Origin of the sequence: Actinomadura fulvescens, from assembly GCF_039533225.1 — a bacterium.
GTDB classification, from domain to species: Bacteria; Actinomycetota; Actinomycetes; order Streptosporangiales; family Streptosporangiaceae; genus Spirillospora; species Spirillospora fulvescens.
Window position 1 is genome coordinate 396,916 of record NZ_BAAATD010000001.1, and the last position, 56,155, is coordinate 453,070.

52 protein-coding genes (2 of these 52 running past the window's edge) are annotated in these 56,155 nt (G+C 72.4%); 33 read left to right on the top strand and 19 right to left on the bottom strand.

Annotated features, from left to right (window positions below; genetic code table 11):
* Positions 1-938, top strand: the end of a protein-coding gene (locus ABD333_RS01865; RefSeq protein ID WP_344537044.1) for a hypothetical protein. 1,063 nt of this gene lie to the left of the window's left edge; the window shows 938 of its 2,001 coding nt (coding positions 1,064-2,001); its start codon lies off the left edge, out of view; its stop codon occupies positions 936-938.
* A 57-nt stretch (positions 939-995) separates the two neighbouring features.
* Positions 996-1,985, top strand: coding sequence for an NlpC/P60 family protein (locus tag ABD333_RS01870; protein ID WP_344537046.1), 990 nt, complete (start codon positions 996-998; stop codon positions 1,983-1,985).
* A gap of 2 nt (positions 1,986-1,987) precedes the next feature.
* Here ABD333_RS01870 and ABD333_RS01875 read toward each other — a convergent pair whose 3' ends face one another.
* Positions 1,988-2,776 (bottom strand): SDR family oxidoreductase, encoded by a 789-nt coding sequence (locus ABD333_RS01875; protein ID WP_344537048.1) that lies wholly within the window; start codon positions 2,774-2,776, stop codon positions 1,988-1,990.
* Between the two features lie 44 nt (positions 2,777-2,820).
* On the opposite strand from ABD333_RS01875, the gene ABD333_RS01880 reads away from it, so the two are divergent.
* The 5 genes from ABD333_RS01880 to ABD333_RS01900 are packed head-to-tail and all read left to right on the top strand — an operon-like array spanning position 2,821 to position 9,458.
* Positions 2,821-3,942 (top strand): acyl-CoA dehydrogenase family protein, encoded by a 1,122-nt coding sequence (locus tag ABD333_RS01880; RefSeq protein WP_344537050.1) that lies wholly within the window; start codon positions 2,821-2,823, stop codon positions 3,940-3,942.
* Positions 3,939-4,910 (top strand): acyl-CoA dehydrogenase family protein, encoded by a 972-nt coding sequence (locus ABD333_RS01885; RefSeq protein ID WP_344537052.1) that lies wholly within the window; start codon positions 3,939-3,941, stop codon positions 4,908-4,910. Before ABD333_RS01880 ends, ABD333_RS01885 begins: the two co-directional genes overlap by 4 nt.
* The gene (locus ABD333_RS01890) at positions 4,907-6,991 is read left to right on the top strand and encodes a hydantoinase/oxoprolinase family protein (protein WP_344537054.1); all 2,085 of its coding nucleotides are present in this window, start codon (positions 4,907-4,909) and stop codon (positions 6,989-6,991) included. The genes ABD333_RS01885 and ABD333_RS01890 overlap by 4 nt, the downstream gene beginning before the upstream one ends.
* Entirely contained in the window at positions 6,988-8,616 is a 1,629-nt protein-coding gene (locus tag ABD333_RS01895) for a hydantoinase B/oxoprolinase family protein (RefSeq protein ID WP_344537056.1), read from the top strand. Before ABD333_RS01890 ends, ABD333_RS01895 begins: the two co-directional genes overlap by 4 nt.
* Positions 8,613-9,458, top strand: coding sequence for a TIGR03619 family F420-dependent LLM class oxidoreductase (locus tag ABD333_RS01900; protein ID WP_344537058.1), 846 nt, complete (start codon positions 8,613-8,615; stop codon positions 9,456-9,458). Before ABD333_RS01895 ends, ABD333_RS01900 begins: the two co-directional genes overlap by 4 nt.
* Here ABD333_RS01900 and ABD333_RS01905 read toward each other — a convergent pair.
* A complete protein-coding gene (locus ABD333_RS01905) occupies positions 9,455-9,973 on the bottom strand; it encodes a hypothetical protein (RefSeq protein WP_344537060.1) in 519 nt (172 codons plus the stop codon). The two genes, ABD333_RS01900 and ABD333_RS01905, sit on opposite strands and share 4 nt — an antisense overlap.
* Before the next feature lie 39 nt (positions 9,974-10,012).
* Between ABD333_RS01905 and ABD333_RS01910 the strand changes: the two genes are divergently transcribed.
* Positions 10,013-10,690: a response regulator transcription factor gene (locus ABD333_RS01910; RefSeq protein WP_344537062.1), complete on the top strand. Its 678-nt coding sequence runs from the start codon at positions 10,013-10,015 to the stop codon at positions 10,688-10,690.
* A 16-nt stretch (positions 10,691-10,706) separates the two neighbouring features.
* A complete protein-coding gene (locus ABD333_RS01915; RefSeq protein ID WP_344537064.1) occupies positions 10,707-12,053 on the top strand; it encodes a sensor histidine kinase in 1,347 nt (448 codons plus the stop codon).
* A 50-nt stretch (positions 12,054-12,103) separates the two neighbouring features.
* On the opposite strand, the gene ABD333_RS01920 is transcribed toward ABD333_RS01915, so the two are convergent.
* A complete protein-coding gene (locus ABD333_RS01920; RefSeq protein ID WP_344537066.1) occupies positions 12,104-12,955 on the bottom strand; it encodes an SAM-dependent methyltransferase in 852 nt (283 codons plus the stop codon).
* Positions 12,956-13,291: 336 nt separating this feature from the next.
* Positions 13,292-13,873: a TetR/AcrR family transcriptional regulator gene (locus ABD333_RS01925; protein ID WP_344537068.1), complete on the bottom strand. Its 582-nt coding sequence runs from the start codon at positions 13,871-13,873 to the stop codon at positions 13,292-13,294.
* 73 nt (positions 13,874-13,946) lie between these two features.
* Between ABD333_RS01925 and ABD333_RS01930 the strand changes: the two genes are divergently transcribed.
* Positions 13,947-15,359 (top strand): amidase, encoded by a 1,413-nt coding sequence (locus tag ABD333_RS01930; protein WP_344537070.1) that lies wholly within the window; start codon positions 13,947-13,949, stop codon positions 15,357-15,359.
* Here the strand turns inward: ABD333_RS01930 and ABD333_RS01935 are convergent.
* Genes ABD333_RS01935 through ABD333_RS01960 form a run of 6 tightly spaced genes read right to left on the bottom strand, consistent with a single transcriptional unit; the run spans position 15,340 to position 21,291 of the window.
* Complete coding sequence (locus ABD333_RS01935) at positions 15,340-16,101, bottom strand: glucose 1-dehydrogenase (RefSeq protein WP_344537072.1); 762 nt, start codon at positions 16,099-16,101, stop codon at positions 15,340-15,342. The genes ABD333_RS01930 and ABD333_RS01935 overlap by 20 nt on opposite strands.
* Positions 16,088-18,202, bottom strand: a complete 2,115-nt coding sequence (locus ABD333_RS01940; RefSeq protein WP_344537074.1) for an acetate--CoA ligase family protein — start codon at positions 18,200-18,202, stop codon at positions 16,088-16,090. Before ABD333_RS01940 ends, ABD333_RS01935 begins: the two co-directional genes overlap by 14 nt.
* On the bottom strand, positions 18,202-19,776 hold the full coding sequence (locus tag ABD333_RS01945; protein ID WP_344537076.1) for a class I adenylate-forming enzyme family protein: 1,575 nt from the start codon (positions 19,774-19,776) through the stop codon (positions 18,202-18,204). The genes ABD333_RS01940 and ABD333_RS01945 overlap by 1 nt, the downstream gene beginning before the upstream one ends.
* Before the next feature lie 45 nt (positions 19,777-19,821).
* Positions 19,822-20,166, bottom strand: a complete 345-nt coding sequence (locus ABD333_RS01950) for a VOC family protein (protein ID WP_344537078.1) — start codon at positions 20,164-20,166, stop codon at positions 19,822-19,824.
* Positions 20,163-20,561, bottom strand: a complete 399-nt coding sequence (locus ABD333_RS01955; RefSeq protein WP_344537080.1) for a Zn-ribbon domain-containing OB-fold protein — start codon at positions 20,559-20,561, stop codon at positions 20,163-20,165. The genes ABD333_RS01950 and ABD333_RS01955 overlap by 4 nt, the downstream gene beginning before the upstream one ends.
* Positions 20,562-20,601: 40 nt before the next feature.
* Entirely contained in the window at positions 20,602-21,291 is a 690-nt protein-coding gene (locus ABD333_RS01960) for an endonuclease V (RefSeq protein WP_344537082.1), read from the bottom strand.
* Between the two features lie 79 nt (positions 21,292-21,370).
* On the opposite strand from ABD333_RS01960, the gene ABD333_RS01965 reads away from it, so the two are divergent.
* Genes ABD333_RS01965 through ABD333_RS01980 form a run of 4 tightly spaced genes read left to right on the top strand, consistent with a single transcriptional unit; the run spans position 21,371 to position 24,334 of the window.
* Positions 21,371-21,916 (top strand): RNA polymerase sigma factor, encoded by a 546-nt coding sequence (locus tag ABD333_RS01965; protein ID WP_344537084.1) that lies wholly within the window; start codon positions 21,371-21,373, stop codon positions 21,914-21,916.
* The gene (locus ABD333_RS01970) at positions 21,913-22,932 is read left to right on the top strand and encodes a CU044_5270 family protein (RefSeq protein ID WP_344537086.1); all 1,020 of its coding nucleotides are present in this window, start codon (positions 21,913-21,915) and stop codon (positions 22,930-22,932) included. The genes ABD333_RS01965 and ABD333_RS01970 overlap by 4 nt, the downstream gene beginning before the upstream one ends.
* A 44-nt stretch (positions 22,933-22,976) precedes the next feature.
* Positions 22,977-23,597: an isochorismatase family protein gene (locus ABD333_RS01975; RefSeq protein ID WP_344537088.1), complete on the top strand. Its 621-nt coding sequence runs from the start codon at positions 22,977-22,979 to the stop codon at positions 23,595-23,597.
* A gap of 2 nt (positions 23,598-23,599) precedes the next feature.
* Positions 23,600-24,334, top strand: a complete 735-nt coding sequence (locus ABD333_RS01980; RefSeq protein WP_344537090.1) for an SDR family NAD(P)-dependent oxidoreductase — start codon at positions 23,600-23,602, stop codon at positions 24,332-24,334.
* Positions 24,335-24,336: 2 nt separating this feature from the next.
* Here the strand turns inward: ABD333_RS01980 and ABD333_RS01985 are convergent, their stop codons facing one another.
* The gene (locus ABD333_RS01985; protein ID WP_344537092.1) at positions 24,337-25,509 is read right to left on the bottom strand and encodes a serine hydrolase domain-containing protein; all 1,173 of its coding nucleotides are present in this window, start codon (positions 25,507-25,509) and stop codon (positions 24,337-24,339) included.
* A gap of 166 nt (positions 25,510-25,675) precedes the next feature.
* Here ABD333_RS01985 and ABD333_RS01990 point away from each other — a divergent pair, with 166 nt between their 5' ends.
* Together ABD333_RS01990 and ABD333_RS01995 are read left to right on the top strand one after the other, a co-directional pair.
* A complete protein-coding gene (locus tag ABD333_RS01990; protein ID WP_344537094.1) occupies positions 25,676-26,857 on the top strand; it encodes an RNA-guided endonuclease InsQ/TnpB family protein in 1,182 nt (393 codons plus the stop codon).
* A 71-nt stretch (positions 26,858-26,928) separates the two neighbouring features.
* Entirely contained in the window at positions 26,929-27,840 is a 912-nt protein-coding gene (locus ABD333_RS01995; RefSeq protein WP_344537096.1) for a cyclase family protein, read from the top strand.
* Here the strand turns inward: ABD333_RS01995 and ABD333_RS02000 are convergent.
* Both ABD333_RS02000 and ABD333_RS02005 read right to left on the bottom strand, forming a co-directional pair.
* Positions 27,837-29,345: an AMP-binding protein gene (locus tag ABD333_RS02000; RefSeq protein ID WP_344537098.1), complete on the bottom strand. Its 1,509-nt coding sequence runs from the start codon at positions 29,343-29,345 to the stop codon at positions 27,837-27,839. The two genes, ABD333_RS01995 and ABD333_RS02000, sit on opposite strands and share 4 nt — an antisense overlap.
* Positions 29,346-29,354: 9 nt before the next feature.
* Complete coding sequence (locus ABD333_RS02005) at positions 29,355-30,413, bottom strand: LLM class flavin-dependent oxidoreductase (RefSeq protein ID WP_344538797.1); 1,059 nt, start codon at positions 30,411-30,413, stop codon at positions 29,355-29,357.
* A 180-nt stretch (positions 30,414-30,593) separates the two neighbouring features.
* Here ABD333_RS02005 and ABD333_RS02010 point away from each other — a divergent pair, with 180 nt between their 5' ends.
* The 5 genes from ABD333_RS02010 to ABD333_RS02030 all read left to right on the top strand — a co-directional run bounded on the left by ABD333_RS02010 (position 30,594) and on the right by ABD333_RS02030 (position 34,779).
* Positions 30,594-31,049, top strand: a complete 456-nt coding sequence (locus tag ABD333_RS02010) for a flavodoxin family protein (RefSeq protein WP_344537100.1) — start codon at positions 30,594-30,596, stop codon at positions 31,047-31,049.
* 20 nt (positions 31,050-31,069) lie between these two features.
* Positions 31,070-31,369 (top strand): Dabb family protein, encoded by a 300-nt coding sequence (locus tag ABD333_RS02015; RefSeq protein ID WP_344537102.1) that lies wholly within the window; start codon positions 31,070-31,072, stop codon positions 31,367-31,369.
* A 359-nt stretch (positions 31,370-31,728) separates the two neighbouring features.
* Complete coding sequence (locus tag ABD333_RS02020; protein WP_344537104.1) at positions 31,729-32,883, top strand: thiolase C-terminal domain-containing protein; 1,155 nt, start codon at positions 31,729-31,731, stop codon at positions 32,881-32,883.
* 43 nt (positions 32,884-32,926) lie between these two features.
* Positions 32,927-34,069, top strand: a complete 1,143-nt coding sequence (locus ABD333_RS02025) for a sensor histidine kinase (RefSeq protein WP_344537106.1) — start codon at positions 32,927-32,929, stop codon at positions 34,067-34,069.
* A 29-nt stretch (positions 34,070-34,098) separates the two neighbouring features.
* Positions 34,099-34,779, top strand: coding sequence for a response regulator (locus tag ABD333_RS02030; protein WP_344538799.1), 681 nt, complete (start codon positions 34,099-34,101; stop codon positions 34,777-34,779).
* Here ABD333_RS02030 and ABD333_RS02035 read toward each other — a convergent pair.
* Positions 34,751-34,984, bottom strand: coding sequence for a hypothetical protein (locus tag ABD333_RS02035; RefSeq protein WP_344537108.1), 234 nt, complete (start codon positions 34,982-34,984; stop codon positions 34,751-34,753). The genes ABD333_RS02030 and ABD333_RS02035 overlap by 29 nt on opposite strands.
* Before the next feature lie 257 nt (positions 34,985-35,241).
* On the opposite strand from ABD333_RS02035, the gene ABD333_RS02040 reads away from it, so the two are divergent.
* Both ABD333_RS02040 and ABD333_RS02045 read left to right on the top strand, forming a co-directional pair.
* On the top strand, positions 35,242-37,365 hold the full coding sequence (locus tag ABD333_RS02040; RefSeq protein ID WP_344537110.1) for an MMPL family transporter: 2,124 nt from the start codon (positions 35,242-35,244) through the stop codon (positions 37,363-37,365).
* A gap of 33 nt (positions 37,366-37,398) precedes the next feature.
* Positions 37,399-39,891, top strand: a complete 2,493-nt coding sequence (locus ABD333_RS02045; protein ID WP_344537112.1) for a bifunctional serine/threonine protein kinase/MFS transporter — start codon at positions 37,399-37,401, stop codon at positions 39,889-39,891.
* Positions 39,892-39,919: 28 nt separating this feature from the next.
* Here ABD333_RS02045 and ABD333_RS02050 read toward each other — a convergent pair whose 3' ends face one another.
* The gene (locus tag ABD333_RS02050; RefSeq protein WP_344537114.1) at positions 39,920-40,588 is read right to left on the bottom strand and encodes a TetR/AcrR family transcriptional regulator; all 669 of its coding nucleotides are present in this window, start codon (positions 40,586-40,588) and stop codon (positions 39,920-39,922) included.
* A gap of 182 nt (positions 40,589-40,770) precedes the next feature.
* Here ABD333_RS02050 and ABD333_RS02055 point away from each other — a divergent pair, with 182 nt between their 5' ends.
* Both ABD333_RS02055 and ABD333_RS02060 read left to right on the top strand, forming a co-directional pair.
* Positions 40,771-42,054 carry a serine hydroxymethyltransferase gene (locus ABD333_RS02055; RefSeq protein WP_344537116.1) on the top strand — a complete coding sequence of 428 codons (1,284 nt, stop codon included), beginning with the start codon at positions 40,771-40,773 and terminating at the stop codon, positions 42,052-42,054.
* A gap of 46 nt (positions 42,055-42,100) precedes the next feature.
* Positions 42,101-42,691 carry an HAD family hydrolase gene (locus ABD333_RS02060; RefSeq protein ID WP_344537118.1) on the top strand — a complete coding sequence of 197 codons (591 nt, stop codon included), beginning with the start codon at positions 42,101-42,103 and terminating at the stop codon, positions 42,689-42,691.
* 17 nt (positions 42,692-42,708) lie between these two features.
* On the opposite strand, the gene ABD333_RS02065 is transcribed toward ABD333_RS02060, so the two are convergent.
* On the bottom strand, positions 42,709-43,287 hold the full coding sequence (locus ABD333_RS02065; protein ID WP_344537120.1) for a hypothetical protein: 579 nt from the start codon (positions 43,285-43,287) through the stop codon (positions 42,709-42,711).
* A 372-nt stretch (positions 43,288-43,659) separates the two neighbouring features.
* On the opposite strand from ABD333_RS02065, the gene ABD333_RS02070 reads away from it, so the two are divergent.
* Positions 43,660-44,628 (top strand): UbiA prenyltransferase family protein, encoded by a 969-nt coding sequence (locus ABD333_RS02070; protein ID WP_344537122.1) that lies wholly within the window; start codon positions 43,660-43,662, stop codon positions 44,626-44,628.
* Here ABD333_RS02070 and ABD333_RS02075 read toward each other — a convergent pair whose 3' ends face one another.
* The gene (locus tag ABD333_RS02075; RefSeq protein ID WP_344537123.1) at positions 44,629-45,723 is read right to left on the bottom strand and encodes an Rv1352/Rv1906c domain-containing protein; all 1,095 of its coding nucleotides are present in this window, start codon (positions 45,721-45,723) and stop codon (positions 44,629-44,631) included.
* 182 nt (positions 45,724-45,905) lie between these two features.
* Between ABD333_RS02075 and ABD333_RS02080 the strand changes: the two genes are divergently transcribed.
* Positions 45,906-46,610 (top strand): hypothetical protein, encoded by a 705-nt coding sequence (locus tag ABD333_RS02080; RefSeq protein ID WP_344537124.1) that lies wholly within the window; start codon positions 45,906-45,908, stop codon positions 46,608-46,610.
* A 43-nt stretch (positions 46,611-46,653) separates the two neighbouring features.
* Here the strand turns inward: ABD333_RS02080 and ABD333_RS02085 are convergent, their stop codons facing one another.
* Positions 46,654-49,188 carry a M14 family zinc carboxypeptidase gene (locus ABD333_RS02085; RefSeq protein ID WP_344537125.1) on the bottom strand — a complete coding sequence of 845 codons (2,535 nt, stop codon included), beginning with the start codon at positions 49,186-49,188 and terminating at the stop codon, positions 46,654-46,656.
* Positions 49,189-49,330: 142 nt separating this feature from the next.
* Between ABD333_RS02085 and ABD333_RS02090 the strand changes: the two genes are divergently transcribed.
* Positions 49,331-50,398 carry a zinc-binding dehydrogenase gene (locus tag ABD333_RS02090; protein WP_344537127.1) on the top strand — a complete coding sequence of 356 codons (1,068 nt, stop codon included), beginning with the start codon at positions 49,331-49,333 and terminating at the stop codon, positions 50,396-50,398.
* A gap of 13 nt (positions 50,399-50,411) precedes the next feature.
* Here the strand turns inward: ABD333_RS02090 and ABD333_RS02095 are convergent, their stop codons facing one another.
* Positions 50,412-51,248, bottom strand: a complete 837-nt coding sequence (locus ABD333_RS02095) for a hypothetical protein (protein ID WP_344537129.1) — start codon at positions 51,246-51,248, stop codon at positions 50,412-50,414.
* A gap of 192 nt (positions 51,249-51,440) precedes the next feature.
* On the opposite strand from ABD333_RS02095, the gene ABD333_RS02100 reads away from it, so the two are divergent.
* The 5 genes from ABD333_RS02100 to ABD333_RS02120 form a co-directional block, all read left to right on the top strand.
* The gene (locus ABD333_RS02100) at positions 51,441-51,737 is read left to right on the top strand and encodes a hypothetical protein (protein ID WP_344537131.1); all 297 of its coding nucleotides are present in this window, start codon (positions 51,441-51,443) and stop codon (positions 51,735-51,737) included.
* A gap of 389 nt (positions 51,738-52,126) precedes the next feature.
* The gene (locus ABD333_RS02105) at positions 52,127-53,209 is read left to right on the top strand and encodes a sugar ABC transporter substrate-binding protein (protein WP_344537133.1); all 1,083 of its coding nucleotides are present in this window, start codon (positions 52,127-52,129) and stop codon (positions 53,207-53,209) included.
* A gap of 219 nt (positions 53,210-53,428) precedes the next feature.
* Complete coding sequence (locus ABD333_RS02110; RefSeq protein ID WP_410558021.1) at positions 53,429-54,175, top strand: ATP-binding cassette domain-containing protein; 747 nt, start codon at positions 53,429-53,431, stop codon at positions 54,173-54,175.
* Between the two features lie 68 nt (positions 54,176-54,243).
* Entirely contained in the window at positions 54,244-55,491 is a 1,248-nt protein-coding gene (locus ABD333_RS02115; RefSeq protein WP_344537135.1) for a sugar ABC transporter permease, read from the top strand.
* Positions 55,492-55,604: 113 nt separating this feature from the next.
* A protein-coding gene (locus tag ABD333_RS02120; RefSeq protein WP_344537137.1) for an ATP-binding cassette domain-containing protein crosses the window boundary here: on the top strand, positions 55,605-56,155 show its 5' portion. Its footprint extends 208 nt past the window's final position; only the first 551 of its 759 coding nucleotides appear in the window; its start codon is at positions 55,605-55,607; the stop codon falls past the right edge of the window.

Sequence of the window (56,155 nt, forward strand, 5' to 3'; positions counted from 1 at the left end):
ACCTCGACGACGCGCAGCACACGGGCGGCGCGTACGGCAGCAGGAACCTCAAGGGCTGGGGCTTCTGGAACTCGCTCGGCGGACAGGACGGCTACCCGGTCGCCGACCGCGACCCGCGGCCGTGGTTCTCCACCTGGTCGCTGCTGAGCCGCTGCTTCCCGCGCGGCAGCCGGACGCTCCGGGTGCCCGCCACGGGCCTTCCGGGCGTGCGGGCGACGGCGGCGCGCGTTCCCGGTGACGGGCTGTCGATCGCCGTCGTCAACGACACCGGCCGGGCGCGCTCGATCAGGCTGCGGATTCCCGACGTCGCGGCCGGTGCGCGCCTCGCCGAATACCGCTACTTCGACAAGGACAGGCCCACCGACGCCAAGGGCTACCCGGTGCCCAGCCGCACGGTCGACACGTCCGGGCTCGCGGACGGCCTCACCGTCGACCTGCCCGGCCGCGGTGTCGTGATCCTCACCTCGCTGGGCACCGGTACGACCGTACGGGCCACCGGCGGCACCGCCACGTTCACCGATGACCTGGACGACCTGAGCAAGACGCACGCGCACAGTTCCGGCCTGGTCATCGACAAGTCCAACCCGGGCTACTTCGCGGGCGACGGCGCACGCCTCAAGCGGACCGCCCATGGCGCCCGGTGGGTCTCGTACCACCGGCCCGGCCTCACGAGTTTCGCGCTCACCACGTACAAGGTGTCCGCGCTGTTCGGCAAGGTGACCGCCGCGGTGTCGCAGGACGGCAAGACCTGGAAGGACGTGGACCTGGCCGCTTCGCCGCTCTACAAGGTGGACGCGCTGCAGGACTGGCGGGGCGCGGTCCTCACCCCGGCGGCCCCGCTGCCCGCCGGAGCGGCCTATCTGAAAATCCAGCTCGACGGTGACCTGCGGGTATTCTCGCCGCAGCTGGCCAAGGTCGAGCTCAACTACCGGGGCTGAACACAAGATCGATAAGCTGGGCCGCGTTCCCCCGGCAAACGGAAAGAAGAGTGGGTCATGTCCTCGGCTCGCCTCAGGCTCATCGTGGTCCCCGTCACCGCGCTGACCGCCCTGACCACGTTCGGCACGTCCGCCGAGGCCGCCCAGGCGTCCGCCCTTGGCGCGGCCGACCCGCTGAAGGGGCATCGGTTCGTCTACTCGAAGGCCGACGGCCAGTACCACGTCTACGACGCGCGCCGCCGCCACGTCGCCGAGCTGACGCCCGGTGCCCGCACCGCACTCGTTCACGGAACCAAGCGGACGTTCCGCGAGAAGACCACCACGGCGACGGTCCGCACGGACGCCTGGGTGCGCAAGCTGCGCGCCCCGTTCACGGCGGCGCAGATCCGCAAGGCGGCGTTCCGCAAGGAGCTGGCCGGGCTGATCAGGTCGAAGTCGCCCGACATGCTCGCGATCGCGATGCAGTACGTGGTGGGCGCGCCTGCCAAGAAGAACGCCCAGGGGCTGCGCTACGCCGGCGACGCGCACTACGGGCCGATGGTCGGCGGCAAGCGGCAGGAAGGCTCCGACTTCAACGACTACCTCGGCGTGAGCTGGCGCTACTTCGACAACAGCGTCGACCGGGCGGAGAAGGCGCAGTACGGCTCGCTGGACTGCTCGGGCTTCGTCCGGATGGTCGCGGGTTACCGCATGGGCTGGCCTCTGGAGAACCAGCAGTACACGCGCCAGCGTCTCCCGCGCCGAGCCGTCGAGATGGAGCGGTACGCCCCGGGCCGCGCCGTCATCCCCAACAAGGGCCGCAAGCCTGCGAGCCTTGCCGCGCTCCAGGCGGGCGACCTGCTCTTCTGGGACGCCGACAAGGGCGACGGCAAGGCCGTCGACCACGTCGGGATCTTCATCGGCAAGGACTCGAAGGGCTTCTACCGGTTCATCTCCAGCCGCAAGACCGCCGACGGGCCGACTCTGGGCGACGTGGGCGGCCGCTCGGTGCTGAACCGCAAGGGATCGCTCTACAGCGACACCTTCCGTTCAGCCAAGCGGCTCTGACCTCAGCTGAAGTGCTGGCCCGCGTTGACGTCGATCGTGGCGCCGGTGGTCGCCTTCGCTTGGTCGGAGGCGAGGAAGATGACGGCCCGCGCCACGTCCTCCTCCGAGGCGATGCGGCGCAGGGCCATGGCCGCGGTGTCCCGTGCCAGGATCTCCTCGTACGGGACGCCCTCGGCCTCGGCGCGCGTGCGCATCCAGTCGTCGAGAACGTCGCTGGCGATCCAGCCGGGCGCCACGCAGTTGACCCGGACGCCTGACGGGCCCAGCTCGTCCGCCAGGCAGTGTGACAGCAGGTGGACCCCGGCCTTGCCCGCCGCGTAGTCGGACCGGCCCGCGTACCCCATCCGGCTGGACATCGAGGTCAGGTTGACGATCGAGCCACCGCCCGCGGCGACCATGTGCGGCGCGAGATGGCGGCAGGTCAGCAGGGTGCCGTACGTGGCGGTCTCCACCGCCGAGCGCCACAGCTCCAGGTAGTCGTCGTCCATGTCGAGGACGTTCCTGCGGTGCGTCCCGGGGAACGCCGCGTTGACCAGCACGTCGACCCGGCCGAACCGCCCGATCACCGCGTCGGCGAGCGCGCGCACCTGAGCGGGCTCGGACACGTCCGTCGCGACGGCGAGCGCCTCCCGTCCCTGCGCGCGGACGGCCTTGGCGATCGACTCGACCGTGGTCCCGGTGCGCGCCGCGACGGCGACGTCGGCGCCCTCGCGGGCCATGAGGACCGCGAGCGTGCGGCCGAGGCCGGGACCCGCCCCGGCGATCACCGCGACCTTGCCCTCCAGCATCATGGGCATTAGCGTACCAAGCGCTAGCTAGGTTCTCTGGAGGTCGTGTGGATCTCAGCTTCACCCCGCATCAGCAGGAGTTCCGGGAGGAGGTTCGTGCCTGGCTGGCCGAGCACGTGCCCACCGAGCCGCTGCCCTCCATGGACACGGCCGAGGGCTTCGAGCGGCACCGCGAGTGGGAGCGCACGCTGGCCGGGGCACGGCTCGCGGTGGTCTCGTGGCCCGAGGAGTACGGCGGCCGTGGCGCGGACCTGATCGACTGGCTCGTCTTCGAGGAGGAGTACTGGGCCTCCGGCGCGCCCGGGCGGGTGAGCCAGAACGGCATCTTCCTGCTCGCGCCCACGCTCATGGCGTACGGCACCGAGGAGCAGAAGCGCCGCCACCTGCCGCGCATGGCCCGCGCCGACGACGTCTGGGCGCAGGCCTGGTCCGAGCCGGAGGCGGGCAGCGACCTGGCCTCGCTGCGGGCCACCGCGCGGCCCGACGGCGACGGCTGGCGGCTGAACGGGCAGAAGACGTGGAGCTCGCGGGCCGTGTACGCGGACTGGTGCTTCGGCCTGTTCCGCAGCGATCCGGGCAGCGAGCGGCATCGCGGCCTGACCTACTTCATGCTGCCGCTGGACAGCCCGGGCGTGACCGTCCGGCCGATCGCGCAGCTCGACGGCGAGCACGGGTTCGCGGAGATCTTCTTCGACGACGTGTACGTGCCCGGCGACGGGGTCCTCGGCGGGCTCGGGCAGGGCTGGCAGGTCGCGATGGCCACGACCAGCTCCGAGCGCGGGCTGACGCTGCGCAGCCCCGGCCGTTTCATGGCGACCGCCGACCGGCTGCTGGAGCTGGCCCGCCGGAGCGACGACCAGACCCTGCGCGACGCGGCCGTCGAGGCGTGGACGGACAGCGAGGCCTACCGGCTGCACACGTTCCGCGCCGCCGCCCGCCTCGCCGAGGGCGTCGAGCTCGGCGCCGACTCCAGTCTGATGAAGGTCTTCTGGTCCGAGCTCGACCTGCGGATGCACGAGCTGGCCCTGGAACTGCTGGGACCGCGCGCGCCGATCGCCGGACGCTGGCTGGACGGGTTCCTCTTCGCGCTGGCCGGTCCCATCTACGCCGGGACGAACGAGATCCAGCGCAACATCATCGCCGAGCGAGTCCTGGGGTTGCCCCGATGAGGTTCTCCTTCACCGAAGACCAGCGGCTGCTCGCGGAGACCGTCCGCGAGGTGCTCGACAAGGCGTGCCCGCCCGAGACGGTACGGGCGGCCGAGGAGGCGGAACGCCCCGGACCGGCGTGGAAGGCCCTGGCCGAGGTCGGGGTGCTGGGCGCCCACATACCCGAGGAGCTCGGCGGGCTCGGCCTGACGCCGCTGGACACCGTCCTGGCGTACGAGGAGACCGGCTGGTACGCGGTGCCCGGCCCGCTCGTCGAGACGGCCGTCGCCGCGCCGCTGCTCGTCCCGGCCGACCATCTGGAACGCGTCGCGGCGGGCGAGCTGATCGTGTCGGCCCGGCCCGCCTGCTCGCCCTACCTCCCCGACGCCGATCTCGCGGGACTGCTCGTGGCGGGCACGACCGTCGTGGCGCCGGAACAGGCCACGCTCACGCGGCATCTGTCCGTGGACGCGAGCCGTCACCTGTTCACCGACGACCTGCGGGCGGGTCCCGGCGGAGACGCCCCGTTCGACCAGGCGGCCCTGATGACCGCGGCGCAGCTCGTCGGGCTCGGCCGCAGACTGCGCGAGGAGGCGGTCGGGTACGCGGGGCAGCGCCGGCAGTTCGGCCGGGTCATCGGGTCGTTCCAGGCGCTCAAGCACCAGCTCGCCGACGTGGCGATCGCGCTGGAGTTCGCGGCTCCGCTCGTCCACCGCGCCGCGTACGCGCTCACCCGCCACGCCCCGACGGCGTCGCGCGACGTGTCGGCGGCCCGGACGGCGGCGAGCCGGGCCGCGCACCGGGCGGCGCGGACGGCCCTCCAGGTGCACGGCGCGATCGGGTACACCGACGAGCTCGACCTGCGGATGTGGCTCAACCGGGTGTGGGCGCTGCGCGCCGCGTGGGGCGACGACGGCCTGCACCGGGCGCGGCTGCGCGCCGCGCTGCTAGGCGACCCGGGCCGCGCGAGGACGGAACGGCTGCCATGAGCGTCACCCTGGCCAGCGACGTCGGCGGCACGTTCACCGATGTCGTCCTGACCGGCGACGACGGGCGGATCCGGGTCGCCAAGACGCTCACCACCCCGGAGGACCCCGCGATCGGCCTGCTGCGCGGCGTCCGGCAGGTACTGGACGCCGCGGGGGTGGCCCCGGCGCGGGTCGGCCGGTTCGTGCACGCGACGACGCTGGCCACGAACGTGATCCTCGAACGCACCGGGGTGCCTGTCGCGTTCGTGACGACCGAGGGGTTCGGGTCGATGCTCGCCCTCGGGCGGCAGGCGCGGGTGGAGGAGGACCGCTACGACCTGGCGTACGCCCAGCCGGAGCCGCCCGTGCCGCTCAGCCGTACGTTCACGGTGCCGGAACGCATCGGCGCGAACGGCGAGGTGCTCCGGCCGCTGGACGAGGAGGCCGCCGGACGCGTCGCGGAGCGGATCGCCGGGCTCGGGGTGTCGGCCGTGGCGATCTGCCTGCTGCACTCCTACCTCAACCCGGCGCACGAACGGCGGCTGGCGGAGGTCATCGCGGCCCGGCTTCCGGCCGGGACGCCGGTCGTGGAGTCGGCGGCGGTCTGGCCGGAGCTCGGGGAGTACGAGCGGGCCACCACGACCCTGATGTCGGCGTACGTCGGCCCGGTCATGGCGTCCTACCTCGACCGCCTCGGCGAAGGACTGGCCGGGCTCGGCGTCACCGCGCCGATCCACGTCATGGAGTCGGCGGGCGGCGTGCTGCCCGCCGCGCTCGCCGCGTCCCGGGCGGTCTACACGATCGAGTCGGGTCCCGCCGCCGGAGTCATCGCCGCCGCCCGGCAGGGCGCGGGCCGGGGCCTGGCCGACCTCATCTCGTTCGACATGGGCGGCACGACGGCCAAGGCCGGGCTGGTCCGCGGCGGACGGCCGGGGATCACGCACGAGTTCCAGGTCGGCGGCAAGGGCAGCTTCGGCGGGCGGCGGCCGGGCACCGGCGTGCCCATCAAGGTGCCCGCGATCGACCTGGCCGAGGTCGGCTCGGGCGGCGGCTCGATCGCCTGGGTGGACGCGGGCACGCTGCGGGTCGGGCCGCGTTCGGCGGGCGCCGACCCGGGACCCGCCTGCTACGGGCGCGGCGGCGGCCTGCCGACCGTCACCGACGCCGATCTGGTGCTCGGCTATCTCGATCCGGACGGTTTCGGGGAGTTTCACCTGTCGGCCGAATTGGCGCGGCAGGCGATCGCCGAACACGTGGCCGGTCCGCTAGGCGTGGACGTCGTGCAGGCGGCTGCCGCGATCCACGACATCGCCAACGCGCAGATGGGTGCGGCTGTGCACGTGGTGACCGTGCGGCGCGGCATCGACCCGCGCGGCTTCACGCTGGTCGCGCTGGGCGGTGCCGCTCCCACGCACGCCGCCCGGCTCGCGGAGCGGTTCGGGATCGGGCGGGTCCTGGTGCCGCCGCAGGCCGGAGTCGGCTCCGCGGTGGGGCTGCTGCACGCCGACCTGGCCATCGAACGCGCCCGTACCTTCCTCGCGCCCGCCGCCACGCTGGTCTCGTGCTCGGCGAGCCGCGACACGCTCGGCGAACTGGCCGGCGTCTTCGACGGCCTCGAACGCGCCGCCCGCGCCGACCTGTCCGCCGGAGACGAGGCCACGGCCGTCCGGTCGGTGGGCGTGCGGTTCATCGGGCAGGCGCACGCGTTCACCATCGAGCTGCCACCCGGCCGGATCACCCCGGAGACGGTGCAGCGCGCCACGGAGGAGTTCTACAAGCGCTACCACGAGTCGTACGGCATCGACCTGCGAGACCCGGTCGAGATCACGATCGCGCGCGTACGCGTCGTCCTGCCGTCGGGCTCGCCCGCCCTGCCGCGCGCCGACACCCTTGAGAGCGTCACGCCGCGTACCCGGGAGATCTGGCTCGACGGCGCGTACACCGTCGTCCGGGTGCTGGAGCGGGCCGCATGCCCGGTGGGCGAGGAGCTGCCCGGTCCCTGTGTCATCACCGAGCCGCAGTGTTCGCTGCTGGTGCCGCCGGGCTGGCGGGGGATCGTGGACGAGCACGGCGCGATCCTGCTGGAAAGGACGCACTCATGAGCGACGACCTGACCGCCGAGATCCTGCGGAACGCGCTCTGCGTGGCCGCCGAGGAGGCGAGCATCGTCGTGGTGCGCTCGGCGTACTCGACGTTCATCGTGGAGGGCGCCGACGCGGCGGCGGCCATCCTCGACGCGCGGGGACGGCTCATCGCCCACTCGCTGTCCACGGCGCTGATCCAGTGCGCCAGCCTCCGCAGCGCGCTCCCGTACGTGGTGAAGGCCTACCCGCCGGAGACGATGGCGGACGGGGACGTGTTCGTCCTCAACGACGTCTACCAGGGCGGCATCCACGCCAACGACCTGCTGGTGTTCCGGCCGGTGTTCGTGGAGCACGGCACCCGCAGCGAAGCAAGGGATGCCGTGCGACCTGCGGGGGGTGTGGGGGGTCGTCCCCCCACAAAGCACGGGAGACCGGCGTACTTCACCGGCACGCTCATCCACGTCGCGGACCTGTCGGGGCTCTCGGCGGGCGGCATGGCCTCCGACGCGACCGACGTCTTCCTGGAGGGCGTCCAGCTGCCACCCGTGCGGATCGCCACCGCCGCGGGCCTGGTCGACGACCTGGTCCGGGTCCTGACGGCCAACAGCCGCACACCCGGCAAGCTGGCCGGGGACCTGCGGGCACTGATCGCCGGAGTCAACGTGGCCGCCCGCCGGCTCACGGAGATCATCGAGACGCACACCCCGGCGGGCCTGGCCCGCGGAGTGGAGGACTACCTCGCGCACACCGAACGGCGGATGCGCGAGGGGCTGGCGCGGCTCCCGGCCGGCACGCACCGCGGCGAGTACCGGCTGGACGACGGCCACCACGTCCGGGTCGCGGTGACCGCCGACGGTTCCGGCGGCGCGGTCGTCGACTTCGACGGCACGGACGAGCAGGTGCCGCTTCCGGTCAACTCGGGCTTCTCCCAGACCCACGGCGGCGTGATGTACGCCGTGCGCTGCTTCGTCGATCCCCACCTGCCGATGAACGAGGGCTGCTTCACTCCCGTCGAGGTGCGGATGCCGCGCGGCACGCTCGTCCACTGCACGCCCCCGTACCCCGGCGGCGGTCGTTTCGGCACCGTCGCGGCGGCGGAGGAGGCCATCTTCGCGGCGCTGACGGGCGCCATGCCGGACGGGGGAGTGGCGGCCTCAGGAATCTTGCAGGCGTTCAGCATCAGCGGGGTCCGGCGGCCCTGGCTGCACATGTCGTTCGACCTCGGCGGCGCGGGCGCCCGGCGGGACCGGGACGGCGCGGACGCGACCGGCGCGCTGTTCGGCGGCGGGCGCAACATCATCCCGCAGGTCGAGCCGATCGAGGCGCGGCTGCCCGTCCGGGTGGAGGAGGTCTCCCTGATCCCTGACTCGGGCGGCGCCGGCCGCCACCGCGGCGGCCGGGGCACGCGCACCGTGATCCGGATGCTGGAGGACGCCCGCGTCGACACGCGCGGCGACCGGCTGCTGCGGCCACCGCCCGGCGCGGCCGGCGGGCGACCCGGCCGACCGGGCGGCTATTACCGCGAACGCGCGGACGGCACCCGCGAGCCGCTCGGCAGCAAGGCCACCCGCCAGCCCTTGGCGGCCGGGGAGGCGCTGGTCGTCGAGACGTCGGGTGGCGGCGGATTTGGGGAGGCACAGTGAAGTTCGGAGTACCGCTCGGGCTCGTGCATCCGGCTGTCTGGCGGGAGCTGGCGGTCGCGGCCGACCGGCTCGGCTTCGAGTCGGTGTGGCTGCCGGAGCATCTGGTCTTCGCCACCGACCTCTCGACGGCGACGTACCCGGGGACGGAGGAGCCGGGCATCAAGCCGGAGACTCCGCTGTTCGACGCGCCCGCCTATCTGTGCGCGCTGGCGGCCGTGACGGAGCGGGTCAGGCTGGGCACGGCCGTCTACCTCTACGGTCTGCGGCATCCGTTCGTGGCGGCCCGGGCGTTCGCCACCCTCGACCAGATCTCCGGCGGCCGGGCGATCGCCGGGGTCGGGGCGGGCTGGTACGAGGGGGAGTGGATCGCCGCCGGGGTGGACTTCACGACGCGGGGGCGGCGGCTCGACGAGGCGATCGCGGTGTCCCGGCGGCTCTGGACCGAGTCGGCCGTCGAGCACCACGGGGAGTTCTTCGACTTCCCGGAGGTCGCGTTCGAGCCCAAGCCCGTCCAGGCGCGTCTGCCGGTCGTGGCCGGCGGGGAGTCGGGGGCGGCACTGCGGCGCGCGGCCACGCTGTGCGACGGCTGGATCAGCATGCCGCAGACCCTGGACGGCGCCCGGTCTCAGATCGAGCGGCTGCGCGACCTGCGCAGGGCCGCCGGACGCGAGGACGAGCCGTTCGAGATCACGGTGCACGCGTACGAGCTGTCCGGACCGAGCGAGATCGCCGAATGGGAAGGGCTGGGCGTGGACCGGCTGATCGTCCGGCCCTGGCGGCGCACCCGCGAGGCCGCCGAACGGCTGGCCGGGTTCGCCTCCGACTACGGCCTGGACGGCTAGTACTCGTACACCCGCACGATCGGGGCGTGCTCGTACCAGGTGGCGATCACCGACGAGGTGTTGTTGGCACCGAGGAAGTCGACGCGCAGCCAGCCTTCACCCGGGGTGACCTTGGTCGCGTAGCCGGGATTGGAGATCGCCGACACCAGCCGTACCTTCCCATTGGTCACCGCGAGGGCGGCTCGCCCGCCCCGGGTGGGGTAGCTGCGCACGTTGCCGGTCCGCGGCTCATCCCGTCCGCCCGTTCCGGCCGGCCCCTGTGAGTTCTGCGGGGTGGGTACGAGAGGGGCGCTCGGCTGGCGGCTCGGAACGCCGGAAGGACGTGGCCGGGACGTCGGGGTGCCGACACTGGCGGGACCGGGCGGATCGGACGGGCTGGCGTGGATCACCGGCCCGGCCATCGGCGGCGGGGCGGGTCTCCCGGACACCGCGCTGCGGACGACGTCGCGTACACCGAGCCAGGAAAGCGTCACGGCGAGCGCCGTGACCACCGCCCAGGGGGCAACATATGACATCGTCCGACGCATTCGCACATGGTGGCATACGGTGCGGGCATGGCGAGTGTGCTGGTGGTGGAGGACGACGCGAACGTCCGTACCGCCTTGATCAGGGAACTGAGCGCGCGTTCCCACGTGGTGCGCAGTGTCGGGACGGCGATGGACGCGCTGCGCGAGGTGACGCAGGCGCCCCCCGACGTGGTGATTCTCGACCTCGGGCTGCCCGACCTGGACGGCGCCGAGGTGCTCAAGATGTTGCGCGGAGTGTCCGACGTACCGGTGATCATCGCGACCGCCCGCGACGACGAACCGGAGATCGTGCGGTTGCTGAACGCGGGCGCCGACGACTATCTGATCAAGCCCTTCTCGGCGGAGCATCTGAGCGCCCGACTGGCCGCGGTGCTGCGCCGGTCGGGCCGGTCCGGGCCTGCGGCGGAGCTGTCGGTGGGCGGTCTGCGCATCGACCTGGACCGCCGCGAGGTGACGCTGGACGGCACGGCGCTGGAGCTCACCCGGCGCGAGTTCGACCTGCTGGCCTACCTGGCCGCCAGGCCGGGCCGGGTGGTGGCCCGGCGCGAGCTGCTGGCCGAGGTCTGGCGGCAGGCGTACGGCGACGACCAGACCATCGACGTGCACCTGTCGTGGCTGCGCCGCAAGCTGGGCGAGACCGCGGCGGCGCCGCGTTACCTGCACACCGTGCGCGGCGTCGGCGTCAGGCTCGCCGAGCCGGGATGATGGGCGAGGATGCCGCATGAGGCGCACGCTCGTGCTGGTCTCGCTGGCCGTCACCTCGATGGTCGCGCTGGCCTTCCTCATCCCGCTCGGTCTCACGGTGCGGGAGATCGCCCGTGACCGCGCCCTGACCACCGCCGAACGGCAGGCGAGCGCGCTCGGCCCGGTGCTGGTCGTCACCCAGGACCCCGCCGCGCTCGAACGCGCCGTCGCCAGCACGCAGGCGGGCGCGGCGCAGCGGATGCGCGTGCACCTGCCCGACGGCCAGGTGATCCCCAGGGCCGAGGGCGAGGACGCGCGGCGCGCCAAGCCGGCACAGCTGGCCGAGGCGGGGCGGCGCGGCCGTTCCTACACCGCCGGGGTGTCCGGCGGCTACGCGCTGCTGCAGCCGGTCTCGCTGGACGGCGGACGCGCCGCCGTGGTCGAGGTGTACGTGCCGGACGGCGACCTGTCCCAGGGCGTCTGGAAGGCGTGGGCGGTCATGACCATGGTCGCCGCGGCCCTCGTCGCGGGCTCGGTCGCGGTCGCCGACCGGCTGGGCGCCCGGGTGATCCGGTCCACCCGGCGGCTGGCGGAGGCGGCCGGCTCGTTCGGCGACGGCGACCTGAGCGTGCGCATCGACCCCGACGGCCCGCCGGAGCTGGTCGAGGCGGGCGTGGCGTTCAACGCCATGGCCGACCACGTGGTGCAGTTGCTCGCCGCCGAACGCGAGATGGCCGCCGACCTCTCCCATCGGCTCCGCACGCCGCTGGCCGCGCTGCGGCTCAACGCCGAGGCGCTGGGCGACGGCCCGGTGCCCGACCAGACCCGGGAGGCCGTCGACCGCCTCGAACGCGAGGTCGACCTCATCATCCGGACCGTGCGCCGCCCCACCGGGCGCGGCAGCTGCGACGCCGCCAAGGTCCTCGCCGAGCGGGTGTCGTTCTGGTCGGTGCTCGCCGAGGACGAGGGCCGCTCGTGCGAGCTGATCGGCGCCAACCGGCCCGCGGAGCTGCCGCTGCCGGGCAGCGAGCTCGCCGCCGCCGTGGACGCGCTGCTCGGCAACGTCTTCCGGCACACCGCCGAGGGCACGGCCTTCGCGGTGACACTGCACGTGGGTCAGGGCGTGACCGGAATCCTCGTCGCGGACGGCGGACCCGGCATCGCCGACCCCGACGCCGCCCTGCAACGTGGCCGCAGCAGCGGCGGCTCGACCGGCCTCGGGCTGGACATCGCCCGCCGCGCCGCCGAGTCCACCGGCGGCTACCTGCGCATTCACCGCTCGGTCCTGGGCGGGGCGCAGGTGCAGATGTGGTTCCGCACCCGGTGGCTGCCGCCGCAGCGCCGCTCCCGGCGCCTGGTCCGCCGCCGCCACTCCCGGACGTGACGGACGCGCTTGCCGGCCGGGGGCACCGCTGACAGCCCCCGGCCGCGCGTTCACCGCTTGATGGCGACGCCGCCGTAGCCCCAGACGTTGGCGAGGCTCAGGGCCGGATCGTCCGGCTCGCCGTCGGGGTTCCAGTCGACGACCAGACCGGGTTCGACCAGCTCGACGCCGTCGAACATGCGGAGGATGTCGGGGTGGGACCGCATGGTCATCGTGGACGAGGCGTTCCGCCACTGCGCCGCGCCCTCGGCGCCCTGCCGGGGGTTGGGATCGAGGGAGGCGTGCGACAGGACCAGGTAGCTGCCGGGCGCGAGAGCGTCCACCAGGCGCTTCACGATGCCGTGCGGGTCCTCGTCGTCGCGGATGAAGTGCAGGATCGCGACGAGCATGAGCGTGACCGGACGGTCGAGGTCGAGCGCGTTCCGGATCTCGTCGGCGGCGAGGAACGTCTCCGGCTCGCGCAGGTCGGCCTGCACGAACGTGGTCCTGCCGCGCCCGTCGCCGGCCATGAGCGCCCGGGCGTGCGCGAGCACGATGGGGTCGTGGTCGACATAGGCGATGCGCGCCTCGGGCGCGAGCTCCTGGGCCACCTCGTGGGTGTTGCCGGCGGTCGGGATGCCGGTGCCGATGTCGAGGAACTGGTGCACGCCGCGGCGCACCGTGTAGCGGACCGCGCGCCGCAGGAACTGCCGGTTGAGGCGCAGCGTGTTCTGCATGTCGGGGATCGCCTGGAGGACCTGCGCCGCCACCTGGCGGTCGGCCTCGAAGTTGTCCTTGCCGCCCAGCATGTAGTCGTAGATCCGCGCCGTGTGCGGTGTGGTGGTGTCGATCTCGGGCGGCAGCACGGTCTCGGCCTCCGCGGCGGTCGGCAGCCGCCACGGCGGTTCCCTGCGTTCGGACATGGAGCCACCTCCGGGAGGCTGACGGGGGAAGACGTCGATCATGAAGATCGTACATAACCGAACGCTTTTCTAGGGCCGGATTCCGTCCCTGTCGCCCGATTCTGTTTAGCGCCTCCTCAGGCGTCCTTTAAAGGAGCCTTAAGCGCGTTCCGCACGGCGGTGAGGAGCCCTAACGTCTCAGGTGTCACATCGGAGACACGGCGGAGGTGCACAGGCTGGAGAGCACGGTGAACGTCGGCTGAGGTTCCGACTGAGCTTCCTGATTGAGACGAGCTTCCGGCCCGTACGGCCCGTAACCCCGCTCGGGGGCCGTGCGGGCCGCAGGCGTTCCCGGGGTCACGGCGAGGCGGCCGGGCTGAGGGCGCCGCGCAGCAGGAGGCGGAAGGCGTCGGCGGTGCCGGCCGCGGAGGTGTCGCCGGTGGACAGGCGGCGGACGGCGAGGCCGTACAGCATGGCGACGACGACCGGTGCGTGGCGTTCGGCGTCGGGGATGCCGAGCGCGGTGAGGACGGCCGTGGCGAGCCGGTCGTAGGCGGCGACGGACCGGGCCGAGGTGTCGCGCACGCCGGGGTCGCGGGCGGCGTGCAGGTGGAGTTCGAGGTTGGCGATCTGCTCGGGGCCGTACGCGAACGCGACGACGGCCTTCTCGACCAGGTCGGCGGCCTCGTCGGGACTGACGCCCGAGTCGCGCAGCCGCGCCACGTAGGCGGTGATGCGGGCGATCTCGGAGTCGACGAAGGTCTGGAGGCTCTCGCGGAGCAGGTCGGTCTGGCTCGGGAAGTGGTAGGTGAGCGAGCCGAGCGACACACCGGCCGCCCTGGCGACGGCGCGGTTGGTCACGGCGCCGATGCCCTGCTCGCCGATCAGGCGCAGGGTGGCGGCCAGGATCCGGTCACGGGCTGCTTCGGAGGCGCTCATCGTTCCCAGTCTTCCGCAAGGTCGCGTCCAGCGTTATCGTTCGTTCGAACGAACGATACGTGAGAGGTGCGTCGTGCGCGACTATCTGGGCTTGGCCGAGCAGGCGGAGATGCTGGTGCGGGGTGAGGTGTCGGCCGTGGAACTGGTCGAGCACTCGCTGGCGCGGATCGCGGCGGGGGACGAGCTGGGCGCGTTCCGGGTAGTCCGGGCGGAAGCGGCGCTGGCGGAGGCGGCCCAGGCGGACAAGCGGCTGCGCGACGGTGAACGCCTGCCGCTGCTGGGCGTGCCGGTGGCCATCAAGGACGACACCGACCTCGCGGGCGAGACCACGCCGTTCGCGGTGATCGCTGACCACCGGCCCGCCACCCGGGACGCCGAGCAGGTACGGCGGCTGCGCGCGGCGGGCGCGATCATCATGGGCAAGACGACGACGTGCGAGATCGGATTGTGGCCGTTCAGCGAGTCGCCGGGGTACGGGTGCGCGCGCAACCCGTGGAATCCCGACCACACGCCCGGCGGCTCGTCGGGCGGCTCGGCGGCCGCGGTGGCCGCCGGGATGGTCGCGGCGGCGGTGGGCTCGGACGGCGCCGGCTCGATCCGGATCCCGGCGGCCTGGACGGGACTGGTCGGGATCAAGCCCCAGCGCGGCCGGGTCTCGGGCTTCCCGCAGCGCGACCCGTTCAACGGGATCACCGTCTGGGGACCGCTGGCGAGGACCGTCGGGGACGCCGCGTTGCTGCTGGACGTCCTGACCGGCTGCCATCCGGAGGACGTCTACCGGCTCGACGCGCCCGGCACCCCGTTCGCGGCGGCGGCGACGCGCGACCCGGGACGGCTGCGGATCGCGCTCTCGTTCAGGACGGCGTTCGGCGTCAGCGGCAGGCTCGACCCGCAGATCCGGCTGGCCGTCGAACGGCTCGCCCGGCGGCTGACCGATCTCGGGCACAAGGTCTTCCCCGCCGACCCCGACTACGGGCTGATCGGCCTCGGGCTGATCCCGCGCGGGACGTCGGGCGTGGCCGACTGGCTCGACTCGATGCGCGATCCGGTGCCGGAGGCCCGCACGCTGGTCGAGGCGCGGATCGGGCGGCTGGTCGGCAGGCGCCTGCTGCCGCTGGCCAGGCGCATGGACCCGGGCCTGCGGCGGCGGGTCGGCCGGATCTTCCAGTACGCGGACGTGGTGCTGACGCCGACCACGGCGCGACTGCCGTTGAAGGTCGGCGCGTTCGACGGCGCGGGCTACCACAAGACGCAGTCGGGCGTCGCCGCGGCGTGCCCGTACGCCTGGACGTGGAACGTGCTGGGTTGGCCCGGCGTGAACGTCCCCGCCGGGTTCAGCTCCTCAGGCCTGCCGATCGGCGCGCAACTGCTGGGCCATGACTCCGACGAGGCGACGCTCATCTCGCTCGCGGCCCAACTGGAGAAGGCGGAGGGCTGGGCCGACCGCCACCCCGCGTACGCCCCGCTCAGTAGCCCGCGCCCGTGAGCATGCCTCCGTCCACAAGGACCTCGCTTCCGGTGCAGTAGGAGGAGTCGTCGGAAGCGAGGTAGACGACGAGGCCGGAGACCTCGCGGGCCTTGCCCATCCGGCCGAGGGGCAGCGCCTTCATGAACGCCTCGGCGGTGTCCGCGGTCGCTGCCACCACGTCGTCCTGGAGCGACATCGCGGTGAGCACGCCGCCGGGGTGGATGGAGTTGACCCGGATGCCGTACGCGCCGAGTTCGCGCGCAGCCGCCTTGGTCAGCCCGCGCACGCCGAACTTGCTGGCGCTGTACGCGGCGAGCCCGGACGCGCCGATGAAGCCCTCGGTCGACGACACGTTGACGATCGAGCCGCCGCCCGCCTCGCGCATCGCGGCCGTGACGGCCTTGATGCCGAGCCACTGGCCGACCAGGTTGACGTCGAGGACCTGCTTGAACTCCTCCAGCGCCATGTCCTCGATCTTCTTGTGCCGGATGATCCCGGCGTTGTTGACCAGGACGTGCAGCGCGCCGTAGGACTCCACCGCGGTGTCGACGGCGGCCCGCCAGTCGTCCGGGGCGGTGACGTCCATGCGCACGAATCGCACGGCGTCGCCCAGGTCGGCGGCCAGCTTGGCGCCCTCCTCGTCGAGCAGGTCGCCGAAGACGACCTTGGCGCCCTCGTCCACGAACCGCCGCACATGGGCCTTGCCCATGCCGCGGGCACCGCCCGTGATCAGTGCCACCTTGCCGTCAAGCCGTCCCATGCGCGCTCCTCGCGGCGAGTGTCCTCTTGCCCGCGGCGACCGCCACCGCCGCGGCCTCCATGGTGCGGTAGACCGGTACCCCGGCGGCGCGCGCGATCTCCCGCACGGCGTCCTCCACCCCGGCCGGCGCGCACTCGGCGTTGCGCGTGACCAGCGTGATCCGGGTGCCGGGCAGCTCCCGTTGCAGCTCGCCGACGCTGCGCGCGTAGGCCAGCAGCGGGTCGGCGCTGTCGCCGAACGTGAAGAAGCTTTGCACGTTGGCGTGCGCGACGACGTCGGCGAACGGCCGTTCCGCCAGGATCGCCGTCACCGCGTGCCGGACCAGGCCGGGGTCGCCGCGCGGCCCGACCGGGATCTCCAGCGGGTTGGCGAGCGAGCTGCCGGCGCCCAGCCCGAGCGCCCTGAGCGCGTCCCGCGCAGCCTCGGGCAGCGCGGCGAGGTCCAGCCCGGCCGCGTCGAAGACGTCGGCGGCCAGCACGCTCGCGCCGCCGCTCGGCCCGATGACGAGGACCTCGCCGGTGCCCGGCGCGCCCCGCCCGCCGTGCAGGTCGAAGAAGTCGAGGGTGCCGATCAGGTCGTCCTGGCCGGTGACGATGGCCATGCCGGTCTGCTCGCCCAGGGCCGACCAGACCCGGGTGTCGCTGACCATGCCTCCGGTGTGCGACGCGGCGGCGCGCTGTCCCTGCCCGCTGCGGCCGCCGACGAGCGCGACGACCGGCTTGCGGACGTGGCGCAGCGCCTCGAAGAGCCCGCGCCCGTCGCGCGGGTCCTCCAGATAGAGCCCGATGGAGCCGGTCTCGTCATCGTCCGCGAGGTAACGCAGCAGCTCGGCGGGCGTCACGTCGGCGCTGTTGCCCACGGTCGCCACCTTGGAGAACGCGAGCCCGCGCCATTCGCCGACCTTGATGACCTCGCCCGCCAGGCCGCCGCTCTGCGAGATGACCGCGATCCCGCCGGGCCGCCCGGGCGTCCCGCCGATGAACGTCTGGCCGCCCGAGGGGGAGTAGACGCCCATGCAGTTGGGGCCGAGCAGCCGTACACCGGCCTCGTGCGCCGCTGAGAGCAGCTCCGCCTCCAGTTCCGGATTTCCCATCTCGCGGAAGCCGCCGCTCATCACCTGTACGTAGGCGATGCCCGAAGCCTGCCGTACGACCTCGGGGCACTGCTTGGCCGGTACCGCCACCAGCGCGTAGTCGATGTCCTGCCCGGCGTCCGCCAGCGAGGGGACGCACGGCACGCCATCGATCTCCGAGGCCGACGGGTGAACGGCGACAAGGCGGCCCTTGAAGCCCATCGCCCGGTAGAAGCCGAGGAACATGTTCCCGAAGTTGGGTTTCTTGGTGGAGGCCCCGACCACCGCGACCCCGCGCGGCGCGAACAGCCGCCCGAAGTCCCCGTGCGGTGCCACCGTCCCGGCCGGAGCGGTGGACGGCCCGTCGAGCGAGCCGGGCCCGACGAGGCGGGCGTCGACCGCGACGGCGCCGGACGGGCCGCAGATCACCGGGTTGAGCTCGAACTCCACGAGCCGTTCGCCGAGCGCCTCGACCATCCCGCCGGGACCGCCCACCGCGAGCAGCAGTTTGACCAGCGCGTCCCTGTCGGCGGGCGGCCGGCCGCGGTGACCGTCCAGCAGCGCCCTGCCGCGCAGCTCGCCGAGCATCGCGCGGGCGTCGGCCTCGGTGATCGGGCACAGCCGCAGCGCCGTGTCGCGCAGCGCCTCGGTCCACACCCCGCCGAGGCCCACCAGCAGGACCGGGCCGAACGCGGGGTCGCGGACCGCGCCGACGATGACCTCGACGCCGGGCGCGGCCTGCTCCTCCACCAGGAAGCCGTCGGGGACGATGTCCTGCCCCGCGAGGGAGTAGAGCATCTCCGCCGCGGCCGCCGCGGCGGTGCCCGCCGAGCCCAGGTCGAGGCGGACGGCCCCGGCGTCGCTCTTGTGGAGCAGCCGGGGACCGTACGCCTTGACCACCAGGGGCGGGGCCAGCCCCGCGGCGGCCGTTTCGAGGCCCTCGTGGGTCGTGGCGGTCGCGCCGCGCGGCACGGCCACCCCGAACCCCGAGATCCAGGCCTTGACGACGTGCTCAGGGATGTGGCTCATCAACCCACCTGGTCGGCGTACTGGTCACGGATGCCGCGGCGCAGCAGCTTGCCGGGGCCGCCGGAGGCGTCCTGTGTGTGCGGCAGCTCGGACGCGACGACGACCGTGTCCGGTGCCTGGTGAACGGGGAGCCTCTCGGCCAGCGAGGCCTTGACCGCCTCGGCGTCCAGCGTGGCCCCGGCGCGCGGGACGACCGCCAGCAGGATCTTCTGCTCGGCCGCGTCCCGGCCCTCCGGGTGCGCGGGCACGCCGACCACGCCCGCTTCGGCCACGCCGTCGACCGTGATGGCGGCGCCCTCGATCTCGACCGGCTGCGACCACTGGCCGCCCTTCAGGATGGCGTCCTCGCGGCGGCCGAGCACGTACAGGAAGCCGCCCGCGTCCATCCGGCCGAGGTCGCCGCCCACGTACCAGCCGTCCTTGAGCACGTCGGCGGTCTTGCCGAGCTGCTTGTCGTAGCCGGCCATCACGTTCGGGCCGTTGAGGTTGATCTCGCCGACCTCGTCGATCACGCGCGCGCCGTCCGGGCCGGTGACACGTATCGCGCACGACATGCGCGCGCGGCCGACCGAGGAGATGTCCTGGCTGCCGTCGTCCTGGCGGCCGAAGCAGGTGTAGGGCGCCTCGGTCTGCCCGTAGTAGCTGTAGATCGCGGCGCCGGGCACGCGCTCCATGATGCGCTCGCGCAGGGCCGGCAGGAGGGGTTCGCCGCCGAGCACGATGGCCTTGAGGGAGGTCAGGTCGGCGTCCTCGTGCTCGTCCGAGCCCAGCAGGGCCGAGAAGAAGCTCGGGATGAGGCTGACGTGCGTGACCTTCTCGCGCGGCACGACCTTGAGGAAGTTGGACGGTCCCCAGTCCTGCTCCAGGACGAGTTTCATCCCGGCGTAGAAGGCCGGGCCGACGAGGGCGGGGAAGCCGATGCCCCAGATGATGGCGCCGGTGCCCATCACCGAGTCCTGGTCGCGGTCCACGTCCAGCCAGATCTGGGCGGTGGCCAGCGAGCTGAAGTGCGTGTGCATGACGGCCTTGGGCAGGCCCGTCGTGCCGGAGGTGTAGAAGAGCGCCAGCAGGTCGTTGCCGAAGCCGCCCAGCGGCGGCTCGGCGTCGCCGGCGTTCGCGGCGAGGGAGTCCAGGTCGACCGAGTCGGCGCCCGCGCCGCCGACGCGCAGCCAGAGCTTGACGTTCGGCAGCTCGGGCCGGATCGACTCGACGAGCCGCTCGACCGTCGCGTCGTAGACGAAGGCGGTGCACTCGGAGTGCTCGACCACCTGCCGCAGGGTGTCGGCGGGCCAGTAGGGGTTGAGCGCCGCGACGATGGAGCCGATCTTCATCTGCGCGAGGTAGACCTCGGCGACGTGCAACGTCTCGTTCATCAGCGACGCCACCCGCATGCCGGGCGTCACCCCGGCCGACAGCAGCGCGTGCGCCACCCGGTTGACCTTCCGGTTCAGCTGGTCGTAGGTGAAGCTCTGGTCGCCGCAGTAGGTCAGCGCCACCTTGTCGGGCGTGCGCAGCGCGTTCGCGGTGAGGATGGCGTAGGCGTAGTTGCTGAAGGGGGAGTTCTCTCGCGCCACGGCTGGTCTCTCCTTCGACTCCGGCAGAGGGTGGGCGGCGGGGGGCTACTTGCGGCTGGCGTAGAGCACGAACGGGTTGCCGGTTGGGTCGCGCAGTACGGCGCGCACCTCGTGCGGCCCTTCCTCGGGAGCGCGGACCAGCGTCGCCCCGGCCGCGGTCAGCCGGCCGGCCATGGCCGCCACGTCGTCGACCTTGAACGAGACCGCGGGCGTCCCGCCGGTCACGTCCTCCTCGGGCCCGGCGATGGCGAACGTGGTGCCGCCGCCGTCGAGCGCCGCGAACCGGCCGCCGTCCTGGAACTTCACGGCCAGGCCGAGCGCGTCGCGGTAGAAGCGGACGGCCTCGTCCACGTCCTTGGCGCCGTAGAGGACGTTGCCGATACGGGTCATGCGGGCCTCCAGGTCGGGATCGGGCCGAAGCCGTCCAGTTCGACGAAGTGCACCCCGACCGGCATGCCGATCCGCACGTCCCCGGGCTCGCACCCGGTCACGTCACCGAACACCCGTACGCCCTCGGGCAGGTCCACCCAGGCGACGACGTAGGGCGGCTGGAAGCCGGTGAGGAACGGCCGGTGCACGACGCTGAAGGTGTGCACGGCGCCGCGGCCGCCGACCGTCTCGTACGGCAGCCGGTCACCACCGCAGAACGGGCAGGCGGGCTCGGGGAAGTGCACGAACCGCGCGCAGCCCGAGCAGCGCTGCAGCGCCAGCTCACCGCGCCGGCAGGCCGTCCAGTACGGCTCGGTCAGCGGCGTGGGAGTGGGCACGGGGCGCGGGCGGTCCATCGCGGCCCAACCTAGCGCACGCTTGGTTAACCGACAAGGCTCAGCCCGCCCGCAGCGCCGCCCGCGACAGCCGGTCGGCCCTGCGCGTCGTCTCCGGCAACCGGAACTCCGGGCTCAGCGCGAGGGCGTGGCGGCACGCGGTGTCCAGGTCGATGCGATGCCCGACCGACACGTACACCGGCCTGGTCCCGTCCTGGGTGCGCAGGACCCGCCCGACGACCTCGCCGCCGTCGTCCAGCAGGTCCGCAGTCGCGCCGCGTCGCGGGCCGGGCTGATCGTGCCGCCCGAACAGCCGCGTCTTCGCCACGCCCATGGCCGGCAGCCCCGTGAGCACGCCGAGATGACAGGCCAGCCCGAACCGGCGTGGATGCGCCAGCCCGGCGCCGTCGCACACGAGAAGGCCGGGCGTGGTGTCGAGCCGCCGCAGCGCCTCCAGCAGCGTGGGCAGCTCCCGGAACGCGAAGAGCCCCGGAACGTAGGGGAACGCGGCGATCCCCGCCACCACGGCCTCTTCGACGGTCTCCAGCGTGACCGCGTCGAGCACGACCACGGCCGCCGCGAGCCGGTCAACGCCCGTGCCGTCACCCGCGTACGAGACGTCCAGCCCGGCGATCGTCGCGGGCCGCTGCGGACCCGGATCACCCAGCTCCAGCGACGGCCGGAGCCGATCCTGGATATCCCGAGCCTCCTCCACCGTGGACGGCCACGCGTGCACCTCCCCGACCTCCATGTCTCCGCACGTTACCGCTCCGGGAGAATTCGTCCCGTTCCGCCGGTAAGGGCCGGGGCACGCGGAGGCACTAAGGGGCATGGACGATCCGAAAAGCCGGTTCACCCGGCTGTACGACGCGCACTATCGCAGCGTGCTTCGTTACGCGCTGATCCGCGCGGCTCCCGACGTCGCCGAGGACGTCGTGAGCGAGACGTTCCTCGTCGCGTGGCGGCGGCTCGACGACGTCCCCGACCAGGAGCTGCCCTGGCTGCTCGGTGTCGCCCGCAACCTGCTGCGCAAACAGCACGCCACCGCGGGCCGCCGCGACGCGCTCGCCGACCGGATCGCCGCCCTGACCCCGCACGAGGACGGCTGGGACCTCGCCGAACGCGTCGTCGAGCGCGACAGCCTCCTGCGGGCGCTCGCCGCGCTGCCGGAGAAGGACGTCGAGGCGCTCACGCTGGTGGCGTGGCACGGGCTGGAGCCGAGACAGGCCGCCCGGGTCGCGGGCTGCCCGGCCGCCACGTTCCACGTCCGCCTCCATCGGGCCCGAAAGCGCCTGGCCGCGCGCTACCGCGCCCAGGCGGCGCACCCTCAGGGCCACGCCCACCTCGCCCGCACCGTCCCTCAGGAGCAGCAATGACCGACCCCGTCAGCAGGCTGTCGGCCGTCCTGCCGGACACGCTCGACGAAACGATCGACGCCGCGTACGAGCGGCGCCGCGACGCCGATCTCGACCGCATCACCGCCACGCCGCGCGCCGCCGCCGTTCGCGGCCGGCGGTACGCACGGCCGTCGTTGATGATCCTGGCCGGTGCCGCCGCCGCCGCGCTCGTCGCCGCCGCGGTCCTGGTGTCCGGAGAGGACGGCACGGAGCCGCGCCCGCCGGCGACCGCCGACGCCCGGCGGTTCCTCCTCGTCAGCGCCGATATCGCGGCCGCCGCACCGGCCACGAAGGGCAGGTACTGGCATGTCCGCGAGCGCACCTTCGAGTCCGTCTCCCGGAAGGGCTACACCGCGACGATCGCCACCACGCAGGACTCGTGGTCGTCGACGACCCGGGCCCGTCTCGTCAACCACCAACGGCCCGCGATCGGCTTCCCGACACCGGCCGACCGGGAGACCTGGCGCCGGCAAGGGTCGCCGCCGCTGGTGCCGAAGGCGGCGACGGTGGACTATCCCAAGGCGGCCGACACGCTCCGCGTGTTCGGTAATCCCTCCTATCCGGCCTGGCGCGACGTTCCCGCCGATCCCGCCGAGCTGGAACGGCTGGTCCGGCGGCTCCAGCGGAACACGGGCGACTACCGCGGCCATCTGTTCGACCTCACGGCGCACGCGCTGGCCCAGCCCGCGCCGCCGCGCGTCCGCGCCGGGCTCTTCCGCATGCTCGCCGAGACCGGCGGGATCACCGTGGTGCCCAACGCCAGGGACCGGCTCGGCCGGACCGGCACGGCCCTGTACCACCGGGCGGACCTGCCCTCGGGCGACCTGCACTGGATGATCATTGAGCCGCGCGGGGCCCGGTTGCTCGCGCTGGAGGACGGCGGCGAGGGGGCCCGGCTCGGTGATCGGGCCAACTCCGCGACGGTCTACGAGACGGCGGAGTGGACCGACAGGCTCGGGGCGCCGGTCGGCCCGATCACCCGGGGCCGTGCGTGAGTTCGGACTACCCAAGCAAGTGCTAGGTCAGTATCGTGGAGCCCGTGGCGATCGATCTTGCTGAGCTGGCCGATCCCCGGCACACCGCGCTGCTCGTGATGGAACTGCAGCGGGGCGTCGCCGGGGATCTCGCCAAGTTCCCCGACCTGGTCAAGGCCTGCGACGAACGCGGCGTGGTGGCGAACGCCGCGCGCGCCGTCGCGGCCGCCCGGGCGGCGGGCGTACGGGTCGTGCACTGCACGGCCGCGTTCCGCGCCGACCGGGCGGGCAGCCATACCGACAACTGCCCGTTCATCAAGGGCCTCCTCAAGGACCCCGGGCACATGCTGGAGGGCACCGGGGCCGTGGAGGTCCTGCCCGAGGTGTACGACCCGTCCGACCTGGAGTCGCGGCGCTACCACGGCTTCTCGCCGTTCACCGCCACGTCCCTGGACCAGACGCTGCGTTCGCTGGGCGTGCGCACGGTGGTGGCCGTCGGGCTCTCGCTCAACCTCGGCATCCCGGGCCTGTGCCTGGAGGCGGTCAACCTCGGCTATCGCGTGGTCGTCCTCACCGACGCCGTCGCGGGCATTCCCGCCGACTACGGGGACGCCGTCATGGCCAACACCATCAGCCTGCTCGCCGCGCGCACGACGAGCGTCGAGCTCGCCAGGGCCTGGGAGTGACCATGGACGGACTGGACCTGTCCGGCCGCACGGCCGTCGTCACCGGTGGAGCGGGCGGCATCGGCCGGGCGATCTGCGCCGACCTGGCCGCGCTCGGAGCGCGGGTCGTCATCGCCGACATCGACCTGCCCGCGGCCGAGGCCGTCGCCAAGGACCTGGGCGGAACGGCACTCCGCGTGGACCTCACCGACACCGGCGACATCGACCGCTTCCTCGCCGAGGTGGGCGAGACCGACATCCTCGTCCACAACGCCGGGGTCAGCATCGTCGAACCGTTCGTGGACAGTGACCCGGCGGCCTGGGACCTCATGTGGAAGATCAACCTGAGGGCGCCGATGCAGCTCACCCGGGGCCTGCTGCCCGGCATGACCGCCCGCGGCCGGGGCCGCCTGGTCTTCATCTCGTCCGACGGCGCACGGGCCGGCTCCGGGGGCGAGGGCGCCTACGCGGCGACCAAGGCCGGGCTCTTCGGCCTGGCCAAGACCCTCGCCCGGGAGGCGGCACGCGGCGGCGTCACCAGCAACGTGGTGTGCCCCGGCCCTACCGACACCCCCATGGTCCGGGCGGTGTCCGACCAGCACCCGGGCCTGCTCGACAAGCTCGCCAAGCAGATCCCGCTGCGCCGGATCGGCCGCCCGGACGACATCGCGGGCATCGTCGCCTTCCTCTGCACCGACCGCGCCGGATACATAACCGGCCAGACCCTGTCGGTCAGCGGCGGCATCACGATGCAGTGACGTCAGGTCAGGGACGTGTAGGCGGCCTCGGTGAGGCGGTAGGCGCGCAGGTCGCCGGAGAGCTGGTCGCCCATGCTGTTCGGCAGGTACGCGATGGTCAGCCCCGCCTCGGGGTCGCCGAGCCCGATCGAGCCGCCCGCGCCGGTGTGGCCGAACGCGGACTGCCGTCCGGCAGGCGGGGTGAAGAACGTCATGGCGGGCCGCATGTAGCCGAGGCCGAACGAGCTCCGCACCAGCATCGTGCGATCCGTGCCGCTGACCCGGGGCCTGAGGGCGTCCGCGAGCGTGTCCGGCCGCAGGATCCTGCCCGCGATGAGGTCGCGGTAGAAGGCCGCGAGCGCGGGCGCGGTCGCGATCATCCCGGCGGCCGGCCAGCCCGCTCGGAGCACGACCGGGTTGTTGTAGCCGCCCTTGCCCGGGTGCGGGTTGTTGAGCGACCGGTTGAGGGCACTGCCGGGGTCGACGTAGGCGCTGGCCAGCCGTTCGAGCACGTTGTCGTCCTCGACCGCCCGCGGGGCGTCCGCGCCGTTGCGGGGCGCCCGGCGGCCGGCGGTGAGCTTGGCGGCACGGTCGATGACCTCGTCCGGGGTACCGATCCACAGGTCCAGCTCGCCCGCGAACTCGTCGCGGACGAACTCGCCGACGAGCCGGCCCGAGTGGCGCCGCACGATCTCACCGGCCAGCCAGCCGTAGGTGAGCGCGTGGTAGCCGTGCGCCGTTCCGGGCTCCCACTCCGGTGCCTGGGCGGCCAGCTCGGCGGCCCGCACGGGCGCGTCGGCCGCCTCCTCGGCGGTCACCGGGCGGGCGAACGCGGGGAGCCCGGCCTGGTGGGACAGCAGGTGGGCGGCCGTCGTGCCCTCCTTGCCCCGCGCCCCGAACTCCGGCCACCATTCGGTCACCGGCCCGTCGATCTCGTACGCGCCGCGTTCGGCGAGCAGCAGCGCGGCGGTCGCGGTCACGGCCTTGGTGCAGGAGAACGCGAAGCACGGGGTGTCCTCCAGCCATTCCCGGCCGGTCCGGCGGTCGGCGACGCCGCCCCACAGGTCCACGACCTTGCGGTCCCCGGCATAGACCGCCACCGCCGCGCCGAGTTCGCGGCCGTCGGCGAAGTTCTGCTCGAAGACGTCCCGGACGGCCGAGAACGCCGGGTCGCAGTGGCCCTGCACGGTTGTCATCGGATCTCCTCCGGGGATACCCCGGCCTTCAGGCCGGGGAGGAAACGGATTCCTGCCGAGCAGGACTGGGATAGCCAGTTCGCCGTCCAGGCAGACCGACGTCTACCACAAACCACCGCCGCGGTCACAAGCTGGGGCCTAGCATGTGAGCCATGGGGCCACTCACGTGAAGCGGGCGTTCAAATACCGCTTCTATCCGACCGATGCGCAGGTGGCTGAGTTGTCGCGCACGTTCGGATGTGTGCGCAAGGTCTACAATATGGCGCTTCAGGCCCGGACTGAGGCGTGGACGCTGCGGGCTGAGCGGGTGAACTACAACCAGACGTCGGCGATGCTGACGGCGTGGAAGAAGACCGAGGAACTGGCCTACCTCAACGAGGTGTCCTCGGTCCCGCTGCAGCAGGCCCTTCGGCACCTGCAGACGGCGTTCACCAACTTTTTCGCCAAGCGCGCCAAATACCCGCGCTTCAAATCCAAGAAGAAGTCGCGCGCGTCCGCGGAGTACACCACCAGCGCGTTCCGGTTCCACGACGGCCAGTTGACCTTGGCGAAGATGAGCGAGGCGCTGGACATCGTCTGGTCCCGGCCTCTTCCCGAAGGGGAGACCCCCTCCACGGTGACGGTCTCCCGCGATAGTGCCGGGCGCTGGTTCGTGTCCCTGCTGGTCGATGATCCCAGCGTCAGGTCGCTGCCGGCCGCTGATACGGCGGTCGGGGTGGATGCGGGCCTTGATCACCTGCTGACGCTGTCGACCGGGGAGAAGATCATCAATCCCCGCCACGAGCGGCGTGACCGGGACCGGCTGGCACGCACGCAACGGCGGCTGGCCCGCAAGGTCGAGGGATCGGCCAACCAGGCCAAAGCCCGTAAGGCCGTCGCCCGGATCCACGCCCGGATCGCCGACCGGCGACGCGACACCCTGCACAAGCTGACGACTCGGCTCGTTCGTGAGAACCAAACGATCGTGATCGAGGACCTGACCGTTCGGAACCTGCTCAAGAACCACAAGCTGGCCCGTGCCATCAGTGACGCGGCATGGAGCCAGTTCCGCAGCATGCTGGAGTACAAATCCGGCTGGTACGGCCGTGAGTTGGTCGTGGTCGATCGCTGGTTCCCCTCCTCCAAGCTGTGTTCGAATTGCGGCGCCTTTCAGGACAAGATGCCGCTGAACGTCCGTACCTGGACGTGCGGCTGCGGCACGACCCATGACAGGGACGTGAACGCAGCCAACAACCTTCTGGCCGCCGGGCTGGCGGCGTCTGTCTGTGGAGCCGGCGTAAGACCTCAACGGAGAACTCCGGGCGGGCAATCGGTGATGAAGCAGAAACCCCTACAGCGCGAGCCGTAGGAATCCCCTCGTTCGCGAGGAGGAGGAAGCCAAGCGCGGTCCTTTCAGAGTGGGAAGGCATAACGAAAACCATGCTCGACGAGTCGAACAACTGGGGACGCTGGGGTGCCGATGACGAACGCGGGGCCCTCAACCTGCTGACCCCGGAGGTGGTCGTCGCGGCGGCCGGCTGCGTGCGGGAGGGGCGGGTGCTGAGCCTGTCGCTGCCGATCAGGGGCGCCACGTCCTCGCCCGCGCCGACCACCGTCCCGCACCTGAAGGGCAGGCCGCTGCCGCAGCACTTCATGTCGGTCGACGGCGGCGACTACGCGGCCGGTACGCGGGCCATCGGCGCCGGGTTGAAGATGGCCGACGACGCGCTGGTCGTCACGCCGCACGGGACCACGACCCATATGGACGCGCTGTGCCACATGTGGTCGGGGAACGAGCTCTACAACGGGCACCCTGCCGACCGCGTGCGCTCGTACGGCGCCGGTCGCTGCGGCATCGACAAGGCGGGGCCGGTCGTGGCGCGCGGCGTGCTCTTCGACGTTCCCCGCCTGCGCGGGGTCGATCACCTGGCGGCGGCGGACCGGATCGGCCCGGACGAACTGGAGGCCTGCGGCGTCGAGGTGCGGCCGGGTGACGTCGCCGTGGTGCGGACGGGCTGGCCGCTCACCTGGCAGGACGGGCCCGACGCCTACTGGGCCGGCCAGCCGGGCCTGTCGGCGGACGGCGGGCGCTGGCTGGCCGAACGCGACGTCTCCATGGTGGCCAGTGACAACGCGGCGATCGGCGGGCTCAACGACCGCCAGCTCGCCGACGAGGGGCTCGCCGACGATCTGCACATGATCCTCCTGTGGCGGCACGGCGTGCATCTCGTCGAGATGCTCTGGCTGGAGGAGCTCGCCGAGACGGGCCGCACCGACTTCCTCCTCGTGGTGGCCCCCCTCAGGATCGAGGGGGGCACCGCGAGTCCCGTCAATCCCGTGGCGATCCTCTAGAGGCCCGGGTAGGCGCCGCCGCCGTGCTGCTCGTCCAGCGCGTCGTAGTCGGGGGTGTAGCCGCGCTTGGGGATCTCGTCGACGAAGGTCACCTCGCGCGGCTTCTTGTACGAGGCGATCTCACCGCGCACGTGCTGGATGACGTCGTCGGCGGTGGCGGCCGCGCCCTCCTTGAGCACGACGATCGCCTTGGGTGACTGGCCGAAGCGGTCGTCGGGCACGCCGATCACGGCGGCGTCGGCGATGGCCGGGTGCGTCTTGAGGGCACGCTCGACCTCGGCCGGGTAGATGTTCTCGTTGGCCGACTTGATCATGCGGAGCCGGGGCCCGATGAAGGTGATCGTGCCGTCCTCTTCGCGGCGGCCCAGGTCGCCGGTGTGGTGCCAGTCGCCCGCGGCCTTGGCCTCGTTCAACTCGGGCCGGTTCCAGTAGCCGGAGAACATGCTCGGGCCCCGGGCGCAGATCTCGCCGATCTCGCCGGGGGCCGCCTCGGTGCCGTCGGCGTTGAGGATGCGCACGTGGACGAGGGGTGACGGGCGGCCCGCGTAGCCCTTGCCGCCCATGCCGAGGCCGAGGAACGTGAGCATGCCGCCGACCTCGGTCTGCCCGTACCCGCCCATCTTCGACGCGCACCACGGGCTGTCGTCGACCGTGATCATCTTGTCCCACTCGGGGGAGTGTGAGACGAAGCGCAGGGAGGACAGGTCGTGCGCGCCGTCCTTGTTGGCCTCCACCAGGCCGTCGATCATCGGGCCGAACAGGAACGCCTGCGTGCACTTCTCGGCCTCGATGAGCCGGCAGACCTCCTTCGGCTCGTACGCCGGGGTGAAGACGAGCTTGCCGCCGATCTGGAACGTGGCCAGCGTGAACATCATCGTGCCGACGTGGAACAGCGGCCCGCATGCCAGGAACGTGAAGCCGTCCTCCATCTGCCGGATGTGCAGCAGCGACATGCTGTGCGCGATGAGCGCGGTGCTGCTGAGCAGCGCGGCGTTGGGACGCCCGTCGAACGCGGCGGTGTAGAGCGCCAGTGCCGGCGTGCCGGAGAGCACCTCGGCGCCGGTCGGCTCGCTGGTGTCGGCGGAGAGGTACGACTCGTACTCGTCATCCGACCGCACCCAGCGCGAGTCAAGGGTGACCTGGCCGCGTGCCTTCTCGACGGACTCGGACTCCTCCCACACCACGACCTTCGGCGTGAGGTCGTTCAGGACGTAGGCGATCTCGTCGGCGCTCTGCCGCCAGTTGGCCGGGCAGAAGATCGCGCCGAGCCGGTTGCAGGCGACGAGCAGCTCAAGGACGCGGAAGGAGTTCTGCCCGAGCCACAGCACACGCTCGCCCGCGGTGACGCCGTCCGCCGCGAGGGCGTGTGCCAGGCGGTTCACCCGGTCGTCGAGCTCGGGATAGGTCAGCCGTACGCCGCCGTCCACGACCGCGGTGCCGAGCGGTCGGCCGCGCCGATGCTCGCTGAGGACGTCCCCGAGAGTGAACCGTTGTACGACGGACATCGCGCCTCCTTAACGGAACGCCGGCATGACTTCTGCGGCGAAGAACTTCAGGACCTTCTTCATCTCCTCGATCGGCACCGGCCGGGTCGAGCCGAAGTCGCACATGAGGTTGCTGAACCCCATCTCCTGGATGGTCTTGATCTGGCCGATGACCCGCTCGGGGTCGCCGATGACCTCGAGCTGCTCCCAGCGGAAGTCGTTGTCGACCGAGCCGCCCTTGAGGTAGCGGTGCTGGTAGTACTCGAAGCCCTTGGCCGCCTGGCCGGTCTTGGGGTCGATGGGCGCGCTCTGCACGTTGAAGATGCGCGACCGGTCGAACATCGCCTCGAACCGGGCCTGGTCCTCGCGGGCCTGCTCGACGGTCGGCGCGACGTACACCGAGCGGCTCGCCACGAGCTCCACGCCGGTGGCGTCGAGCCCGGCCGCGGCGGCGGTCGCGTGCCAGGTCTCGGCGGCCTTGGCGATCTTCTTGAACGGGGCGGCGGGGTCGGCGAGGATCGGGATGCCGCGCGCCGCGTACAGCTCCACCGTCTCGGGGCTGACGGCCGCCACGTGCAGCGGGGGGTGCGGGCGCTGGACGGGCTTCGGCATCAGCGTCAGGGGATGGGTGGTCTCGTAGAACCGCCCCTTGTACTCGAAGTCGTTCTGCGTCCAGAGCCCGAGGATCATGTCGAGGCACTCGTTGAAGCGGTCGCGGGCCTCGCTCAGGTCGAGCCCGAAGTTCTCGAACTCGATGCTCTGGTAGCCGCGGCCGATCCCCACCTCCAGCCGCCCGCCCGACAGCAGGTCCACCATCGCGGCCTCCTCGGCCACATGGATGGGGTTGTGCAGGGGGAGGACCACGATCCCGGTGCCCAGCCGCAGCCGCTCGGTGCGCGCCGCGAGGTTGGACAGCAGGTTGAAGATGTTGGGGACGACGCCGTAGTCCCGGAAGTGGTGCTCGGCGACCCACACCCCGTCGAAGCCGAGTTCCTCCAGGAGCTCGACGATCTCGATCTGGTAGTCGTACACCTCCCGCGCGGACTGCCCCGCGTTCTGGTGGAAGAGGTGGAAGGTCGAGAACTTCATCGGGCGGTCAGCCACGTGTACGGCTCCTTCTCCAGCGGGCCTGGCGGGTGGGCACGCGGTGCCGCCGCCGCTTCTGCGCCTGACCCATCATTACGTACCAAGCGCTCGCTTGGGAAGCCTAACAGGTGTGTCCCCGCGCGACGAGGAAAAGCTCCTGGTCCCCCGTTAGGGTCGGAAGCGATGAAGAGGCTGCTGATCGTTCACCACACGCCGTCGCCGAACCTGCGGGCGATGTACGAGGCGGTGCGCTCCGGCGCGGCGGCCGACGAGATCGAGGGCGTCGAAGTGATCTCCCGCCCCGCCCTGACCGCCTCCCCGGTGGACGTGCTGGAGGCGGACGGCTACCTGCTCGGCACCCCGGTCAACCTCGGCTACCTGTCCGGCGCCCTCAAGCACTTCTTCGACCAGATCTACTACCCGTGCCTGGACGAGACCGCCCGGCGGCCGTACGGGGCGTACCTGCACGGCGGCAACGACGCCACCGGAGCCCTGCGCGCCCTCGACTCGATCGCGACCGGCCTGAAGTGGCGCGCCGTGCGCCCGCCGCACGTCGTGACCGGCGAGCCTTCCCGCGCCGACCTGGAAGCATGCTGGGAACTGGGCGCCACCGTCGCGGCGGAGCTCGGCTCGGTCTGACTCGCGCTACGGTGTGCGCCATGAGCGGTTTTCGGCATGTCGTGATGTTCAAGTGGGCCGCGGGCACGACCACGAGCCAGCAGGACGAGGTGGCCGCCCGCCTCACCGGGCTGACCGGTGTGATCCCCGAGATCGCGGCGTACAGCGTCGGCGCCGACGCGGGCGTCAACCAGGGCAACTACGACTTCGTGGTGGTCGGCGACTTCGCCGACAAGGACGCCTACCTCGCCTACCGGGACCACCCGGCCCACCGCGCCGTCATCGACGAGTACATCAAGCCCATCCTCGCCGAACGCGCCGCCATTCAATACTTCTGCTGAAGGCTTTCGCGGCCTCGGGTTCTCGCCTGGCGGCTCGAACCCGAACCGCAAAAGCGGCGAGCGCGACATCGCTTCGCGATCTTCGCGCGAAGCTTCGCCTGGCGGCTCGCTCCGGCTCAGGTAGCGCGCTCGCGCGACGGCTGGGCGATGCGACCGAGCAAGCGCTTGTCTCTCGCATGGAAACGGGCTAAGTTCGGCGGAAGGTCGCCTGTCGGGACGGATCGCGCCCCGTCCCGGCGGGCGGGCTCTGATTACTGTTTCTTGGCCTCGGGCCTTCGGCTTGCCTCACGACCCGGTCGTGCGCTTGCGTGCGGATGCGGGCAGGCGTTCAGCTGAGCGGCGGATCTAGGAGGCGTTCGGTGGGGAGCCAGGGGTTCGCGGGGCGGGCGGCGGTCGCGGGGGTCGGGATGACCGCGCTGTCGCGGGCGTCCGGGCGGACCGAGCTCCAGCTGGCCGCCGAGGCGGCCCGTGCGGCGCTCGCCGAGGCGGCCGAGGCGACCGGCGGTGCGGTCGAACGGCCCGGCGCGATCCTCAGCTATCACCTGAACGACTCCGCGCCCGTCCTCTACCTGGCACGCGAGCTGCGCCTGCCGGAGGTCGGGTGGCACAACGAGATCTACGGCGGCGGCACGCAGAGCGCGTCGATCCTCGGTGATGCCGCCATGCTCGTCGCCGCGGGGATCGCCGACAGCGTCCTGGTCTATCGCGCGCTCAACGGCCGGTCGGGCCGCCGCATGAACACCCTCGGCCTCAAGCTGGGGGAGGGCATCGAGGAGCAGTTCACCCATCCGTACGGCATGGCGGGGCCCGTCCAGCAGTTCGCCCTCGCCGGGCAGCGATATTTGCACGATGCCGGGCTGACCGATGAGCACACCTACACGGTGGTCGCCCAGTCCAGGGCGCACGCCACGGGCAACCCCCGCGCCCTGCGCCGCGAGCCCGTGGACCTGGCCACCTACCTCGGCAGCCCGATGGTGGCCTCGCCGCTCCGGCGGCTCGACTGCTGCCAGGAGACCGACGGTGCCTGCGCGCTCGTCGTCACGAAGGCCGACCTCGCCCCGGAGGCGCCGCGGATCCACGCGGTGGTGCGGGGTGGTGGTCCAGGGGCCTCGACCATGGACAAGGCCGCGGACGTCACAACGATCTTCTCCTCGTACGTCGCGGGCCCTCTCTACGAGGCCGCCGGCATGAAGCCCGGTGACATCGACGTGTCGCTGCTCTACGACGCTTACAGCTGGCTGGTGCCCCGGCAGCTGGAGGACTTCGGCCTCGTCCGCCGCGAGGAGCTCGGCCAGGCGCTTCGTACGCGCGAGATCGCCTGGAACGGCCGCGTCCCGGTCAACCCGCATGGCGGCCTTCTCTCCGAGGGCTACGTCCATGGCCTCAACAACGTGGCCGAAGCGGTGCGCCAGTTGCGCGGCACCGGCACCGCCCAGGTCCGCGACGCCGAGGTGGCACTCTGCACCGGCTTCGGCGGCAGTTATGGCAGCGCCGCGATCCTCACCCGGCCGTAACGATCACCCCACCCGGCCGGCGGTCCGGGCGTACGGTGGCGTCATGACGGGGCTGCGGCGCTATGCGATCGATGTCGGGATCGCCGCGGCGGCCGGGGCGGTCAACGCGATCATGATCCATGAGGCGGCGGAGCCGGGATCGGTGCCGCCCGACGCGTTCGCCTACACGCTGGGCGTGCTCATGACGGTGCCCGTCGTCATGCACCGGAGCAGGCCCGTCGCGGTGCTGATGGCGTGCAGCGTGGTGCTGTTCGCCTACTACTCGCTCGACTATCCGGGCATGTCGCCGATCTCGGTGCTGGCCGCGCCGCTCTTCTCGGCGGTGAACGCGGGCCATCTGCGCTGGGCCGTCGGAGTGGTCGGCATGTTCTTCCTCGGCGGCTACCTCATCGTCGTGCTCCAGGAGAAGATCGAACCCCTCCAGGCGGTGTCGGTGTTCCTGGCGAACGGCGCGCTGGCGGTGGCCGTGATCCTGCTGGGCGAGGTGGTGCGGAGCCGCCGCGCGCTCGCCGAGGAGACCCAGGAACGGCTGCGGATCGCGGCGGAGGAACGGGAGATCGCGGCGGCGCGCCGGGTCGCCGAGGACCGGGTCCGGATCGCGCGCGAACTGCACGACACCGTGGCGCACAGCATGGCCACGATCACGGTGCAGGCGCGCACCGCCCTGCACGTCCACGGCGAGGATCCGGCGTCCGACCAGGTCCGCACGGCGCTCAGCACGATCCGCGAGACGAGCAGGCGCGCCCTGCGGGACATGGGCGACACCTTGGGAGTGCTCCGGTCGGTTCAGGGCGACGACCAGGGCCGGCCCGGGTTGGAACGGCTGCCCGCGCTCGTCGAGGCGGTCCGGGCGGCCGGGGTGCCCGTCGAGTTGACGGTCACGGGAACTTCGGGCCGGCTCGCGCAGGCCGTGGACCGCGCCGCGTACCGGATCTTGCAGGAGTCGCTGACCAACGTGCTGCGGCACGCTGGTCCCGAGGTGCGGGCGCGGGTGACCGTCGCCTACGAGCCGGACGGTGTCGCCCTGGAGATCGCCGATGACGGGCCGGGCGGCGAGCAGGAAGGAGGGCACGGGTTGAACGGCATGCGCGAACGAGCGGAAGGGCTGGGCGGGAGCTTCACGGCCGGGCCCGGCGACGGCGGCGGGTTCGTCGTCGCCGCGTGGCTGCCCCGGAGCGCGGCATGACCGGGCCGCGGCACGACCACGACGCGGCGGTGATCCGGGTGGTGCTCGCCGACGACCAGTCGCTCGTGCGGGCCGGGTTCCGGGTGCTGCTGGAGGCCGCGGCCGACATCGCGGTGGTCGGCGAAGCCGAGAACGGCGGCATCGCGGTCGCCCTGGCCAGACGGCACCTGCCCGACATCGTGCTGATGGACCTGCGCATGCCCGAGATCGACGGGCTCACCGCCACCAAGCGCATCACGTCCGATCCGGCGCTGGAGCACGTGCGCGTCGTCGTGCTCACCACCTACGCCGAGGACGAGAACGTCTTCCGGGCACTGCACGCGGGCGCGAGCGGCTTCCTGGTCAAGGACATCGAACCGGAGGATCTCCAGCAGGCCGTCCGGGTGGTCGCGGGCGGCGAGTCACTGCTGGCGCCCGCGGTGACCCGCTCGGTGATCGAGGCGTTCGTCCGGAACGGTTCGCAGGCCCGGCAGGCCCCGGCGGCCGGGCGGGTGGCGTCGCTCACCGCGCGGGAACGCGAGGTGGTCCGGCTCGTCGGGCGCGGGCTGTCGAACGACGAGATCGCCGACGCGCTCGTCGTCAGCCCGCTCACCTCCAAGACGCATGTCAGCCGGGCGATGAGCAAGCTCGGCGTGCGCGACCGCGCGCAGCTGGTCGTGCTCGCCTACGAGTCCGGGCTCGTCACCCCCGGGAACGGGCACTCAGGATGACCTCGCGCAACTGCTGAGGCGTGGCGGCCTCGACCAGCCGGGGACCGGCGACGGTGGGCACCAGGGCCCACCAGGAGCCGGTCGCGTCGCCGTACCAGACGCGCACCCCGGGAAACTGCTCCTGCAGACCCCGCGTCAGCGCGGCGCGCAACTCCGCCGGTGGCGGTTCCTCCCGCCCGGCGGCAGCGCCCCGTTGAGACGACATCCGCGCCCCTTCCCCCGTAGATCTCTCCGGTAACAGCGTTCCCATGAAGGGAAACGTCACCGCATCTGAGCCACATGTGATGAAAAACACCATGTGTACCAGCAGTCTGTCGGATCGGCGTACGGCGTGGGGCGTACTCCGGCGGGAGTACGGCAAAGGCTGAGAGTCATCGCAGGCCGGATGTGCCTTCGGCCACCGGGCGGAAGGCTCGGCGGAGACCGGACGGCACATGCCGGCGACCTCGAAAGGTGATTCCTGTGGTGACCCCCTCCCCGCCCGAAGGCGCGCTGGCCCGGCTCGCGCGGCTCTGTTACCGGCGGCGCCGGCTGACCGTGCTCGGCTGGATCGCCGGCACGATCATCGTGCTGTTCGCGGGCTTCGGCTTCGCGGCCGATCCGCTGAACGACTTCTCGGGCGGCGAGTCGGAGTCGGCGCGGGCGACCGAACTGCTCGACGCCCACTTCCCGGAGATGAGCGGCGACAGCATCACGCTGGCCGTGCGCGCCGACGCCGGGGTACGGGACGCCGCCGTGCGCGCCGAGGTCGAACGGGCCGTCGACCGGCTCGGCAGGACACCGCACGTCGCGTCGGTGTCCTCGCCCTACCAGGGCCGCGGTCAGATCTCCGAGGACGGCAGGATCGCCTTCGCGACGGCCAACCTCGACGTGCCGTCCGACGACATGCCCAAGGCCGAGGTCACCCGGCTGCTGGACGACGTGCGGACGAGCTCCGGCCCGGTCCGCATCGAGCTCGGCGGCTCGGCGATCGACATCGCCGAGACCCCCGGCGGGGGCGGCTCGGAGGGCGTGGGGCTGCTCGCCGCGGTCGTCATCCTGCTGATCGCGTTCGGCTCGGTGCTGGCGATGGGGCTGCCCATCGTGACCGCGCTCTTCGGGATCGGCTGCGGCCTGGCGCTCATCGCCGCCCTCGGCCATCTGCTGCCCGCACCCTCGTTCAGCCCGGTCGTGGCCGCGCTGATCGGCCTCGGCGTCGGCATCGACTACGCGCTGTTCATCGTCACCCGCTACCGCGAGGGCCTCACCGAGGGCAGGGACCCCGAGGACGCCACGGTCACCGCGATCGCCACCGCGGGCCGGGCCGTGCTGTTCGCCGGCGTCACCGTGGTGATCGCGCTGATGGGCCTGTTCGTCATGCAGCAGAAGCTGCTGAACGGCGTGGCGGTGGCCGCCGGCGTCACCGTGCTGATGACGATGGTCACCGCCGTGACGCTGCTGCCCGCGCTGCTCGGCTTCACCGGCCGGAACATCGACCGCCTGCGCGTGCCGGGCCTCGGCCGGGCACGCCGCCCGCTGGCCGAACGCTGGGCGCGCACGGTGCAGCGCCGCCCGGTCGTCACCGGGCTGGCCGCGTCCGCCGTGCTGCTGGTGCTGGCCGCCCCGGCGTTGTCGATGCGCCTCAGCCTGCCGGACTCCAGCACGCAGCCGCACGACACCAGCGGGTACGCCGCGCACCGCATCCTGTCGGACGGTTTCGGCGCGGGTACGGCCGCGCCGCTGGTCGTGGTGGCCCAGGGCGGCGATGCCCGGAAGGTCGCGGACGCCGTCCGGGCGACCCCCGGCGTGGCCGCCGTCCAGCCGCCGGTGGCGAGCCGGGACCGCGCGGTGTCGGTCTTCGTCGCGTTCCCCAGGACCGGGGCGCAGGACGAGGCGACCCCGGAGCTGGTGCACAGGCTGCGCGACGAGGTCGTGCCGCGCGCCGTCGCCGGAACGGGCGTGCAGGTGCACATCGGCGGCCCGAACGCCGCGTCGATCGACTTCGCCGACAGCGTGCGGTCCCGGCTGCCGTGGCTCATCACGGTCGTCGTCGGCCTGTCGCTGCTGCTCCTGGTCGTGCTCGTACGGTCGGTCACCGTGGCCCTGCAGGCCGCCCTCATGAACCTGCTGTCGATCGGCGCGGCCTACGGGGTGCTGACCGCCGTCGTGCAGTGGGGCTGGGCCGGTGGCCTGCTCGGGTTCCCGGCCGACATGCCGGTCGCCACGTGGGTGCCGCTGATGATGTTCCCGATCCTGTTCGGGCTGTCGATGGACTACGAGGTGTTTCTCGTCTCACGCATCCGTGAGTACTACGAGCACGGAGTGGAGACGCGCGAGGCCGTCGCGCAGGGCCTCGTCCGGACCGCCCGGGTCATCACCGCCGCCGCGGCCATCATGGTCATGGTCTTCCTGTCGGTGCTGCTCGGCGCCGACATCGCGGTCAAGCAGCTGGGCCTCGGCCTCGGGGTCGCGGTGCTGATCGACGCGACGATCGTCCGGCTCGTCCTCGTGCCCGCGCTGATGGAGATCTGCGGCAAGGCCAACTGGTGGTTGCCGCGGCCGCTCGCCAGGCTGCTTCCGGCCAGGCTGTCGCACGCGGAGAACTGATCCGGGCACTGGGCGGTGTGGTCCAATAGTCCGATGGCCGAACCGCTCAAACCGGGTGATCCCGAACGCCTGGGCGCCTACGACCTCGTCGGCCGGCTGGGCGAGGGCGGCCAGGGCGTGGTGTTCGAGGGCCGCGGCCCCGAGGACGAGCGGGTCGCCGTCAAGCTGCTGCGGGCGCAGCTGAGCGGCGACCCCACGGCCCGCGCGCGGTTCGTGCGCGAGATCGAGGCGGCCGAACGGGTCGCCGGGTTCTGCACCGCGCAGGTGCTCGACGCCGACGCCGAGGGCGACCAGCCCTACATCGTCAGCGAGTTCGTCGACGGCCGGTCCCTCCAGCAGGTGGTGCTGGAGGACGGGCCGCGGTCGGGCGGCGACCTGCACCGCCTCGCGATCGGCACCGCCACCGCGCTCGCGGCGATCCACCAGGCCGGGATCGTGCACCGCGACTTCAAGCCGCCGAACGTGCTGATCGGCACGGACGGCCCCCGCGTCATCGACTTCGGCATCGCCCGGGCCCTGGACGCCACCGGCACCATGACCAGCAGCGTCATCGGCACCCCGGCGTACATGGCCCCCGAGCAGGTGGCCGGGACGGCGCTCGGCCCGCACACCGACGTGTTCGCGTGGGGTTCGACCATGGTGTTCGCCGCGACCGGGCGCAGCCCGTTCGGCAGCGACACCATCCCGGCCGTCATGCACCGGATCCTGCACACCGAGCCCGACCTGTCGGTCCTGCCGGCGCCGCTCGCCGGGCTGGTCGCGGCGTGCCTCGACAAGAACCCCGCGCACCGTCCGACGTCCGCACAGGTGGTCTTCAGCCTGCTCGGGCATCAGGGCGCGGCGCCTGTCGTCGCCGGGATCACCGCCGTGGAGCCGTTCCTCGAACAGGGCGCGGGCATGGCCACCGGCAAGATCACGCCACCGCCGCTGCCGCCCGTCCAGACCCCGTTCCCGCCTCCGCCGGGCCAGGTCCCGTTCCAGCCACCGGTCCCGCCCCCGGCCCTTGCCGGCTCGGTCGGCGCGCCGCAGGCGCACCGCACCCGGGCGCTCGCCGTCGTCGCGGTCACCCTCGCCGCCCTGTCGGTCGGCGTGGGCCTGTACTGGTCCCAGCTCCTGCTGCCGCTCGGCAGGAGCGACCTGCGGTTCTGGACCAACGTCAGCTACGCGGCGGTGCTCGCCATGGCGCTGGTCCCGATGGGGCGGATCGCCGACAGCATCGGGCGCAAGAAGGTCTTCCTGGGCGGGCTGGCGGGCTTCGCCGTCGCGTCCGTGCTCGGGGCGGTGGTGTACGAGGCCGTCCCCGACGTCGCGGGCGGATGGTTCAACCTCGTGCCGAGAGCGCTGATGGGTCTGAGCACCGCCGCCGTGTCGGCGACCGGCCTCGCCTTGCTGCGCGACGCGTTCCCCGGGCGGGGGTTCGGCTACGCGGCGGGCGTCTGGGGCGCCGTTGCCGGGATGCCCGCCGTGCTCGGCTCGCTGGTGGCGTCGCTCTTCGGCAGCCAGGGCAACTGGATCCTCTCGCTCGCGGCACTGCCGTTCGTGATGCTGGCGCTGCTCATCGGCCTGATCGGGCTACGCGAGTCCCGGCACGACGGTCCCGGCCGCGCCGTCGACATTCCCGGCACCGTGCTGCTGGGCCTGGTCGGCCTGACGCTCACCTTCGGGCTCTGGTCCGGCGGCGACAACGGCTGGACCGACTGGCGCACCCTGGCCGGGCTGGTGACCGGCGCCGTGTTCCTGCTCGCCCTGGTCATCGTGCAGCTGGCGGTCCGGCCCGCGCTGCTCCCGCCGCGGCTCGCCGCCACGGTGACGCTGGGCGTCGCGGTGTTCGGCGCGCTCTACCTCTACGACCGTGCGCTGTTCGAAGTGACGTTCAACTCCGGGTCTGGGCTCGGCCTGCGGCTGGCCCCTCTCTTGGTGGGCGCGCTGGTGGCCGCGCCGCTCACCGGGTTGCTGATCGCGAGGGCGGGCGTCCGCCCGGCGCTCGCGGTGGCCCCGGCCGCCCTGGTCGTCGGCGCGCTGGGCGCCATGGCGATGCTGGACGCCGGCACGTCCTATCCCGTCATGGCCGTGTTCCTGCTGCTCGAAGGCGTCGCCATGGGCGCACTGACGGTGGCCGTGGCGGTGGCGATCATGGGTGACCTGCCCGGCGGGCTGACGGGCTTCGGGAGCGGTCTGCAGGAGCTGTGCCAGACGCTGGGCATCCAGTTCGTCACCCTGCTCCTGCTCCTCGGCGGAACGCGGGAAACGGGCGGCGGCCCCTCGCTGCGCTTCACGAACATCGACGAGGTCTACCGGATCCCGCTGCTCGTCGCGGCGCTCCTCGCGTTGCTCGCCACCGTCGTCTTCGCCTCGATGCGGCGCCCGGAGCTGGGGCCTGCCGCGCGGCCCGAGCCGACGGGCGGTCCGACCCACCCCGGCATCGCCGCGACGCAGCCGGGCCAGCCGGGCCAGTTGAGTCAGCAGGTTCAGCAGGCGTCGTCGCCCGCGTACTACGCGGGGAACGAGCCCCCCAGGGCCTGGTGACCAGGCGGCCCGGCGAACGCGACCGCCATCAGTGCGTGTTGATGCCGTCGAACATGACCTTGAGGTAGTGCTCGGCGAGGCCCTTGGCGTTGAGGCGCCCGCCCGGCTTGAACCAGCGCACCGCCACCCAGACGGTGTCGCGGATCATGCGGTAGGTGAGCTTGGGATCGATGTCGTCGCGGAACAGGCCCTCCTTCTGCCCGTCCTTGATCGTGTCGACCCACATCTTCTCGACCTCGTCCTCGGACTTGGTGAGATAGGCGAACCGCTCCATGCCCTTGAGGTAGTTCCAGTCGTTCTGCATCACCGTGATGGCGGCCCGGTGGGGCTCCAGCGTGCCGAAGGCGATGCGGACGAGCCCGGCGATGGTCTCGCGCGGGTCGAGGCCCTGGTCGAGGACCCCCCGGTAGGCCGACATGATCTCCTGGAAGAAGCCCGAGAGGATCTCGTCGACGATCGACTCCTTGGAGTCGAAGTGGTGGTAGAGGCTGCCCGACAGGATTCCCGCCTCTTCGGCGATGTTGCGCACCGTCGTGGCCTGGAAACCCTTCTCGGCGAAGAGTTCGGCCGCGAGCTTCACCAGGTGCTCGCGCCGTTCCGAGGCGAGGGCGGGTGAGCCCTTGCCGCGGCGGCGGGTCCCGCCCTCACCGGTGGTGCGGGCTTTGGGCCGGCCGGAATTCGTGCTCGTGGTCGTCACCCTCTCATTATGCCGTGTTCGCCCAACCGCTTGCTCAGTTCGGCGGTCGACACCAGGTTATGTGGCGTAGCAAGCGCTTGCTGTCAGAGTGACGGCCCGCGCGGTCATTGGCAAGATCTCCTCTGGCGTCCATCCTGTCCAGTTCTCTACGTTCTGAACCAAGAGGTGCTGAGGAGGGTGAATTGAGCCAGGAAGTGGCGCCGTGGGCGTCTCCGATCGCACGGTCCCGCATCGCCGAGGTGGCGGCGGGGCTCACCGATCTGTCGCCCGAGGGCGTGTCCGAAACCGTGCGCGGTGCACTGCGTGACCACGCCAGGGCATTCGACGCCGAAGGGATCGTGCTCTACGCGGGCACCAACGTCATGAGCCCCGCGGCGCGGGAGGTCGCCGACCCGCTGGTCGGCAGCCGTCCGAGCATGGGCTGGCCGGGGGAGAAGTACCAGGCCGGGCTGGACCACCTGGAGACGCTGGAGGTGCTCACACCGACGCTCGTCGCCCGCCTGCTGGGTGCGCGCTTCGCCGAGGTCCGCAGCCACAGCGCCACCATGGCCAACCTCGCCGTCTACACCGCGCTGACCGAACCGGGCGACACGATCGCGGTGCTGCCCGAGTGCGCGGGCGGGCACACGAGCCACCACGCCGTGGGCGCGCCCGGCGTCCGCGGGCTGCGCGTGGTGGATCTGCCGTACGACGCGGACGCGTTCGACGTGGACCTCGACGCGCTGCCCGGCTTCCTGCGGCGCGAGCGGCCACGGCTGGTCGTCATCGGGGCGAGCCTGCTGCTGTTCCCCCACCGGGTCGCGGAGATCGCCGAGATCACGGGGTCCACGCCGCTGCTGTACGACGCGTCGCACATGGCGGGCCTGGTGGCCGCGGGCCGGTTCCAGCGGCCCCTCGCCGAGGGCGCCGACCTGCTGACGTTCTCGACGTACAAGTCGTTCGGCGGCCCGCCCGGCGGCGTGATCGCGACCGATGACGCCGCGCTGGCCGAGCGGCTCTCCACCGCCGTCTTCCCCGGCCTGACCGCCAACTACGACGCCGGCCGGCTCGCCCCGCTCGCCGTGACCGCCGCCGAGATCATGGCGGACGGCGGCGCCTACGCCGGCCGTTGCGTCGCCAACGCCCGGCTTCTCGCCGCCGCGCTCCACGACGAGGGCTTCACCGTCGCCGGTGCCGCCCGCGGCTTCACCGAGTCCCACCACGTCGCCGTGGACGTCGGGGACGGCCGCGCCGCGATGGCACGGCTCGCCGCCGCCGGGATCTACCTGAGCGCCATCGGCCTGCCCTGGCAGGCTCCCGGCGAGCCCGACCGGGGCCTGCGCATCGGCACCCAGGAGGTCACCCGGCGCGGCTTCGGCGAGGAGGAACTGCGCCGGACCGCGACGCTGATGGCCGACGTGCTGCTGCGCGGCGCCGACCCCGCCGCCGTCCGCAAGGCCGCCGCCCGGTTGCGCGGCGGAATTTGATCGCTCCTTGAACAAAAGGGTGCGGGCGGCATCTAGGCTCGAACGCATGTCCAACGTGATCGTGTTCGACCTGTACGGAGTGATCGCCCGCACCCAGACCGAGGAGGCCAAGCGGCGGCTGGAGGAGCTCGCCGGCATCTCCGGCGCGCCGTTCTGGGACGCCTACTGGGGCTGCCGCCCGGACTACGACGCGGGGCAGGAGAGCGCCGCGTACTGGGCGGCGGTCGCCGGGCGCCTCGGCGCCACCTTCGCCGACGTCCCCGCGCTCATCGAGGCCGACCTGGAGAGCTGGACGGACGTCGACGAGGAGATGGTGGACCTCGTCGTCGAGCTGGCCGACCAGGGCCGCACGCTCGGCCTGCTCTCCAACATCATCTCCGACCTCGTGCCGCGCTTCGAGGCCCGCCACGACACCTGGCTGCGCCGCTTCGACGCGCTGACCTACTCCTGCCGGATCGGCGTCGCCAAGCCCGACCCGCGCGCGTACACGATCTGCGCCGAACGCCTGGGCGTCACCCCCGCCGACGTCGTCTTCTTCGATGACTCCGAGGCCAATGTGATCGCCGCCCGCGAGGCGGGCATGTCCGCCGAGGTCTTCACCGGCCCCGCCCAGGTCCGCACCCTTCTCGCCGCCTGACGGCCGGTGGCGCCCGGTCATACCGTGGCGAGCGCCAGCCAGGCGGCCAGGGCGGCGTCCTTGTGGTCACGTGCCCATGGCGGGCCGATCTCCCGCCGCCAGGCGGCGATCCGGTCGCGCACGTCCGCGCCGAGCACGGGCGCGGCGGTCTCGGCGAGCGACCGGAAGTCGTGGCGGACGGCCCGGAGCCCGCGCGCCGCGGCGGCGTCGGCGAGGGCCTCGCGGTAGAGCTCGCCCTCGCCGACGTGCAGGAGGGTGTGGTTGGCGAGGACCGTGGCGAGATCCTCGGGCAGCTCGCCGCGGTCGAGGCCGAGCGCCACGGCGGTCACGTCGTACTCCTTGAGCTCGGTGAGCGCGGCGCCGACGACCGTGCGCGCCGCCGCGCGGGCCGACCGCTCCACGGCCGCGATCAGGCCGGCCGCCTCGTCCAGGTCGAGCCCCACGGCCGCGTGGTAGACCTGCGCGGGCAGGTCCGGGTCGGCCAGCAGTTCGACGCGTTCGCGCAGGAGCACCCGTGGCGAGCGGTCCTCACCGCCGACGGCGACGAGGACGCCCCACCCTGAGTGATCCCGGAATCCGATGGCCGCAAATGCCATGTCCCTCACCTCCGGACGCGAACCTAGGGAGCAAACCTGACACCCTCTGGCAGGGATAAAAATCGCGAACGGAAAAGTTCCGAACTTTCCGGCGAAACCCGACGTCATTAGCTCTGAAGGATCGTGTGCGGACCCAGCACGGCCTGTCGATCGACGGGCGCGGCGGGTACGGCCGCGGACGGGATCGTCCGTCCGGTCGAGGGGGTCGGGCGGGCGGCCCCGCCACCCACCCGCCGCGCCGGCGGACGCCGCCGCGGCGTTGCCGGCGGATCTGGCCGTGATCCCGGGCCGCTGGTCCGCCTTTAAGACTTGGTGTCTAATAGGGACCGGAAGGCCGACCCGCTTCACCGACCGCCCTTGGGGGTGACGGACGTGCGGATCCGTGCCCATGTCCGGTCCACCGGCGCCGCGCCGTCGCGCTGGCGGCTCCTGCTCGACCTGTGGCTCATCGCGCGGCCCGCGTCGTGGCTGGTCTCGCTGGTCCCGTTCTACGTCGGCCACCTGCTCGCCACCCGGCGGCTGATCGCCGGGCAGGAGCAGTGCCTGCCGCCCGGCCACCGGTGCCTGCCCGAGCTCACGCCCGTCCTCACCGGGCTCGTGGTGTGGGGGCCGCTGGTCTGGCTCGCGGTGCTCGCCATCAACGACGCCTGCGACCTGGACGGCGACCGGCGCAACCCGCGCAAGGAGGACGCGCCGCTGGTCGGCGGGCGCCTGTCGGTGCGGGAGGCCCTCGTCGCCGCCCATCTGACGGCCGCCGCCGCGCTGCTGGTCGCCGCGACGGTCCGGCTGTCGTTCGCGCTGGTGACGCTCGGCTTCCTCGCGCTCGGCTGGCTCTACAGCGTGCGGCCCCCGCGGCTCAAGGACAGGCCCGGGTTCGACGTGGCCACCAACGCGGTCGGCGTCGGCGGGCTCGCCGTGCTGGCCGGGTGGACGGTGGTACGGCCGATCGCCGGCTTTCCCTGGATCATGATCGTCGAAGGCGTGCTGGTGGCGACGGCCCTCTACATCCCGACGACCGTCACCGACTACAAGGCCGATGTGGCCAGCGGCTACACCACGATCGCGGTCCGGCTCGGCCCGCGCGCCGCGTACCGGCTCGGGCTCGCGGCGTGGACGGCGTCGTGCGCGCTGGCCGTGGTGCTGGCCGCGACCGGCCAGGTCTTCCCCGAGCGGGTGTTCTGGGTGCAGGCGGTGAGCGCGCCGCTCCTGGTCGCCGTCTACCACCGCTACCTCGGCAGGGCCCGCGAGCCGGAGCAGGTGGTGCACGGCATCGTGGTCGTGAGCTGGGTGTTCCTCGTGCCCTACCTGGTCTTCGTCCTCGTGTACACCGGCACGATCTGATCAGCCGGCGGGCGGCAGTTCGCCGCCGCCGGCCAGGCCCCCCGCCGCGGCGGCCTCGGCCAGCCGGGCGCGCAGCGTCCGGACGAGCTCGTCGCCCTGCTCGGTGAGGCGCTCGATCGACGGCACCGCCAGCTCGTCGCGGACGGTGTCGGCGAGCAGTTCGTCGTACTCGTGGGCCCGGGCGGAGAGCTCCTCCAGGCGGCGGTGCGCCCGCAGCGCCTCGTCCGCCGCCCGCGCCCGTTCCGCGTAGCGTTCCAGCGCCTCGACGCGCCGCGTCACCGCCTCGACCGACGACCGCAGCTTGTCGCGCAGAGGCCGGAGCGCCGCCTCGACCTCGGGCAGCGCCGGGGTCTCGCCGAACTCCGCCTGCTCGCCGCGCAACCTGGCCTGCTTGGCCAGCACCTGCGCGATCTCCCACTCCTGGCGGGGCAGCGTCACGGCGTTGTCGACCGTGTCGAGCAGCCCTTCGCGGTTGACCTCGGACTCCTGCACGGCCGTGATCGCCCCCTGCGCGCGGCCCAGCAGCGCGCGGCCCTCGTCGTCGAGGTCCTCGGGCATGAGGAACCGGTCGCGGCGGCGGCTCAGCTCACGGGCGCGCCGCAGGTCCAGCGAGAGTGACGGGGTGCCGAGGGCCACCATCAGCGCCAGCATCGCGACCGCCAGCAGCCAGAGCCCGCCGAGCACAGGCAGGCCGACGACGGCGACCCCGAGCACGGTCACCGGCGCCAGCCAGGCGAGCGGGCGCTGCCGGGCGACGATCACATCCAGCTCGGCGCGCAGCGACGGGTCGGCCACCGGCCGCAGCTCGGGCGGGGAGCCGGGCTCGCCCGGCTCGGGCGCCGGGCCGACGAGGCGCCAGTACGTGCCGATGTGCGTCTCGAACGCGAAGTCCGTCGGCGCGATCTCGATCTCGGTGGGCCCGGCGGGCAACGGCCAGGAGCCGACCGGCTGCCCGCCGCCCGGACCGGTGAAGCGCACCCACCAGCCGCCCTTGCCCTCGTCGCACCGGTACCGTCCCGGTGCCACGTCGATGCCGACGAAGAACGTCCCGATTCCCGGGATGGAGTTGCCCCAGGCGTTGGCACTACTGGTCACCGGCGACCTCCGTCTCCGCCGCTATCCCTCGCACCGCACGACGAGGCCGCCCCCCGTCCCTCAGCCCTTGTGAGGCAGAACGTCCGGCGGACGGTACGAGTTGCCGTACCCAGATCCGGGCCCGGAAAGTCGCGGCCGGGGCGACGGATTGGCACGGAATATGCGGATGGAATACTCCTGGAGTGCGTCCTGACTATGACCCGCGAGACGATCCGCCCTGGGCGATGCAGCTGGTGGTGCGGGCCGAGAAGACCGACCCGCCCGCCCATGAGGCCGTCTGCGAGGCCGCCGCGACCGCGGTCGTGGAACTGCTCACCGACCCGCGCGCCGCGGACCCGGAGGGGGAGTGGCACGAGGCCGTCCGCGCGTGGGAGGCCCGCCGGATCCGCAAGGTGGCGCGGCGTGCCCGCGGTGTGCGGTGGCCGGAGGTCCAGGCCCTCCCCGGCGTCACGGTCGACGTCGGCGGCGCCGAGGTCCGCGCGTTCGTGCCGGGTCCGGTGTCGGACGTGCCGCCGCAGATCGCCAAGCTCCAGGTCGCCGGGCTCGACCTGGCCTCGGACGAGGATCCGAAGCCGCCGCCGGAGCCCCCCTACGCGGCCGTCGCCCTCAACCCGGACATCACGATCACGACAGGGAAGGCGGCCGCCCAGTGCGGCCACGCCGCCCAGCTGCTCCTGCGCCAGGCGGCGCAGGCGGACATCGAGGCATGGTTGTCGGGTGGCCTGCGCGTTCACCTGACCCGTGACATCCCGTGGCACGACTGCGTGCGGCACGCCACGGTCGCCGTCCGGGACGGCGGTTTCACCGAGGTCCCGCCCGGGACGATGACCGCCATCGCCTGGATCGTGTCGCGGGGGTCTGGGGGTCGCCCCCCGGAAGAGCACTGACGCGCTGCGATCAAGGCGATGGCGGTCGTCCGGACGGAGCGGGTTACGGGAGGACCACCGCGACCGGCGCGATGCCCGTGCCGCGGATCGCGGCCGGCAGCCGGCGCGCCCACGGGTGATGGCCGACGTCCAGGCCCTGCGGGTTGTCGACCACGTAGTGCACGACGTCACCGGCGCGCCGTTCGGTCCAGGTCGCGCCGAACGACCGGAGCGCCGCGGCGGCCTTCGCGGCGTCGGCGGCCTTCACCGAGACGCGGATCGGCGACTCGGCCTGGAGCAGCGACGCGGCCTGTCGCGCCGGGGCCGACGACGGCGCCGGGGCCGCCAGTGCCCGGACGCCCGCCGGGTCACCGCCGAGGATGGCGTTGCGCAGCAGCTTGGCCGTGCCGTCGGAGAACGCCCGGAAGTTGGGCTCGCCGCCGAACAGCACCGAACGGCCCTTGCCGACCCGCTCGTCGACCACGGCCGCGGTGCCGCCGAGCTCGGCCGAGCCGCGCTCGAAACCGGAGACGAACCAGTCCGGCGAACCGGCGGCCGGGTAGGCCACCGCCACCTTGGCCGGGTCGGGCTGCCTCATCACCAGGTCGTACGCGTAGAACTGCCACGCCGACGGGCCGACGCCCCGGGCGAGCGGGCTGCGCTCGTCGACCTTGACGCGGAACAGCGACCCCGGCACGTCGGAGGTCGGGTCGGCCAGCGTGGCGGTCGTCAGCCCGAGCCGCGCCGCGAGCTGCGTGCCGCCCTGCCAGCCGACGTACCGGCCGCCGTCCTTGGTCCAGTTCTGCAGCGCGGCACGGCCCGCCTCGCCGAGCGCGTCGTAGCCGGCCGCGGCCGGGCCGTTCGGCACCAGCAGCACCTGGACGCCCGCCAGCCTGCCCGCCGCCACGTCGGCGGGGGTGAGCACGGTGTGCTTGATCTTCCACTCGCGGTCGAGCCGGTGCCGCAGCCAGCCCGCCGACTGACGGGCGGCCGAGGACGTGGACGACAGTTGCAGGATCGCGGTCCTGGGCGCCTTGCCGGGACGTGCGGTGCTCTCGGCGGGAAGTTCCCGGCTGACCGCTGAGGCACGGGGACGCAGGGTGGCGCCCGAGGAGCCGCCGGAGACGTTGCCGAGCAGCGGCATGCTCCACGCCGTCACGTCGTAGAAGTAGGGGAACGGGGTGTAGGAGTCCTCATTCAGCATGGCCTGGACCCAGTGCTTCTGACCCTGGGCCATCGGAATCCAGTACGTGCCGACGGGCAGCGTGGTCTTCGCCTCGGGACGCCCGTACGCCTTGTAGTCGGGCACGCTCAGTGGCCGGGTGAGACGCTCGACCTTCACGCCCATGCGCTGCAGGCGGCGCACGATGGTACGGACCTCGGACCGCTTGGCCGGATCGTCGGCCCGCAGGAACCAGTGCCGCACCTTGCGGTCCGGCACCGGGCGGTCGACCGAGTTCGGCGGGTTGTAGATCTGGTTGGGCTCCAGCTTGCCCGCCACGCCCTGCCGGTAGGCGTCCACCGCCATCTTGTGCCACTGGCTGAGGATCTTCTGGCGGTTCGTCACGGCCGCGGACAGCGTCACCCACTGCGTGAGGTACTGCTCCTTGACCCGGTCGGGGTAGGGGCTGTCGCCGCCCTTCTCGAACGTCATGCCCGCGGCGTGGAACGCGGTCGTCGGCACCGTGTCGCCGTACCCCTGGTAGAAGAGGTCGTAGACGTCGCGGTTGAAGAAGTCGATGCCCTGCCGGTCGAACTCCGCGGCCATCGAGGCGCCGTAGACGTCGTTGATCCAGCCGACCGCCTCCTCGGGCGTCTCGTGGTAGATCGGGTCGGCGTTCGGCGGGAAGAAGTACGACGTCCCGCCCATCTCGTGGGCGTCGATGTAGAGCACCGGCGGGTACTTGGTGAGCATCGCCAGCTTGCCGTCGGTCTCCGGCTGCGTGCGCGCGAACCAGTCGCGGTTCATGTCGAAGCCGTAGGCGTTCTGGCGCGTCTCCAGCTCGCGGCCGTCGGGGTTCTGCGTCGGCAGGACGATGACCAGCGACTTGTCGAGGATGCGCGTGGCCGCGCAGTCGGTGCGGTCACCGAGGTCGCGCAGCACCCGCAGCGCGGCGTCGGTGCCGCTGGGCTCGTCACCGTGCACGTTGCCGCTCACCCACAGGATCGGCACGCCGTTCGCCGCGATGTGCTCGGCGACCTTGCCGGGCGTACGAGGGTCGCGCAACAGCGCGGCGTCCAGGCGCACCTTGGCAAGGCCCGCCTTGGTGAGCAGTTCCGGACGGCCGACGATGGCGTACTTGAGCGGGCGGCCCTGGGCGGACCGGGCGAGGGTGCCGGAGACGACGCGCTCGCTCCTGGCGGCGACCGCCTCCAGGTAACGGTCGGATTCGGCGGCGGTGACCTGGCGGTCGCCGAGCTCGATCCCGAGCACGTCCTTGGGGGAGGGGACCTTGCCCCGGTAGACCGGGGACGTCTGGGTCGGATCACATGCCGGTGCCGCTGCCGGGGTCTGTGCGGCGGCGTTCGCCGCGAGGGACGCCGGCACCGCCAGTGACGTGGCCAATATCGCCGGCCACGCAAGCTTGGGGGCTCTCATGAGGCCCAAAGCTGACACCGGGCATTTCGGTTCCCAATGGCAACTACTGCCAAGATCCAATGGCGGGATTTGCCGGGGGCATGTCGGATTACCAGTGTTCAGTGGCATCGTAGGGGGGTCGTCAAGGGGTTGGGAGGCCGTCATGCGCGCCGCGTTGACCAAGGGCAAGTCCATGATCGTGACCGAGGTGCCCGACCCGGTCCCGCAGGAGGGGCAACTGCTCGTGCGGACGCTGGGCTGCGGCATCTGCGGCTCCGACCTGCACGCCCTGTCCGATCCGGACGCGTTCATGGAGACCACGCGCCGGTCCGGCGGCACCCCGTACGACCCGCGTGACGGGCTGGTGTTCGGCCACGAGTTCGCGGGCGAGCTCGTGGCGTACGGGCCGGGCACGCGGCGCGAGCTGCCCACCGGCACCGTCGTGTGCGGGCCGCCGATCGGGATCGGCCCGCAGGGCGCGGGCATCATCGGGTACGCGCCGATGTACCCCGGCGGCTACGGCGAGTACATGATCCTCAACGAGGGTCTCACCATGGCGGTGCCGAACGGGCTGGACCCGAAGGTCGCCGCCATCACCGAGCCGTTCGCGGTGGCGGCGCGCGCCGTCGACCGCAGCGGGATCGGGCTGGACGACGTCGCCGTCGTCCTCGGGCTCGGGCCGATCGGCCTGGGCGTGGTCGCGCAGCTCAAGGCCAGGGGCCACGGGCCGGTGCTGGCCGTGGACTTCTCCGCCCGCCGCCGCGCGCTCGCCGAAGGGCTGGGCGCCGACGAGCTGATCGACCCCGCCACCGCGTCCCCGTACGACCGGTGGGCCGACCTCGGCGTGCCCACCAGCACGGTGGAACGCGTCGCCTCCCTGCTGCTCGGCACCGACAGCCGCGGCGCCGTCGTCTTCGAGTGCGTCGGCGTGCCCGGCGTGCTCCAGCAGGCCATCGAGGGCGCCCCGGCGGGCTCGACCGTCATGGTGGTCGGCGTCTGCATGCAGGCCGACCGCATCGAGCCCGGCGTCGCCGTCAGCAAGGAGCTCGACATCCGCGGCAGCTTCGGCGCCTACCCGGCCGAGTACGGGGCGACGCTCCACGACATCGCCGAGGGCCGGATCGACGCGGGCTCCATCATCACCGGAACGGTCGGACTCGACGGCGTGGCCGGCGCGTTCGAGGACCTGGGGAGCCCGGACGAGCACGCCAAGATCGTGGTGCTTCCCTGACCGGACGGGCGGCTCACTGCGGGGCGTTCGGCGGCGGCTGGGGAGCGTTCGGCGGCGGTGGCGGGGCGGCGTTCGGCGGCGCGGGCGCGGTATGCGGCGGCGCGGGCGCGGTGTTGGGCGGTGCCGGTGCCGGTGCCGGGCTGGGCGGCGCGGGCGGGGCGCCGCGCTGCCAGCGGTTGATGGCGGCGAGCGCGAGCTCCTGGGTGCGGGTCAGGCCGCTGCCCGGTCTGGGCGCGGGGACGGCTCCCGCCGCCTGCCCGGGCGGCGGCGCCGGCTCGGCCGCGTCCCGTGCCCTGCGGTCGCCCACCCGCGCCTTGACGCTGAGCCCGTACGTGATCACGAGCAGGGCCGCGAAGAGCAGCAGGTAGACGCCGTGCTCAAGGAGCGCGCCCCACTTGCCCTTCACGACGTCCAGCACGCAGAAGACGCCGAAGCCCGCGATCCAGCCGACGATCGCGGGCAGGAACCAGACGTCCCTGCGCCGCAGCAGCCCGGCCAGGGCGATGCCGAGGAGCAGCACCTCGATCACCTTGACGCCGGCCAGCACGGGGGCCGCCGCGCCGGAGCCCAGGTATCCGGCCACCTCGTCGCGCCGTTCGCCCCAGCCGATCGCCGCGCCCGCGAGCCCGGTGACGCCGTACGCGACGAGGAACGCGCCGACCGGGTAGTGGAAGCGGTGCCAGTTCTGCCCCGAGGGCTCTGCCGGAACGGGCGGGCGAGGCGGCTGGGCGGGCTCGTCCGGCCGCGCCTGCTCGCCCGGCGCCGTGCCCGGTTTGGGCGGCAGCGGCGTGTCCGGCCGGGTCCACCCGCTGTTCGATCCGCCGCTGTTCGACCCGGCACTCACCGTCATGTACCCCGTCCTCCCCCGTCCGGCTGCTACGCGAAAGATATCCCGGATGACCGGCCTCATTCCGGTCGCCGCGGAGCGGGGGGCGTCACGGTGACGCGCCGTGGCGCTGACCTCGGCAGTCCTTGCGGATGGGGCGGCGACACGGAAGGGTGATTTTCCGTCGGGCCATGCGGAATCCACCTGGAGCCGAGGATGACGCCTGACGACACGGGAACCGCCGCGTTGGTGAAGACGCGGCTCGAATATCTGGAAGGGCTCGGCGAAGAACTGGCCAGACGCGGGTTCCGGGTACGCATCACCGTGCCCCGCGGCCAGGCGCCCAGCCTGCATGTGATGAACCCGGACGCCTCCGTGCTCACGGAGAACATCCTCGCGGAGCGGGGGGCGGACGGCTGGTGGTACTGGTGGTCGTGGGCGGAGCGCATCGCGGCCGCCGGCGACGTGCCCGGCGCGGCCGACCGGATCGCGCGGGTACTGTCCGCCGACTGAGACGGCGTGGTCATGCAGGGGGTCCGGCACACTCCGGAGGTGCTGCATGATCACGTCGCGAATGTTGGCGTGAGGAACATTTGCCACTCCAGGCGCCGCCCGTGGCGCGCCGTATCCGCCGTCCCCGCCGAGCCCGGCCCGTGGCGGCGCATGCCCGCGACTCCTGATCTTTCCCCCGGTGGCGGCCGTGTTACGGGATTGTTACTGCCGACAACAAATTAGGCGGCCGGAGTACTTGGCGATGCGGTCGAAGCCGACATATGTTGCGGATCACAACATTCTCATCGTTGAGCCAGTGATCGTGCTCACCGGTGGCGCGCGCCCGAATGTCCCACCCCGTCAACTCCCACGGCCACCAGCGGTGGCCGTACCCAGAAAGGACCTTGCAGATGCGCAAGGGGATCCTCAGCCTCACCGCGGTGTCCATGGCGGCCGCCCTCACGCTGACCGCCTGCGGTGGCGACTCCGGCGACGACAAGGGCTCGGCGCAGTCCGGGGCCAAGGGCAAGATCGGCGTGATCCTGCCGGACACCAAGTCCTCCGCCCGGTACGAGAGCTTCGACCGGCCCTTCCTGGAGCAGTCCTTCAAGGCCGCCGGCGTGCAGTACGACATCCAGAACGCCGAGGGCTCGACCCAGCGCTTCCAGACGATCGCCGACCAGATGCTCACCAGCGGCGTCACCGTGCTGATCACCGACGGCCTGGACTCCAACTCGGCCGCCGCCGTGCAGCGCAAGGCCAAGGCGCAGGGCGTCCAGACCATCGACTACGACCGGCTGGCCCTCGGCGGCGTCGCCGACTACTACGTCTCGTTCGACAACGTGAAGGTCGGCGAGGAGCTCGGCAAGGGCCTGCAGAAGTGCCTGGGCGACAAGAAGTCCAACATCGTCTACCTGAACGGCGCGCCGACCGACAACAACGCCACGCTCTTCGCGCAGGGCGCCCACTCGGTGCTCGACAAGGTCTCCGCCTACACCAAGACCGCCGAGCAGGCCGTGCCGGACTGGGACAACCAGCAGGCCGCGACCATCTTCGAGCAGATGTGGACCGACAAGGGCGGCAAGATCGACGGTGTGCTGGCCGCCAACGACGGCGTCGGCAACGCCGCCATCTCGATCCTGAAGAAGAACGGCCAGGCCGGGAAGGTGCCGGTCACGGGCCAGGACGCCACGATCGAGGGCCTGCAGAACATCCTCGACGGCAACCAGTGCATGACGGTCTACAAGCCGATCAAGCAGGAGACCGACGCCGCCGCCAAGCTCGCCATCGCGCTGCTCAACGGGCAGAAGGGCGAGACCAACGGCGTCTCCAAGGACACCGTCGGCAAGCGCGACGTGCCGTCTGTCCTGCTGACCCCGATCGGTGTCACCAAGGAGAACATCAAGCAGGTCGTCACGGACGGCTTCGTGAAGAAGGAAGAGCTTTGCAAGGGCGCCTACGCCGCCAAGTGCAAGGCCGCCGGCATCCAGTGACGACCCCTCGTTGACCCGCGGCGGGCCGTCGGAGCGATCCCCCTTGCCATCGACGACCCGCCGCGGCCGACGAAGTTCCCAGGAGGGAATCGCGTGGCAGACCACGGCACCGCCGGCAGCGGCACTCCCGCCGAGGGCGGCACGCCCGCCGAGGGCGGCACTCCCGCGCGGAGCGGCACCCCGGCGGGCGGCGGCACTCCCGTACTTCGCATCACCAGGCTGAACAAGAGCTTCGGCGCCGTCCACGTGCTGCACGACGTGGACTTCTCCCTGCGTCCCGGCCAGGTCACGGCCCTGGTCGGCGACAACGGCGCGGGCAAGTCGACGCTGATCAAGTGCATCGCGGGCATCCATCCGATCGACTCGGGGACCGTCGAGTTCGAGGGCCGCCCGGTGTCGATCGGCGGCCCGCGGGACGCCTCCGCGCTCGGCATCGAGGTCGTCTACCAGGACCTCGCGCTGGCCGACAACCTCGACATCGTGCAGAACATGTTCCTCGGCCGCGAACGCACCAAGGGCGTCGTCCTGGACGAGGACTCGATGGAGCAGGCGGCCCGCGAGACGCTCGCCCGGCTGTCGGTCCGTACCGTCAAGTCCGTACGGCAGCAGGTCGCGAGCCTGTCGGGCGGGCAGCGGCAGACCGTCGCCATCGCCAAGGCCGCGCTGTGGGAGTCCAAAGTGGTCATCTTGGACGAGCCCACCGCCGCGCTCGGCGTCGCGCAGACCCGCCAGGTCCTCGACCTGGTCCGGCGGCTCGCCGACACCGGCCACTCGGTGGTGCTGATCTCGCACAACATGAACGACGTCTTCGAGGTGGCCGACCGGATCACCGCGCTCTACCTGGGCCGCGTCGCGGCCGACGTGGCGCGCGCCGACGTCACCCACGGCCAGGTGGTCGAGCTCATCACCGCCGGACGCTCCGGTGACCTCGGGCTGGCGCCCGTGACCGCGGCCGAGAACCTCTGATCGGGGCACCGATGTCCATGGAATCATCACCATCCACCGCAACTCCCAACGGTACGAAGGGGGCCGCCGTGAAACTGGCGGACTCGGACTTCGCCGCCGACCGCCGCACGCACGACGTGGCGTCGGCCGTGCGCGACTACCTGATCCGCCTGCGCGGCGGCGAGCTCGGTGCGCTGCCCGCGCTCCTCGGCATGGGCGGGCTCATCCTGCTCTTCTGGATTCTGCGCCCCGAGACGTTCCTCAGCTCGCAGAACATCGCCAACCTGTTCACCCAGGCGCTGCCGGTGACGATCCTGGCGATGGGCCTGGTCTTCGTCCTGCTGCTGGGAGAGATCGACCTGTCGGCCGGCGTGACCGGCGGCGTCTGCGCGGCGGTCATGGCCAAGCTGATGGTCGACGCGGAGCAGCCGTGGTACGTGGCGGTGCTCGCCGCGCTCGCCACCGGCCTGGTCATCGGCGGCGCGATCGGCTGGCTCGTGTCGGTCATCCGCATCCCGTCGTTCGTGGTCACGCTGGCGCTCTTCCTCGGCCTGCAGGGCATCACGCTCCGGCTCATCGGCGAGGGGGGCACCGTCCCGGTCCGCGACGACGTCGTGGTCGCGCTGGCGAACAAGAACATGCCCATCTGGGCGGGCTGGGCGCTGGCCTTGCTCTGCACCGCCGGCTACGCGGCCGTCCAGCTGGGCCGCTGGCGGCGGCAGCGGCAGCGCGGCCTGGCCGCGCGGCCGATCCAGCTCGTCGTCGCGCAGGTCGCCGTGGTCGGCGTCGCGCTGCTGTTCGGCACGTTCCTGCTGAGCCGGGACCGCGCGCCCAGCCCCCTGATCACCGTGGCGGGGGTGCCGTGGGGCGTGCTGCTGGTGGCCGTGCTGTTCATCATCGCGAGCTTCGTGCTGTCCCGGACGCCGTACGGCCGGCACCTGTACGCCGTCGGCGGCAACGCCGAGGCCGCGCGCCGCGCGGGCATCAACGTGACGCGCCTCCGGATGTCCGTCTTCATGATCGCGTCCACCCTGGCGGCGGTCAGCGGCATCGTGGCGGCCTCCCGCCTCAACTCGGTCGCGACGGCGTCCGGCGGCGGCAACGAGCTGCTGTTCGCGGTGGGCGCCGCCGTCATCGGCGGTACGAGCCTGTTCGGAGGCAAGGGCAAGGCGCGCGACGCCATCCTCGGCGGCCTGGTCGTCTCGATCATCGCCAACGGGCTCGGCCTGCTCGGCGCCAAGGCCTATCTCAACATGCTCATCACCGGCGGCGTCCTGCTGCTGGCGGCGAGCATCGACGCGCTGGCCCGCCGCCAGCGCTCGGCGACCGGACGCTGAGAGGGCGCACCATGGCGTTCGCGACTCCGGGCAGGGAGAACAGGACTGGTACGCTCAGCGACCACGACCGCCTCTCCCTGGCCGGAGACGCGTCACGGTGGGAGCCCCCCGGCATGCCAGCGACACCTGTTTTGGACCTGCGTGGAATCGGCAAGAGCTTCGGTCCCGTCAAGGTCCTGCACGACGTGGCGTTCACCGCCTACCCGGGTGAGGTCACCGCGCTCGTGGGCGACAACGGCGCGGGCAAGACGACGCTCGTCAACTGCATCGGCGGCGTGCACCCGTGGGACGCCGGCGAATACCTCTTCGAGGGCAGGCCGGTCAGGCTGAGCAGTCCCCGCGAGGCCGCCGACCTCGGCATCGACCTCGTCCACCAGGATCTGGCGCTCTGCGAAAACCTCAGCATCGTGCAGAACATGTTCCTCGGCCGCGAACGCCGCCGGGGCCTGGCGGTCGACGACGCCGTGATGGAGGAGCTGGCCACCACGACGCTGGCCGGGCTCTCGGTCCGTACGGTCAAGTCCGTTCGCGCGCCGGTCGGATCGCTCTCGGGCGGCCAGCGGCAGACCGTGGCCATCGCCCGCGCGGTGCTCTGGGACAGCCGGGTCATCGTGCTCGACGAGCCGGCGGCCGCGCTCGGCGTCGCGCAGACCCAGCAGGTGCT

What these genes read in the sequence shown, in the direction of transcription:
- ABD333_RS01870 (WP_344537046.1), top strand. Translation starts at nt 996, where the DNA reads ATGTCCTCGGCTCGCCTCAGGCTCATCGTGGTCCCCGTCACCGCGCTG.
- ABD333_RS01875 (WP_344537048.1), bottom strand. Translation starts at nt 2,776, where the DNA reads ATGATGCTGGAGGGCAAGGTCGCGGTGATCGCCGGGGCGGGTCCCGGC.
- ABD333_RS01885 (WP_344537052.1), top strand. Translation starts at nt 3,939, where the DNA reads ATGAGGTTCTCCTTCACCGAAGACCAGCGGCTGCTCGCGGAGACCGTC.
- ABD333_RS01890 (WP_344537054.1), top strand. Translation starts at nt 4,907, where the DNA reads ATGAGCGTCACCCTGGCCAGCGACGTCGGCGGCACGTTCACCGATGTC.
- ABD333_RS01895 (WP_344537056.1), top strand. Translation starts at nt 6,988, where the DNA reads ATGAGCGACGACCTGACCGCCGAGATCCTGCGGAACGCGCTCTGCGTG.
- ABD333_RS01905 (WP_344537060.1), bottom strand. Translation starts at nt 9,973, where the DNA reads ATGTCATATGTTGCCCCCTGGGCGGTGGTCACGGCGCTCGCCGTGACG.
- ABD333_RS01910 (WP_344537062.1), top strand. Translation starts at nt 10,013, where the DNA reads ATGGCGAGTGTGCTGGTGGTGGAGGACGACGCGAACGTCCGTACCGCC.
- ABD333_RS01915 (WP_344537064.1), top strand. Translation starts at nt 10,707, where the DNA reads ATGAGGCGCACGCTCGTGCTGGTCTCGCTGGCCGTCACCTCGATGGTC.
- ABD333_RS01920 (WP_344537066.1), bottom strand. Translation starts at nt 12,955, where the DNA reads ATGTCCGAACGCAGGGAACCGCCGTGGCGGCTGCCGACCGCCGCGGAG.
- ABD333_RS01925 (WP_344537068.1), bottom strand. Translation starts at nt 13,873, where the DNA reads ATGAGCGCCTCCGAAGCAGCCCGTGACCGGATCCTGGCCGCCACCCTG.
- ABD333_RS01935 (WP_344537072.1), bottom strand. Translation starts at nt 16,101, where the DNA reads ATGGGACGGCTTGACGGCAAGGTGGCACTGATCACGGGCGGTGCCCGC.
- ABD333_RS01940 (WP_344537074.1), bottom strand. Translation starts at nt 18,202, where the DNA reads ATGAGCCACATCCCTGAGCACGTCGTCAAGGCCTGGATCTCGGGGTTC.
- ABD333_RS01950 (WP_344537078.1), bottom strand. Translation starts at nt 20,166, where the DNA reads ATGACCCGTATCGGCAACGTCCTCTACGGCGCCAAGGACGTGGACGAG.
- ABD333_RS01955 (WP_344537080.1), bottom strand. Translation starts at nt 20,561, where the DNA reads ATGGACCGCCCGCGCCCCGTGCCCACTCCCACGCCGCTGACCGAGCCG.
- ABD333_RS01960 (WP_344537082.1), bottom strand. Translation starts at nt 21,291, where the DNA reads ATGGAGGTCGGGGAGGTGCACGCGTGGCCGTCCACGGTGGAGGAGGCT.
- ABD333_RS01965 (WP_344537084.1), top strand. Translation starts at nt 21,371, where the DNA reads ATGGACGATCCGAAAAGCCGGTTCACCCGGCTGTACGACGCGCACTAT.
- ABD333_RS01970 (WP_344537086.1), top strand. Translation starts at nt 21,913, where the DNA reads ATGACCGACCCCGTCAGCAGGCTGTCGGCCGTCCTGCCGGACACGCTC.
- ABD333_RS01980 (WP_344537090.1), top strand. Translation starts at nt 23,600, where the DNA reads ATGGACGGACTGGACCTGTCCGGCCGCACGGCCGTCGTCACCGGTGGA.
- ABD333_RS01985 (WP_344537092.1), bottom strand. Translation starts at nt 25,509, where the DNA reads ATGACAACCGTGCAGGGCCACTGCGACCCGGCGTTCTCGGCCGTCCGG.
- ABD333_RS01995 (WP_344537096.1), top strand. Translation starts at nt 26,929, where the DNA reads ATGCTCGACGAGTCGAACAACTGGGGACGCTGGGGTGCCGATGACGAA.
- ABD333_RS02000 (WP_344537098.1), bottom strand. Translation starts at nt 29,345, where the DNA reads ATGTCCGTCGTACAACGGTTCACTCTCGGGGACGTCCTCAGCGAGCAT.
- ABD333_RS02005 (WP_344538797.1), bottom strand. Translation starts at nt 30,413, where the DNA reads ATGAAGTTCTCGACCTTCCACCTCTTCCACCAGAACGCGGGGCAGTCC.
- ABD333_RS02010 (WP_344537100.1), top strand. Translation starts at nt 30,594, where the DNA reads ATGAAGAGGCTGCTGATCGTTCACCACACGCCGTCGCCGAACCTGCGG.
- ABD333_RS02015 (WP_344537102.1), top strand. Translation starts at nt 31,070, where the DNA reads ATGAGCGGTTTTCGGCATGTCGTGATGTTCAAGTGGGCCGCGGGCACG.
- ABD333_RS02025 (WP_344537106.1), top strand. Translation starts at nt 32,927, where the DNA reads ATGACGGGGCTGCGGCGCTATGCGATCGATGTCGGGATCGCCGCGGCG.
- ABD333_RS02035 (WP_344537108.1), bottom strand. Translation starts at nt 34,984, where the DNA reads ATGTCGTCTCAACGGGGCGCTGCCGCCGGGCGGGAGGAACCGCCACCG.
- ABD333_RS02045 (WP_344537112.1), top strand. Translation starts at nt 37,399, where the DNA reads ATGGCCGAACCGCTCAAACCGGGTGATCCCGAACGCCTGGGCGCCTAC.
- ABD333_RS02060 (WP_344537118.1), top strand. Translation starts at nt 42,101, where the DNA reads ATGTCCAACGTGATCGTGTTCGACCTGTACGGAGTGATCGCCCGCACC.
- ABD333_RS02065 (WP_344537120.1), bottom strand. Translation starts at nt 43,287, where the DNA reads ATGGCATTTGCGGCCATCGGATTCCGGGATCACTCAGGGTGGGGCGTC.
- ABD333_RS02085 (WP_344537125.1), bottom strand. Translation starts at nt 49,188, where the DNA reads ATGAGAGCCCCCAAGCTTGCGTGGCCGGCGATATTGGCCACGTCACTG.
- ABD333_RS02090 (WP_344537127.1), top strand. Translation starts at nt 49,331, where the DNA reads ATGCGCGCCGCGTTGACCAAGGGCAAGTCCATGATCGTGACCGAGGTG.
- ABD333_RS02095 (WP_344537129.1), bottom strand. Translation starts at nt 51,248, where the DNA reads ATGACGGTGAGTGCCGGGTCGAACAGCGGCGGATCGAACAGCGGGTGG.
- ABD333_RS02100 (WP_344537131.1), top strand. Translation starts at nt 51,441, where the DNA reads ATGACGCCTGACGACACGGGAACCGCCGCGTTGGTGAAGACGCGGCTC.
- ABD333_RS02105 (WP_344537133.1), top strand. Translation starts at nt 52,127, where the DNA reads ATGCGCAAGGGGATCCTCAGCCTCACCGCGGTGTCCATGGCGGCCGCC.